We start from the raw sequence: 57671 nt of genomic DNA, 5'->3' as shown, positions 1-57671 counted from the left end.
CGCGCGTGACTTTGGCGATGATCGAGGCGGCACTGATCGCTTGCACCAGGCTATCGCCCTTCACCACCGCCTGCGAGGGCATCGGCAGCGCCGGGCAACGGTTACCATCGATCAGTACGAAGTCCGGTACAATGTGCAAACCCGCGACCGCGCGCTGCATCGCCAGCATGGTAGCGTGCAGAATATTGAGCTGATCGATCTCCTCTGGCTCGGCACGACCAAGGCTCCAGGCCAGCGCCTTCTCTGTGATCTCGTCATACAGCGCCAGACGACGCTTCTCGGAGAGCTTTTTCGAGTCGGCCAGTCCTGCTATCGGGTTGGCGGGATCGAGGATCACCGCCGCAGTGACCACGGCGCCAACCAGCGGGCCGCGCCCTACTTCATCAACGCCAGCAATCCGCTGCGCGTTGGGATAGATAAATTCAGCCATTGATAATCTCCAGTACCGCATCCGCCGCCTGCTCATCGGCATTCCAGCGAATCTGTTGATGCAGTTCGGTGAAGGTTTTCAGTAGCGCTTCGCGCTCCGGGCCCGCGTGCAGCAACGGCTCCAGCGCCGCAGCTAGCGCGTCGGGCTGGCATTCGTCCTGCAGCAACTCTGTCACCAGCTCGCGACCGGCCAGCAGATTTGGCAGGGAAACGTACGGCGTTTTTACCAGACGTTTTGCCAGCCAGAAGGTCGACGGCTTCATGCGATAACCAACCACCATCGGGCATTTCGCCAGCATGCACTCCAGCGCGGCGGTGCCAGACGCAAGAATAGCGGCATCGCTGGCCAGCATCGCCTGACGGCCTTTGCCATCCAGCAAATGCATCGGCAGTTCTGGCGCAACTTGCGCTTTGATCTGCTCAAACTGCTCGCGGCGTTTGGCGTTCACCAGCGGCACCACGATTTCCAGCGTGGGATAGCGCTGACGCAGCAGCTGCGCGGCGCGCAGGAAATCGGCGCTGAGCATTTCCACTTCGGCACCGCGACTGCCCGGCAACAAGCCAAGGCAAATCGCCTCGTCAGCAATGCCTAACTCGCGGCGCGCCGCCAGCTTATCGGGCTGCAGCGGCATCGCATCAGCCATGGTGTGACCGATAAAGCGGCACGGCACGTTAAAGCGATCGTAAAACGCTTTTTCAAACGGCAGGAATGCCAGCACCAGATTGGTGTTGCGGCCGATTTTGAAAACGCGCTTTTGACGCCATGCCCAAACCGAAGGGCTGACGTAATGAATGGTGCGAATGTCCGCGCGCTTGAGGCGACCTTCCAGCGTGATGTTGAAATCCGGCGCATCAATGCCCACGAACACATCCGGCTTGAGTTCGGTGAAGCGCTGCGTCAGGTCTCGACGAATTTTCAGCAGACGCCGCAGGCGTCCCAGCACTTCGACGATGCCCATCACCGCCAGCTCTTCCATCTCATACCAGGCTTCGCAGCCTTCGGCCTGCATCAGCGGACCGGCCACGCCAACAAAGCGCGCATCAGGATGGCGCGCTTTTAACGCACGGATGAGACCTGCACCAAGAATATCGCCGGAGGTTTCTCCGGCGACCAGGGCAATCGTTAGGGGACGCGCTGACATGGATTAACGAATCAATCCACGCGTTGAACGGGCAAAGAAGTCATAGAAAGGCTGCACTTCGCTGTGCTGTTTCGCCAGCTCTTCAATCTCTGGTTTCACTTCATCCAGCGTTTTGCCGCTGCGGTACAGCAGTTTGTACGCGTTGCGAATGGCATGCAGCGCTTCTTTGCTAAAGCCGCGACGCTTCAGACCTTCGATGTTGATACCGTATGGCGTTGCGTGGTTGCCCTGCGCAATGACATAAGGCGGCACATCCTGCGCGACGCCTGAACAACCGCCAACCATCACGTGAGCACCAATGGTGCACCACTGATGTACCGCCGTCATGCCGCCGATAATCGCAAAATCATCAACGGTGACGTGACCGCCCAGCGTGGCGTTGTTGGCAAAGATGCAGCGATTACCGATCACGCAGTCATGCGCGATGTGAGCATTAACCATCAGCAGATTATCGCTGCCGACCTTGGTCACATTGCCGCCCTGCGTAGTGCCACGATGAATGGTGACGCTCTCACGGATGCGGTTGCGATCGCCAATTTCAACGCGCGTCGGTTCGCCCGCATATTTCAGGTCCTGATTCACTTCACCGATGGAAGCGAACTGGTAGATCTGATTGTCTTTGCCTATACGCGTGTGGCCGTTCACCACCACGTGCGATTTGAGTACGGTCCCTTCACCAATTTCCACATTAGCGCCGATAAAGCAAAACGGGCCGATGTGAACATTGGCGCCGATGACGGCACCCTCTTCAATGACAGAACTGGGATGGATATTGGCGGTTGAATCAATCACTTATTATGCCTCCCGGCTACGGGCACACATCATGGTCGCTTCACAGACAATTTTGCCGTCCACGGTCGCCACGCCTTTAAAGCGCGTCAGACCACGACGGGTTTTCTCGAAGGTCACTTCCATGATCATCTGATCGCCCGGCACAACCGGACGTTTGAAACGGGCTTCATCGATACCAGCGAAGTAATAGAGTTCGCCTGGTTCCAGTTTCCCAACGCTTTTGAACGCCAGAATACCGGTCGCTTGCGCCATCGCTTCCAGGATCAGAACGCCTGGGAAAATCGGCTTACCAGGGAAATGTCCCTGGAAAAACGGTTCGTTAACAGAAACGTTCTTCACCGCGCGCAGATATTTATGCTCTTCAAAATCCAGCACGCGATCAACCAGCAAGAAAGGATAGCGGTGTGGCAGCAGTTCTAAAATCTCTTCAATTTTCAGAGTATGCGTTTCAGTAGTCAAAATACTCTTCCTGTCCTAAAAATCTGATGGCATCAATAACACGGCCTGCACCGATCAAAATGATCTTCCGCAGGCCGCAAATTAGTTCGGGGCGTTTCGCTTTCTTACGATACCTGCTGCCATTCTCGGGTTACCGAAGGTGGAAGAAAGTACACTTCTTGTTATGAAAGCAAGTAGCGTGGGATGCGTTTAGTCGTCTTTACCGACCTTACGTTCGATGGCTTTTAAGCGTTTGCTTATTTCATCGATGTTCATCACCAGCGCTGCTGTTTTACGCCAGGTTTTGTTGGGTTGCAGTGGAATACCCGACGAATATACGCCTGGCTCTGTGATCGGGCGCATTACCATGCCCATGCCCGTTACGGTCACTTTGTCACAGATTTCCATATGGCCGTTAATGACGCTGGCGCCGCCAATCATACAGTAACGTCCAATCTTCAGACTACCCGCCATGATCACACCACCCGCAACAGCGGTGTTATCACCAATCACGACGTTGTGCGCAATCTGACACTGGTTATCTATGATAACACCATTGCCGATCAGAGTGTTATCCAGCGCGCCGCGATCGATGGTAGTACAGGCACCAATTTCAACCCGATCACCAATCACGACGGTACCCAGCTGCGGGATTTTCACCCAATTGCCGCGATCGTTAGCATACCCGAAACCATCAGCACCAATGACGGTGCCGGACTGAATCAGACAATCCTGACCAATCTGAATTTCGTGATAAATCGTGACGTTAGCCCACAAACGTGAGCCGCGACCGATACGCGTCTGCTTACCAACAAAACATCCTGCGCCAATAACGACGTCGTCACCCAGCTCTACGCCAGACTCGATCACCGCATTTGCGCCTACCGAAACGTTGTTACCCAGCTTAGCCGTTGCAGCGATCACCGCGCTGGGCGCGATATTCTGCGCGGGCTGCGGCGTTGTGTCCAGCAGTTGTGCCATGCGGGCATAAGTCAGGTAAGGATTTTTCACCACCAGGGCGGCCGTTTTACACCACTCCAGATCCGCTTCCGTCAGCACCACGGCTGAAGCCTGGATAGTAGCGAGCTGCTCGCGGTAGCGGCTGTTTGCAAGAAAAGTGATTTGGCCAGTTGTGGCGGATTGCATAGAAGCAATGCCGGAGATGACGATATCGCCATCTCCGTGCAATTCTGCATCCAACTGCTGGGCTAAATCAGCCAGTCGAATTGATGACATCAATTATTTAACCTGTTTTACAACGTCAGCAGTGATGTCTTTAGCATCAGAAGAAGAGTACAGCACGGCCTGAGAGTCCAGAACCAGATCGTAACCTTCGCTTTTCGCTACAGACTGAACAGCGGTCTGGATTTTAGCCAGCAGCTTGTTACGCTCCTGCATCTGACGAGTTTGGTTGTCTTTGTCAAAAGCCTGTGCTTTTTGTTCAAAGGCAGCACGCTCAGAAGAAATTTGCTTCTCTTTCTTGGTGCGGTCGCTCGCTTTCATGGTCGATGCATTACGCTGCAGATCCTGAATTTCTTGCTGGATCTTCTGCTGCTGAGACTGGAGGTCAGAGGCGCGGCTCTGGAATTCACCTTCAAGCTGTTTAGCAACAGCGGCACGCTGCGGAGACTGCTGGAAAACCTGGCTCAGGTTAACGACGGCAACTTTATCAGCCGCTTGGGCACCCGCAGAAGCAGCTAATGCAACACCCAGAGCAGCAGCACAGAACAACTTTTTCACTATAAACTCCTTACCTCAACGTGTGTGTTTGCAGCGTGCCGCATTATCAGGCAGCACGCGTGCAAGACGGTATTTTCACTTCCCTGCTCAGAGCCTTACCAGGTTTTACCAATGTTAAACTGGAATTGCTCTGACTTGTCTCCCTCGACTTTCTTCATCGGCTGGGCGTATGAGAAGACCAGCGGCCCTAACGGTGACATCCACTGCAGTGCCACACCGGCAGAGACGCGAATGTTATTAGGATCGCTGTAATCTGGCACACCCGCCGCGCGTGTTTCCGCAGTGTTCTGCCATTTGGTATCCCAAACGGTACCGGCATCCATAAACACCGAGGTACGCACGGAATTCGCATACTTCTCGCTCAGGAACGGCGTTGGCGTAATCAGCTCCAGGCTGGCAATCGCCATGGCGTTACCACCGACCGCATCGTCCGACTTACAGACGCCGTTTGGATCAGAGATATTACAGTTTGACGAGCCATCGTTCAGGTACGCAGCTTTAGGACCAATGGTGTTGGACTGGAAGCCACGAACCGTGCTCGAACCACCGCCGTAGAAGTTCTCATAGAACGGCATCTCTTTTCCATTAAGTCCGTCACCATATCCTACACGGCCACGGCCTAACACCACCCACGTACCATCGCGGTTCAGCGGTACATATTGCTGGCTATCCAATGTCGCTTTATAGAACGCATTATCAGAGCCTGGAATCGTCACTTTACCGTTCAGGTTGGTACGGTTACCGCGCGTAGGGAAGAAGCCGCGGTCTAAAGTGTTATAGGTCCAACCGTAGTTGAAGGTGAAATCATCTGCAGAGAAATCACCGTCATCGTTCAAGCCCTGATGGCGACCGACCGAATCCAGATAACGCCACATCGCAACCTGAGGACGCATGTTGGACAGGTCGTTATGCACATAACCTAAACCAACACGCAGCGTGTTATTTTCATTGACCGGGAAGCCCAGCGTACCGTCGAGACCATAACTTTTGTTGGTATAGTCAGACAGATCCGCATTATCGGCTTTAAAGTCGTTGTAGAACAAACGACCGCCAAGGCTCACGCCGTCGACCGTGAAGTACGGATCGGTCAGTGAGAACTCAGCATAGGTCTGGTAATCGTTTTTGGTACCGCTGATGCCTACAGTGTTACCGGTGCCGAGCCAGTTTTCCTGGGTCACGCCCACCTGGAAGCTGACGCCACTTTCAGTACCGTAACCGACACCAAAGTTGAAAGTACCGGTGTTACGCTCTTTCACCTTGTAGACGACATCAACCTGATCCGGCGCACCCGGAACACGTTGCGTATCCACATCCACGGTTTCGAAGTAACCGGTACGATTCAGACGCTCTTTACCCTGATCGACGAGATCGCTGCCCAACCAGGCACCTTCCATCTGACGCATTTCACGGCGCAGTACGGAATCTTTTGAGGTGTCGTTACCTTCAAAGCGCACTTTACGCACGTAGTAACGGTTGCCCGCATCCACGTTGATATGCAGCTTGACGGTTTTATCAGCATCGTTGATTTCTGGCTGCGTCATTACGCGCGGATAGGCGTAACCGTAGCGACCCAGCAATTTCTTGATGTCATCTTCCATCTGGGTGACTTTAGTGCCGTTATACAACTCACCCGATGGAATCCTGGTCATCTTTTCGATTTCAGCAGAATGGCCCGCCATGCTGCCGTTCACGATCACGCCAGCAATCTTGTACTGATCGCCTTCGTTAATGTTCACGGTGATGTAGATGCCTTTCTTATCTGGCGTCAGGCTCACCTGCGTGGAATCGATGTTGAAACGCGCATAACCACGATCCAGATAGAAGCTGCGTAGGGTTTCGAGATCGCCCGCTAACTTCTGTTTCTGGTATTTACGATCGCCCACCACGTTCCACCATGGCACTTCGTCACGCAGTGAGAAGCGCGAGATCAGTTCGTCAGAGGTAAATGCTTTATTACCGACGATGTTGATCTGCTGGATCTGCGCTGAAACGCCTTCCTGGAAGACGAATTTCAGATCCACACGGTTGCGCGGCAGCGGCGTAGCAATCGCTTTGACGCTGGCGGTGTATTTACCGACGCTGTAGTAGAAGTCTTCCAGACCCTTCTCGATTGAAGAGAGCGTGGTGCGGTCCAGCGCTTCGCCAACGCGCACGCCAGAGGCTTCGAGGTTCTGTTTCAGCTGATCTTCTTTCACCGCTTTGTTGCCGGAGAAAGTGATGTTGGCAATGGTTGGACGCTCTTTCACCTGAACAATCAGGGTTGTACCGTCACGCAGAACCTGCACATCTTCAAAGTTACCGGTGGCGAACAGTGAGCGAATGGTGTTTCTGACATCATCGTCATTCACCGTATCACCGACACGTACCGGCATGCTGAGCAGAGCCGCGCCGACGGCGACTCGCTGGAGACCTTCGAAATGAATGTCCTTCACTACGAAATCGTCTGCACCGTAAACGGTGGCGCTGCTAAACAGCAGCGACGCTATGAGCAACTTTTTCATCGCCATCGTTGTTATGCGTTTTCCTAACACATCCCGCGCCTGTATGCGTTCCAGCTATTACAGACGTGAGAAATCATTGAAAAGTGCAAGCCCCATTAACAGCACTAGCAAGATTGAGCCAATGCGATAACTAAAGTCCTGAACTCGCTCGGACACCGGTCCACCTTTGATCTTTTCGATCGCCAGAAAGAGCAGGTGACCACCATCTAAAACCGGCAGAGGGAACAGGTTAATGATGCCCAGGTTGACGCTGATCAGCGCCAGGAACATCAGGTAATAAATCACCCCGTACTCTGCTGATAACCCGGCACCCTGCGCGATCGAAATCGGCCCGCTCAGGTTATTCAGCTTCACATCCCCGATTATCAACTTGCCCAGCATGGAGACTGTTAGCTTCATCAACTGCCAGGTTTTTACACTGGCTTCGCCGATCGCCGCAAAAGGTCCATACTGCCTTACCGTTTTGTACTCATCAGGCAGCGGAATCACACGCGGGATGACACCCGCGAAGCCTTCCGCTTCATTGCCCGGTTTCGCTTCCGGCGTTAACGTCAACGCCACAGGTTCGCCGTTGCGCTCGATATCTAGCGCCATGTTTTTACCCGGATTATCCCGCACCTGTGCCGCAAAAGCCTGCCACTGTGACAATGGCTGACCATCGACTTTAACGATCCTATCGCCCGCTTGCAAACCAGCATTGCTTGCCGGTGAGTTTGCCTGAACTTCGGCTAAGGTCGTTTCAATCTGCGGCCCACGTGGACGAATACCTAAAGCGACCACCGGATCCTGTTTATCAGGCTCAAATTGCCAATCGCGCAAATTTAATTGCTTTTGCTGCGTGGCTTCTTCGCCAAATTGCGAGACGGTAAGCGTGGCATCGCTGTCGCCGATTTTACCGATCAGCGCCATACGCACAGCATCCCAATCAGGCGTTTCGATACCATCTACCGCTTTAAGTTCCATGCCGGAGGTAATTTGCGCTTCGGCAGCGACGGAACCGTTCAGAATTTCACCAACCACAGGACGCACACCTGGCACGCCGTGAATAAACACGACCCAGTAAGCAAAGATGGCGAAGATGAAGTTGGCGATAGGACCGGCTGCGATAATCGAAGCACGCTGCAGCACGGTTTTGTTGTTGAAGGCTTGATGACGCAGCTCGGCGGGAACGCTTTCAACGCGTTCGTCGAGCATTTTGACGTAGCCGCCAAGAGGGATCAGCGCGATGACATATTCGGTGCCCTGACGATCGCTGCGACGCCATAGCGCTTTACCAAAGCCAATCGAGAAACGTTCAACTTTAACACCGCAGCGGCGCGCCACCCAGAAATGGCCAAACTCGTGCACGGTAATTAGCACGCCAAGCGCCACGATAAAGGCGGCAAAACTCCAGAGTATACTCAACATCGCCAGCTATCCTCAGAGGGTGCGAAACACCAACAGCAGCAGGCAGGCAAACACCGGCACCGCAGCAGTCAGGCTATCAATACGATCGAGAATACCACCGTGCCCCGGAATCAAGTTACCGCTGTCTTTAATGCCCGCTTCACGCTTGAACATACTTTCAGTCAGGTCGCCCAATACCGATGCCAGCGTCGCAATCACCGCACAGATAATTAGCGTGCCCGGCGCCACCGAAAGCGGTGCCAGCAGAGCAAACAGCCAGGCGATAATGGCAGATGACAATAGGCCGCCGAAGAAACCTTCCCAAGTTTTACCCGGAGAGACTTTCGGTGCCAGCTTGTGTTTGCCAAACAGGCGACCAAACATGTAAGCACCGGAATCTGCGCCCCAGACAAGGAACATCACGAACAGCAGCCACCATGCGCCGGCGAAATGGTCAGTATCGTAATGATACTGACGCAGCGCCATCATGCCCCAGAAGAACGGAATCAAGGTGAGCACGCCAAACAGCAGGCGCAGCGTACGTGAGTGACGCCACAACGCGGCAGAAGCGGGATAGAACAGTACTAAGATGAGCGCGACAATCCACCACAACAGCGATGCCCAGAGCGAGCCTTCCATCTGGAATTGGTGCAGATTGCGTTGATAGGGTTCAAGGGTAAAGAGCATCGCGGACAGCAACAGGCCGCAAAGCACGGCCAGCCAGATACGTTGCTGACGCGTTTTCATGCCGGCAAACTGCCCCCATTCCCAGGCGGCAAGCATGCAGATGATGATAGTGATAATCGCAAAACCGGACAGGGGTAACCAGAACAGTGCAGCGATCACCAGCGGAATCAAAATTAACGCGGTAATCAGACGAGACTTCAGCAAAGGTTACCCCCAAATTGCTTAGGCGCCGCCTGGTGCAGTACCGCCATAGCGTCGCTCCCGCGTAGAGAATGCATTCAGTGCACCTTCAAAAACGTTTTCATCAAAATCAGGCCAAAGAACATCGGTAAACCAAAACTCAGCATAGGCGATTTGCCACAGCAGGAAGTTGCTAATCCGATGCTCTCCCCCGGTCCTTATCACTAAATCCACTGGCGCCAGCTCCTGCATACACAAATACGGAGCCAGGCTTTCTTCGGTAATCTGGTCAGGACGCAGTAAACCTTCCTGAACCTGTTCGGCCAATTTTCTGGCACCCTGGATAATATCCCAACGGCCGCCATAGTTGGCAGCAATGTTTAGGGTCAGTCCATTATTTTGCTGAGTCAGTTCCTCGGCGCGGCGAATGCGTTCCTGAATTCGGTTATTGAAACGACTGATATCGCCAATAATGCGCAGACGCACATTGTGTTTGTGCAGGCTTTTGACTTCGCTGTCGAGCGCCCAGACAAACAACTCCATTAACGCTGTCACTTCCTGAATCGGACGGCTCCAGTTTTCACTGCTGAACGCATAAAGCGTGAGCGCTTCCAGTTTATGGCTAACCGCAAAGCTGACAGCCCGGCGTACTGATTTTACCCCGGCTTTGTGGCCTGAAATACGCAGTTTGCCCTGATTTTTTGCCCAGCGACCATTACCATCCATAATGATGGCCACGTGACGTGGCGTGCAGTACGACTCGTCATCGATTGTGTTGTGATTGTTGGACGACATAACGCGTAATAATTCCTTTCATCAGAAATGCTGTGGTTTCTGAATACATTGCGCCTGCAGCAAACTCCGGCAAACACGCCAGATGACATCGAAACAATGTCGGCTGTGAAACGCGAGCGAGCGACTATACCATTTTCACCCAGAGCGAACAAATAGCGGGAACTATCAACCTGCTAAACGAAAGCGCGGTAACAATTCATTGGCACGCACGCGCGCTAACCGATCAATCTCCATCACCTCGTCAATGCTGCCCGGCTCCAGACAACTCAGGGACGCCAGCACTTCGCTGTTGATGGCGGCAATATCGGTAAAGCGAATCTGGTGCTGCAGAAAAGCTGCCACCGCCACTTCATTCGCTGCATTCAGCGATGTCGTAGCGGCCTGACCTGTGGCACAGGCATCAATCGCAAGCTTCAGGCAGGGATAGCGCTCGTAGTCCGGCTCGGAAAACGTCAACGACTTCATGCGCGTGAAGTCGAGCGGCGTTACGCCCGCAGAAATACGTGCTGGCCATGCCATGCTGTGCGCAATAGGCGTCCGCATATCCGGAGAGCCCAGTTGCGCCAGCACGCTGCCGTCGCAATAACGCACCATCGAATGGATAACCGACTGCGGATGCAGGATCACCTCCATCTGCGCGTCAGTCGCATTAAACAGCCAGCGGGCTTCAATGTATTCAAGACCTTTATTCATCATGGTGGCCGAATCAACGGAGATTTTACGCCCCATTGACCAGTTCGGATGCGCACAAGCCTGATCCGGCGACATACCGGCTAAATCCGCTAATGGCGTGTCACGAAAAGGACCACCCGATCCCGTAAGGAGAATCGACTCGATGCCGTTTCCCCGCAGATCAGCGTACCCCAACTGATGCTGTATGGAAGCGGGTAAACTCTGAAAAATGGCGTTGTGCTCGCTATCGACCGGCAGCAATTGCACCTGATGTTGGCGTACCGCCTCCATAAACAGACGGCCGCATGTGACAAGCGACTCTTTGTTGGCCAGCAGCACGGTTTTACCGGCGCGAATTGCCGCCATGGTGGGCTGTAAACCTGAGGCGCCAACAATCGCCGCCATCACCTGATCCACGTCATCCAGCGCGGCCAATTCGCAGGCTGCCTGAACGCCGGAGAGCACTTCGGTATTAACGTTGAGTGCTTTCAGTCGCTCACGCAGCGCTTGTGCGGAAGTCTCATCGGACATCGCGGCATAGCGCGGTTGGAATTGCAGGCATTGTTCAGCCATCAACGCCACATTCTGGCCAGCCACCAGCGCGGTCACCTGATAAAGTTCAGGATTTGCGGCAATCACCGCCAGCGTGCTGGTACCAATGGAGCCGGTCGATCCCAGCAGAGTTAATCGCTTCATCATGCTATCCCTGTGAAGTCGTGGAGAGTGTCCGCAACAGCGCCAGACACAATGTAAAACGCCGCCAGAGTCGAACACGTCTCGTCTCTGAACGGCGTTTTGAAAAGCAGTTGATGGAATTAGAAATCCATCAGTTCCTTTTCTTTATCGGCCAATGCGGCATCAACACTCTTGATGTGCGCATCGGTCATTTTCTGGATCTCGTCCTGCGTACGACGTTCGTCGTCTTCGCTGATCTCTTTGTCTTTCAGCAGCGCTTTGATCTTATCGTTGGCGTCACGGCGGACGTTACGCACGGAAACACGGCCCTGCTCTGCTTCGCCACGTACGATCTTGATCAGGTCTTTACGACGCTCTTCGGTCAGCGCTGGCAGCGGCACACGAATATCGCTACCGGCTGAGCTTGGGTTCAGACCCAAATCAGACGTCATAATCGCTTTCTCAACCGCAGTGCTCAGCGAGCGATCAAATACGTTGATTTTCAACGTACGTGAATCCTCAACCGTCACGCTAGCCAGCTGGCGCAGCGGCGTTGGTGTACCGTAATAAGGAACCACAATGCCGTCGAGCAGTGAAGGCGAAGCACGACCGGTGCGGATTTTGCTGATGTTGTTTTTAAATGCATCCACACATTTTTCCATGCGCGTGTCTGCATCTTTTTTAATGTCGTTAATCACGTTGAAACCCTTGAATTCGGTTGACCTGGCCATTTCCGGGCTAACCGGAAGCGGTATCGATAAACATCGATCATCCTAATTGCTGCGCGATGTCAGAGCATCGCGGCAAAAGAATATACCTTATTTTAACGCGCGTCGGGTATTAATGCGTAATCAGGGTGCCTTCTTTTTCACCCATCACGACGCGACGCAATGCGCCAGGCTTGTTCATGTTGAAGACGCGGATAGGCAGCTTGTGGTCACGCGCCAGCGTAAAGGCGGCGAGATCCATTACTTTAAGCTCTTTATCCAACACTTCTGCATAGCTCAGTTGGTCATACAGCGTGGCATCCGGGTTTTTCACCGGATCTTCAGAGTAGACGCCGTCTACTTTGGTGGCTTTCAGTACCACGTCGGCTTCGATTTCGATGCCGCGCAGGCAGGCTGCAGAGTCAGTGGTAAAGAACGGGTTGCCGGTACCGGCCGCGAAGATCACGACGCGGTTATTACGCAGCAGGCTGATCGCTTCTGCCCAGCTGTAGTTATCACACACGCCGTTCAGCGGAATCGCTGACATCAAGCGCGCATTGACATACGCACGGTGCAGCGCGTCACGCATTGCCAGGCCATTCATCACTGTTGCCAGCATGCCCATATGGTCGCCGACCACACGGTTCATGCCCGCCTGGGCCAGACCTGCGCCGCGGAACAGGTTACCGCCACCAATAACCACACCCACCTGAATGCCCAGCTCAACCAGCTCTTTCACCTCTTGCGCCATGCGGTCAAGCACGCTCGCGTCGATGCCAAAACCTTCGGCACCTTGCAGTGCTTCGCCACTCAGTTTTAGCAGGATACGTTGATATACAGGTTTTGCGTTGGTCGCCATGGTCAGTTCTTCCTGGAAGATATGATGAAAAGGAGAAGTAAAATCTGGTCGATCATCCGCAAAGCCCGCGAGAAAAGCTATTGGGATGAGACTGAAAGTGCTGCACTAAATCGCAGACAAAAAAGAACCGCCTTGTGGCGGTTCTTTCGGACCATTAAGACTGTTTGGACATTGCAGCAACTTCTGCTGCGAAGTCAGCTTCAACTTTCTCAATGCCTTCGCCCACTTCGAAGCGGATGAAGTTGATGACGTCAGCGTTTTTCTCTTTCAACGCCTGGCCAACGGTTTTGCTTGGGTCGATAACGAAAGCCTGACCGGTCAGAGAAACTTCGCCGGTGAATTTCTTCATGCGGCCTTCAACCATTTTCTCTGCGATTTCTTTTGGCTTGCCAGACTGCATGGCGATATCCAGCTGAACCTGGTACTCTTTCTCAACCACGTCTGCAGACACGTCTTCTGGCTTAACGAATTCTGGCTTGCTCGCAGCGATGTGCATAGCAACTTGCTTGCTCAGTTCTTCGTCAGCACCGGTGGTAGAAACAACCACACCGATACGTGCGCCATGCTGATAGCTGTTCAGCTCAGCGCCTTCCAGGATAGCAATACGACGGATGTTGATGTTCTCACCGATTTTCGTAACCAGCGCTACGCGTTCTTCTTCGAACTGCGCTTTCAGAACTTCCACATCGGTAACTTTGCCAGCGACAGCTGCATCCAGAACCTTGTCAGCAAACGCCTGGAAACCGCCATCTTTTGCAACGAAGTCGGTCTGGCAGTTTACTTCCAGGATCGCCGCGAAGCCGTCAGCGATTTTGGTTTTGATCACGCCATCAGCAGCAACGTTGCCTGCTTTCTTAGCAGCTTTGATTGCGCCAGATTTGCGCATGTTCTCAATCGCCAGCTCGATGTCGCCGTTCGCTTCGGTCAGCGCTTTTTTGCAGTCCATCATGCCTGCGCCAGTACGCTCACGCAGTTCTTTTACCAATGCAGCGGTAATATCAGCCATTCCAGAATCCTCGATTCGTCTCTGTGTGCTCACACACTGTCAGAAACTTGTTGCGGAAAATTTACTCTGCCCCGCTCGCTCTGTAGTGAGCGTGACAGACTTAGATAAAATAAAGGGGCCTGAACGGCCCCCTTAACAGATAACATCTGATGTCTAAGGGCTCTTAGAAAGAGCGAACCTTATTAAGCTTCAGCAGCTTCTTCAGCCTGCTCAGCCAGATCCTGTGAACGGCCTTCGCGCACGGTAGTGGCAACGGCAGTCAGGTACAGGCTTACAGCACGGATCGCATCGTCGTTACCTGGGATAACGAAGTCAACGCCGTCTGGATCAGAGTTGGTATCAACGATAGCAAAAACTGGGATACCCAGGTTGTTTGCTTCTTTGATAGCGATGTGCTCGTGATCAGCGTCAACAACGAACAGTGCATCCGGCAGACCGCCCATATCTTTGATACCGCCCAGGCTGTTTTCCAGCTTGGCCAGTTCGCGAGTGCGCATCAGCGCTTCTTTCTTGGTCAGTTTGTCGAAAGTACCGTCCTGAGACTGAGACTCAAGATCTTTCAGGCGTTTGATTGACTGACGAACGGTTTTCCAGTTAGTCAGCATGCCACCCAACCAGCGGTGGTTTACGAAGAACTGGTCGCAGCTCAGAGCTGACTCTTTTACCGCTTCGGCAGCAGCGCGCTTAGTACCAACGATCAGGATCTTACCTTTACGGGAAGAGATCTTTTTCAACTCAGCCAGAGCGTCGTTGAACATTGGCACAGTCTGCTCGAGGTTGATGATGTGAACCTTGTTACGTGCGCCGAAGATGAATGGCTTCATTTTCGGGTTCCAGTAACGGGTCTGGTGACCAAAGTGAACACCAGCCTTGAGCATGTCGCGCATTGAAACAGTTGCCATGATTACCTCTAAAGTTTGATTTGGGGTTGGGCCTCCATGTATCCCATACGACCGACCTCTTTCAAGGCACCCCGGCGTATGTGTCGATACATGTGTGTTTTAGTACACATAATGAGTTTTATGCGTTTCCTGCCAGCCAAACGTCGGTGACAGAGAATCGTCGGCGCGCTTTATACCACAATGCGCAGGAATACGCCAATAGTAGTTGAGCGCCGCAGGCGCAGACAATCGCCATTTGGCAGCCCTTTTGCTGGCTGCTAACATGACTGCCACAGAACTCATTATTGTCGAAAAATTCGACGATTGCGGATTAATTTAATGGCTATTTCAATTAAAACCCCTGAAGAAATCGAAAAAATGCGCGTGGCGGGCCGCCTTGCCGCTGAAGTGCTGGAGATGATTGCCCCGCACGTGGTGCCTGGCGTCACCACCGGTGAACTGGATCGTCTCTGCCACGAACACATCACGCAGAAGCAGCAGGCGATTTCCGCCTGCCTCGGCTATCACGGCTTCCCGAAATCGGTGTGTATTTCGGTGAATGAAGTGGTATGTCACGGTATTCCGAGCGACGATCGCGTGCTGAAGGATGGCGACGTGGTTAACGTCGATGTCACGGTGATCAAAGATGAGTATCACGGCGATACCTCAAAAATGTTCATCGTCGGTAAAGCCACCATTCAGGGCGAGCGCCTGTGTCGCGTTACTCAGGAAAGTCTCTATATCGCGCTGCGTCTGGTGAAACCGGGTATTCGTCTGCGTGAACTGGGCCGCGCGATTCAGCAGTATGTCGAAGCACAGGATTTTTCGGTGGTGCGCGAGTATTGCGGTCACGGCATCGGCAAAGGCTTCCACGAAGAGCCGCAGGTACTGCATTACGACGCGGATGATAGCGGCGTGGTGTTGCAAGCAGGCATGACCTTCACCATCGAACCGATGGTCAATGCCGGTGATTACCGCATCCGCACCATGAAGGATGGCTGGACCGTGAAAACCAAAGATCGCAGCTTGTCCGCGCAGTATGAGCATACTATTGTGGTGACAGAAAACGGCTGTGAGATTCTGACGCTGCGTGAAGACGACACCCTTCCAGCGGTGCTTGAAAACGTCGCGTAATCATCTCGCTAACAGTACCAGGCCGGCTTATCGCTGGCCTTTTTTATGTGCGTAATGAAGAGGCATGTTGATGAGTGGTAGCGTGACCGAAGCAGTACACAAAGGCCTGACCGATTCCCCCGCCAGCTGGCCCGATGACGCCCTGACGCGCGACAAGCTCAAACACTATCTTGAGCAATTCCAGCAGCACCTGGGCATTGCATTTGATGCGGGCACCGATATTGAATCTCTGATTGATGCCCGCACGCTGTTTATCGACCGCTTATTGCGTCGTCTGTGGCGCTTCTTTGGTTTCGACCAGATGAAGGAGATCGCACTGGTTGCCGTTGGCGGTTATGGTCGCGGCGAACTGCATCCGCTCTCCGATATTGATGTGCTGATCCTCAGCCGCCAGCCGCTGGACGACACAGCCGCGCAGCGCACCAGCGAGCTGCTAACGCTGATGTGGGATTTGAAGCTGGAAGTCGGGCACAGCGTACGTACGCTGGAAGAGTGCCTGCTGGAAGGCTTATCCGATCTTACGGTCGCCACCAACCTGATCGAATCGCGCATGCTCACTGGCGATGTGGCGCTGTTTCTCGAACTGCAAAAGAACATCTTCAGCGATGGTTTCTGGCCGTCGTCGCGCTTCTTCGCCGCCAAAATTGAAGAGCAACAGGAGCGCCACCAGCGCTATCACGGCACCAGCTACAACCTTGAACCGGATATCAAAAGCAGCCCCGGCGGCCTGCGCGACATACACACGCTGCAATGGGTGGCGCGTCGTCACTTTGGCGCCACCACCATGGATGAGATGGTTGGTTTCGGCTTTATCACCGAAGCGGAACGCAATGAAATCAACGAGTGTCAGGAATTTTTGTGGCGCATTCGCTTTGCGCTGCACTTAACGCTGCCACGCTATGACAATCGTCTGCTGTTTGATCGACAACTCACCGTCGCTCAACGCCTCAACTATCTAGGCGAAGTCAATGAGCCGGTTGAGCGCATGATGAAGGACTTCTACCGCGTCACGCGCCGTATCGGCGAACTCAATCAGATGCTGCTGCAGCTGTTCGATGAAGCGATTCTGGCGCTGTCGACCACTGAAAAACCGCGCAACATTGATGACGATTTCCAGATTCGCGGTGACCTCATCGACCTGCGCGATCTCACGCTGTTTGAGCGTGAGCCGCAAGCCATCCTGCGTATGTTCTACGTGATGGTGCGTAACGAAAACATCAAAGGTATTTACTCCACCACGCTGCGGCAGCTGCGCTATGCGCGCCGCCATTTGAAGCAGCCGCTGTGTCAGATTCCTGAAGCGCGTGAAACCTTTATGGCGATTCTGCGTCATCCTGGCGCGGTTAAGCGCGCGCTGGTGCCGATGCATCGTCACAGCGTGTTATGGGCCTATACGCCGCTGTGGGGCAACATCGTTGGCCAGATGCAGTTCGATCTGTTCCACGCTTACACGGTGGATGAGCACACCATCCGCGTGCTGCAGAAGCTGGAGAGTTTTGCCGACGAAGCCACGCGCCCGATGCATCCGCTGTGCGTTGAACTCTGGCCGCGCCTGCCACAGCCGGAACTGTTGCTGATGGCTGCGCTGCTGCACGATATCGCCAAAGGCCGCAACGGCGATCACTCCATTCTCGGCGCGCAGGATGCGCTCGACTTTGCCGAACTACACGGACTGAACTCCCGCGAAACGCAGCTGGTTGCCTGGCTGGTACGTCATCATTTATTGATGTCAGTCACCGCGCAGCGCCGCGATATTCAGGATCCCACCGTGATTCAGCAATTCGCCGAAGTGATGCAGAACGAAAATCGCTTACGCTATCTGGCGTGCCTGACGGTTTCCGATATCTGCGCCACCAATGAAAGCTTGTGGAACAGTTGGAAGCAGAGCCTGTTGCGCGAGCTGTTCTTCGCGACCGAAAAACAGCTGCGCCGCGGCATGGAAAACAGCCCGGATCTGCGCGAGCGCGTGCGCCATCATCGTCTGCAAGCGCTGGCGCTGCTGCGGATGGAAAACCTCGATGAAGAGCGTTTGCACCATATCTGGAGCCGCTGCCGCGCCGACTATTTCCTGCGCCACACACCGAATCAGCTCGCCTGGCATGCGCGTCATTTAATTCATCACGATCTCAACAAACCGCTGGTGCTGGTCAGCCCGCAGGCCACGCGCGGCGGTACCGAGATCTTTATCTGGAGCCCGGATCGTCCGCACCTGTTTGCGGCGGTGGCCGGCGAGTTGGATCGCCGCAATCTCAGCGTGCATGATGCGCAGATCTTTACCAGTCGCGATGGCATGGCGATGGACACTTTTATTGTGCTGGAGCCGGATGGCAGCCCGCTGGCCGCCGATCGCCATCCGCTGATCATTCAGGCGCTGGAACAAGCCATCACGCAAAACGAATGGGTTCCGCCGCGTACGCGTCGCCAGTCTGCGCGCCTCAAGCATTTCAGTGTCGATACCGAAGTCAATTTCCTGCCGACGCACACCGACCGCCGCAGTTATCTGGAATTGGTCGCGCTCGATCAGCCCGGCTTGCTGGCGCGCGTGGGTGAAGTGTTCGCCGATTTGGGCGTGTCGCTGCACGGCGCACGCATCAGTACGATTGGTGAACGGGTTGAGGATCTTTTCATCCTCGCCGATAGTGAGCGACGTGCGCTTGGGGTGGAAATGCGCAATGTGTTGCAACAGAGGTTGACAGAGGCCCTTAATCCAAACGATAAAGTGTGACCGCAATCGATTAATCAAATTTATTTACCGTGCCAGTGCGATGCTGGCACCCGTATTACAGACTTAGGAAATCATTATGCAACAGTTACAGAGCGTTATCGAATCTGCCTTTGAGCGCCGCGCCGACATCACGCCATCTAGCGTAGACAGCGCGACCCGCGATGCTATCACCCAGGTTATTGGCCTGCTGGATAGCGGTGAACTGCGCGTGTCTGAAAAGATCAACGGTGAGTGGGTAACGCATCAGTGGCTGAAGAAAGCAGTGCTGTTGTCGTTCCGCATCAACGACAATCAGGTCATGGAAGGTTCTGAAACCCGCTTCTACGACAAAGTGCCAATGAAGTTTGCTGGCTGGGATGAAGCGCGTTTTAAAAACGCCGGTTTCCGCGTTGTACCACCTGCTGCCGTGCGTCAGGGCGCATTCATCGCACGTAATACCGTGCTGATGCCTTCCTACGTCAACATCGGCGCTTACGTTGATGAAGGCACCATGGTTGATACCTGGGCGACTGTGGGTTCTTGCGCGCAGATCGGTAAAAACGTCCACCTGTCAGGCGGCGTGGGCATCGGTGGCGTGCTGGAGCCGCTGCAGGCTAACCCAACCATCATCGAAGATAACTGCTTCATTGGCGCACGTTCAGAAATCGTTGAAGGCGTGATCGTCGAAGAAGGTTCCGTGATCTCCATGGGCGTTTACATCGGCCAGAGCACCAAAATCTTTGACCGCGAAACCGGCGAAGTGCATTACGGCCGCGTACCTGCGGGTTCCGTGGTGGTTTCCGGTAATCTGCCGTCTAAAGATGGTAGCTACAGCCTGTACTGCGCGGTAATCGTGAAGAAAGTTGACGCTAAAACGCTCAGCAAAACAGGCATTAACGAACTGCTGCGCAGCATCGACTGAGCTTCTCCTGCCTGAAGATCTTCCCGACGGGCCTGCCTACAGGCCCGTAATTATTTGTTTACACTCCCGCCAGAATTACCTGTTTCGCGCCGCGAATTAACACGTGCGTTTATTTTTCAAACAGTTCATAATCCGCGCCAAGTTAACTCCGGTCGCGCACTGTTCATCCCGGTTTTTGTGTCTACAGTTGATTGAGTATGCCGTAAGCGTTCCGGTTGCCGCGTTTCTGCTGCATCCCGAATGATGATGATAGTCCTGCGCGCTCACCCACTCTTAGATGGAATATAAACGCTATGTACGACAACCTGAAAAGCTTAGGTATCAGCAACCCTGACGACATCGACCGTTACAGCCTGCGTCAGGAAGCTAACAACGACATTCTTAAAATCTACTTCCGCAAAGACAAAGGTGAATTCTTTGCTAAAAGCGTGAAATTCAAATATCCACGTCAGCGCAAAACCGTTGTCGCCGATCACACCAGCCAGGGTTACAAAGAAGTGCAGGAAATCAGCCCGAACCTGCGTTATGTGATCGATGAGCTGGACCAGATTTGCCAGCGCGACCAGGTTGAAGTGGATCTGAAGCGCAAAATTCTGGCGGATCTGCGCCATCTGGAAAGCGTGGTTTCGAACAAGATCGCTGAAATCGAATCAGACCTTGATCAGCTGACCCGCAACAACCGTTAATTTCGCGCTTTAAATAACAGGCCAGCCGATGCTGGCCTTTTTTTATGGCTGCTGATAAGGCAGCGAAAGCAGCCAGGTATCACGCTGTGCCTGCCTCACCGCCCCACTCTTTTGATCTTTCCATTGCGTCTGCATGATCCACTGTTGATAACGCGGCTGCTGCAGGCTGTTATCGGCCATTGAAAGCAGCGGAATGATGCGCTGGCTCACGCGATCGCGGTTTTTCCACGGCCAGAGTTTAGTGGCATCGCTGTACGGCGCCATCATGTCGAGCGCTGCCAGTAACGATCCGCCTGGCTGCTGGCTATGCCATAAATCGCCTAACCCTGCTTTACCGGCTAGCTGCGCCAATGCGCTAAGCGCCTGCAGATTGAAGTAGCTGTAATGGAAGGATCGCGTGCGCGCTAACTCTGCGGGCTGGCTGCCATCGGCACGAATTTGCAGCGCAATTTTATTGCGCGCCAACTCTACCATCGCTGTGACTGTCTCGCGATCGCCCAGATACCACGCGATTCCCGCCACCTGCGTGCAATACCAACTGCCATGATTATTCACCGCCGCCGCTTCTTGCAGTGCTAGCGGATTGTGCCGCAGCCAGTGCAGATACTCGCTAAACCACTGCTGCATCGCTTGCTGATCGGCAGGCTGCCAACCGGGCGCATTGCGTAGCAAAGTCAGCGCATCCACCACGCGCGTGGCAAAGTAGCGCCCATCGAGCACGCCATCATGGCGGCCCGCGGATCGGCCCGGAATGCCTTGAGCAAAGTTAAGATTAGGGTGCATACGGCTGGTGGGATTGATAAACCAGTGACGCATCATCGCCAGCGCTTTGTCGGCATAACGTTGATTGCCAGATAAATACCAGGCCAGCGTCAGTGCCTGAAAATCGGCGGTAAAGCGCGCCAGCCGCACGCCATCACTTTGATCATTCTTACTGGCAGGATTCACTTCGCCATCACGACGCTGCCACGGCAGGCCGTCGGCGCTGCTGGCGTCCGGCCACCAATAGGCGCTCAGGCTTAAATAATCCTGCTTCGAGCCGCTCGGCGGCATCATACCTTTATCGGTGACGCTGGGATTGGGGTGTTGTAGCGCGTTATCCGCTTGCTGTTTAAGCTGATGCCAGGCGTCGAGCGTTGGCGGCGCGGCCTGATGATGTGCCAGCTGCTGCTTAACTTTCTGCAGATCGTTTAACGAGAGAAAGGCCGGATCGTTAGCCACACTTAGCGCGCTATACAGCCACAGCAGCGCAATCCACAGGTTTCTCATTAACTTTGCTCATCCAGTTGAAGCGCCACGTACAGCAGTAAGCGATCGTCAAAATTGCCCAGATCGAGCCCGGTGAGCTCGGAAATACGGTTGAGGCGATACTCCAGCGTGTTGCGATGAATGAACAGCGCGCGTGCCGTAGCGCTGGGTTGCACGTTGTGGCTGAACCACGCCACCAGCGTGCGTCGCAACAAGCCATTGTTATCCATGCTTTTCAGCTTTGCCAGCGGGCGTGCCAGTTCGTTGGCCTGCCAGCCGCCGCGTAAACTGTCGAGCAGCACCGGCAGCACCAGATCCTGATAAAAATAGCTGCGCTGTTCCGGCATGCGCTGTTTGCCCACCATCATTGTGGTTCGCGCGGTGCGGTACGAACGTGCGATGCTGCCGGGACCGGTAAAGTAGTTGCCGAGCGCGATGCGCATTCGCACCTGGCCGCTCTCCTTCATGCGTTGCAGCAGTTGATCCACGCGACGACGATGATCGTCCTGATCGTAGCGGCCATGCGCATTCAGTGCCGGTTTCAGCACCACCATTTCGGTGAGTGAAACAATCGCAATCAGGTTGTCGCGTTCCGGCGTGGTCAGCAGCGTTTGCAGCTGTTGCAGCTCGGACATGGCGCTATCAACGCCGAGCTGGCCGCTGTCCACTTCCACCACCGCCACCACGCGCGGTTGATTGAGATCGATGCCGAGCCGCTGCGCCCATTCGCTGAGCGCTGGCGATAAGGTTTCGCTGCGCACCAGATTCAGCACCAGCTCTTCTCGCAAGCGGCTATCTTGCGCCAGCATGTGTAGCAAACGCGCCTGTTCCAGCATCATTTCGGCGGTCATACACACCAATTCGCCGTAGTGACGCAGCGTTGCCGGTTGGCCGGTCAAACCGATCACGCCGACGATATCGCCATCAATACGCAGCGGCAAATTGATGCCAGGACGCACGCCGTGCAGATGTTTTGCCACCGCTTCGTCGATGTCTACCACGCGCCCTTGTGACAGCACCAAAAGCGCGCCTTCGTGCAATTCGCCAATGCGCTCACGATCGCCACTGCCGATGATGCGACCACGCGCATCCATCACGTTGACATTGCTGTCAATAATTTGCATGGTGCGGGCAACAATATCCTGAGCCAGTCGCGCATCGAGATGATAGGTGGCCATCAAACACTCCGGAGATAAGGACGAACAGACAGAATACGCATCCGTTACGGCGCTGACATTGTGCAACTGCACATAGCCAGCGGGATTATGCGGGATTTGCGGTAAGCGTCACATTCAGTACCGGACATTTGCACAGACACAAAAAAGGCGAGCCAAAGCTCGCCTGTTATCAACAACCTGAAACTTACTGCATCAGCAGATACAGGCTGCTGTCACCGCGCTGTACGTTCAGTGCCAGCACCGAAGGTTTGGTGTCGAGCACTTTACGCAGCTCGCCAAGATTAGCCACGGCTTGCTGGTTGACACCCAGAATCACGTCACCTTTCTTCAAGCCAATACGCGCCGCTGCGCTGCCAGGCTTGACGCTATCGACGCGCACGCCTTTCTGGCCGTTGGTATCAATATTGCTGAGATCGGCACCTTCAATACCGGTGTAAATGGTGGCGGACTGCACTTTATCCTGCGAGCTCTGCTGCAGTTCAACGGTAACATTCACCGGTTTGCCTTCGCGCAGCAGACCCAGCTGCAGCTTGCTACCGACCGGCAGCGAGCCGACTTCGGCACGCAGCGCTGCAAAGCTGGTCAGCGCTTTACCGTTCATCGACACCACCACGTCACCCGCTTTCACGCCGGCTTTCGCCGCAGCAGAGTTCGGCAATACCTGGCTAACAAAAGCGCCGCGCTGCGCATCGACTTTCATCGCTTTCGCCAGCTCTGAGTTCAGCTCGGTGCCCATAATGCCCAGCTCGCCGCGTTTCACCTGACCGTACTCCACCATCTGCGCGGTAAGGTTTTTCACCATTGAGCTAGGGATCGCAAAGCCGATACCGATGTTGCCGCCGTCCGGCGCCAGAATCGCGGTGTTAATCCCGATCAGCTCGCCGTTAAGGTTTACCAATGCGCCACCGGAGTTACCACGGTTAATCGCCGCATCGGTCTGAATGAAGTTTTCGTAATTTTCAACGTTCAGGCCGCTGCGGCCCAGCGCCGAAACAATCCCCGAAGTCACCGTTTCGCCAAGGCCGTACGGGTTACCAATCGCCACGGTGTAATCACCGACGCGCAGGTTGTCGGAGTCGGCAATCTTAATTGCGGTGAGGTTTTTCGCATCCTGCAGCTGAATCAGCGCGATATCTGATTGTGGATCTTTACCGATCACTTTGGCGTCGTAACGACGTCCATCGCTGAGCTGCACCTGGATTTTGGTCGCGTTATCCACCACGTGGTTGTTGGTCACCACATAGCCTTTATCCGCGTTAATTACCACGCCGGAACCCAGCGCACGGAACTGCTGTTTCTGCGCGTTAGCACCGCCATCCGCGCCGCCGTCACCAACGCCGTTTTGACACATGGGTGAGCTTTGGAACGGTGAACCGTCCTGGCAGAACGGAGAATTATCACCAAAGAATTGCTGGAACTGCTGCGGCATACGCGGCGTTTTAACCGTCGTCGAGCCTTCCACACTGATACTCACCACGGAAGGCATGACTTTTTCCAGCATGGGTGCCAGGCTTGGCAACTGCTGGCTGGAAGAAGAAGCGGTCTCTGCGGCAAATACACTCACAGGGCTCAACGTCGCCGCGCCGAAACTCAGCGCCAACGCCAGCATAATTGTGTTTTTTTTCATTTATCTGTGTCTCTCTAAGAATTACGGCCAGACCATTGCTGTGGTCGTGAAGGTGAGATTAAGTTTTTAGCGCGAAGTTCCTAATAAAGTTTTAGGTAAAGGTAAAAAATTGTTCTTCATCTTTACAATTGTGCGCTTATTCAACCGCCATTAAACGACGATATTCGTCCCAGGCATAATTGTCCGTCATCCCACTAATGTAGTCCTGAATCAGGCGCGCACGATAATAACGTTCCCATAACAAGCGCTGATATTTATGCTCAACAATTAATGAGCGCATGTGTTGTTGATAGGCCTTTCGATGTTTGCCGGAAAGCTTGTGAAACAAGCGGGTTTCAATCGGATGCTTTGCCAGAAAGTCTTCGTTCATCAAGGTGGTAAATTGCTCGTAGTCCAGCAACAGCAGTGACTGATATATTTCGAGCAAACCTTTAATTACCCGATAACCCTGCAATTCCAGTTGTTCAACTTCCGGATGATTAAACACCTGCTGACGCGCAACCGTTTTAAATAGTTTTAGCAAGCGACCTTCTTCACCATCATCTTCCAGTAAAGCGTGATTAAAATCGCCTTCGAAAATAGCCGGTAAGTTGTCGATGAAACGCTTAACCGCATGGCTAACCAGCACGTTTTGCACGTTAACCCGCAATGACATAAAGAATTGATCGCTGATACTGCGGCGTTTTTTCTGATTAGCCTCTTTCCAGGCATCACCGATAGTACGGCTGAAAACATCGCCGTTTTTTACCGCGCCCCAGGCATCCAATAAATGCTTATACAACGTTTCAACATGGAAGATGTCTTTTTCTACGGCGTCATCCAAATCGGCAATGCAATAAGAGATATCGTCGGCGGCTTCCATTATCCAGGTAAGCGGGAAACGATGGTGCTGTTTAATATTGGTCGCTTCACGCAACTCAGCCACATATTCTCGCTCAGATAAATAGAAGCCCGGCTTTTTCATTAATACGCTAAATTCAGCCGGTTTATCGCCTTGCCACCATGCGGGCGCGGTATATTTCAAAATACAGGCGACTTGCGCATAGCTGAGATTGAGTTGCAGCAGCGTATGCACCAGGCGAATCGCCTGCGCGTTACCCTCGAAATGGCATAAATCTTGACGAATCATTGCATTCAACTGGTCAAAAGCGGCGCGCTCAGCCTCATCGGCAACGCCCGCCACCAGCGGATCGACCAGCTCGGCAGGCAGATTTTCGTCGAACCAGTCATTGATCGCCGCCTCGCCAAAATGACCAAACGGCGGATTGCCGACATCGTGCAGTAAACAGGCCATCTCAATCAGGCTTTCGAAGGCACCTTCAAACTCATCCAGCCCATAATTCGCCAGCCCGCCGCCCTGGGTTTTCAGCGCTTGCAGAATCTCTTTGGTGATATATCGCCCGGTTTGCTGCACTTCCAGCGAGTGCGTCAGACGCGATCGCACCGCCGCATTGCGCTCCAGCGGGAATACCTGAGTTTTCTGTTGCAGACGACGAATCGCGGCGGAGTTAATAATACGTCCGCGATCGCTTTCAAAGTGGCGGGTAATAAAGTATTCCCCTTCGGGATCTTTGCGGCTGGTATAAGGGCGGGTGAAACTGATCTTCTTCCTGAAATTGATCGTCGCCATAATTACCCCTTATTTTTTCGTGAATTCTTCCTCAATCAGCCATGTTAGACTATGCCTCACTTTTGCGGGTTACATCCATTAAATTAGCGAGATTCTTATGAAAGTAGGCATTATTGGCGCGATGGAGCAGGAAGTTACACTGCTGCGTGACAAAATCGAAAACCGTCAGACACTGACGCTGGCCGGCTGCGAAATTTACACCGGCACGCTGAATAGTGTTGAGGTGGCGCTGCTGAAATCAGGCATCGGCAAAGTGGCTGCCGCGCTCGGCACCACCTTGCTGCTTCAGCTGTGCAAGCCGGATGTGGTAATCAACACCGGTTCTGCCGGCGGATTGGCGCCAACGCTGAAAGTGGGCGATATCGTGGTGTCGGATGAAGTGCGCTATCACGATGCCGACGTCACCGCCTTCGGTTACGAGCCAGGCCAGATGGCCAGCTGCCCCGCCGCTTTCGTGGCGGATGACAAACTGATTGCCGCCGCCGAAATGGTTATCAAGCAGCTCGACCTCAACGCGGTACGCGGTTTGGTAGTGAGCGGCGATGCGTTTATCAACGGCGCTGCACCGCTGGAACGCATCCGCACCACCTTCCCGCAGGCGATTGCGGTGGAGATGGAAGCGACCGCAATTGGTCACGTTTGCCATCAGTTCAAGGTGCCATTTGTGGTGGTGCGCGCCATTTCTGACGTCGCCGATCAGGAATCACACCTCAGCTTCGATGAGTTCCTCAGTGTTGCGGCAAAACAATCTTCTTTGATGGTAGAAAACCTGCTGGTTCAGCTGGCGCGTGGCTAAAAACCTGCTGCTTGGGCTGTTGCTGCTGTGCAACAGCCTGTTCGCCGCCGCGCCGCGCGTCATCACCCTTTCGCCGCATCTGACGGAACTGGCCTTCGCCGCAGGCATTACGCCGCTCGCCGTCAGCGCCTTCTCCGATTATCCCGCGCAGGCCAACGCGCTGGAACAGGTGGCGAACTGGCAAGGCATTAAAGTGGAACGCATTCTGCAACTGAAGCCGGATGTGGTGCTGGCGTGGCGCGGCGGTAATCCACAGCGGCAAATTGAACAGCTGCAGCGTTTCGGGGTCAAGGTTGAGTGGATCGATCCGCAAACCATTGACCAAATGATCGATGCGCTGGCGGCGTTACAGCGCTGGAGTCCGCAGCCGCAGCAAGCCATCGATGCGGCGCAGGCATTACGCGCGCAGGAAGCGGCGCTGCGCAAGCAGTATCAGCAAAGTACGCCGCTGCCGCTGTTTTTGCAGTTTGGTCAGCAGCCGCTGTTTACGGCTTCGCGTAACACCATGCAAAACCAGGTCATTGAGCTGTGCGGCGGCAGGAATATTTTTGCCGATAGCAGCGTTAGCTGGCCGCAGGTGAGCCGCGAACAGGTGCTGATGCGCCATCCGCAGGCGATTGTGATCGGGGGTGATGCCGCTCGGGCCGCCAGCATCGCGCAATATTGGCAGCCGCAATTGGATGTGCCGGTGATCGCCATCAATGACGACTGGCTGAGCCGTCCTGGGCCTCGCATGCTGCTGGCAGCGAAACAGCTGTGTGCAGATTTACATCCGACGAAAAAAAGCACTAATTAAGATTAAAGATTCGGCATAAATTGTCGTAAATCATAATACAAGGCGCAGCGGCCACGTATGCTCTGTGCCCTTTTTTAGCGCTTAGCGCAATTTTGTCTTCACCAGGAACTATTCATGACCAGAGCACTGCTGCTGGCCATAGGGCTCGTGATCGCTGCACCTCTGAGTGCGGCCACGTCGACCGGCTCTATTGCCGCTACCTTAACATTATTCTCGCGTTGCGATATCTCACGCCAGAGTGAACACTCTCTGCCCAAAGTGGATTGTGGACGTCACTTCAGCGCGCAGCCGCGCATTACTGAACGAGTATTAAAACGCGATGCTAAACGCCGCGAATCTGCGCGTTTAGTGACTATTGAATGGTAGGAATCTGGCTACCAGAACGGCAGCCAGAAGCAGCATTAGATGCTGAAGGAAGAACCACAACCGCAGGTGGTTTTGGCATTCGGGTTGGTCACGATAAAACGTGAACCTTCCAGGCCTTCGGTGTAATCCACGGAACCGCCCACCAGATATTGCAGGCTCATCGGATCCACCACCAGCGCCACGCCTTGTTTCTCGATGGTCATGTCACCGTCATTCATTTGATCGTCAAACGTGAAGCCGTACTGGAAACCGCTGCAACCGCCGCCGGTAATATAAACGCGCAATTTCAGCTCGGGATTCTCTTCATCAGAAATCAGGTTTTTTACTTTTTTTGCTGCTGCATCAGTGAATTGCAAAGGCAGCGCTGCTAAGTCGTCACTCATCTTTTACTCCGGGTAAACGTCGAGGTCAGAAAACGACCTTAATCTCGCTATTATCTGCCAGCCGTCCAGTGCAATCAAGTCTCACGCTTGACACTGCGTGCCGCCGCATGCGCAGGAAAGTATATACCCTAAACTTTAGCGCAAGCCGTTATTCCCGTAGAATGGCGCCAGATTTTTTACCGAACAGCAGGAGCAGAACAATGAGTAAGTCAGAAAACCTGTATGCCGCAGCGCAACGCCTGATCCCCGGCGGTGTGAACTCCCCGGTACGTGCATTTACCGGTGTGGGCGGTGTGCCGCTGTTCATCGAACGCGCTGACGGTGCGTATCTGTATGACGCCGACGGCAAAGGCTATATCGATTATGTCGGTTCGTGGGGCCCGATGGTGCTGGGTCATAACAACGCCAACATTCGTAACGCAGTGATTGAAGCGGCTGCGCGCGGTCTGAGCTTCGGCGCGCCAACCGAGATGGAAGTGAAAATGGCCGAGCTGGTGTGCGAGCTGGTGCCAAGCATGGACATGGTGCGCATGGTTAACTCCGGCACCGAAGCCACCATGAGCGCCATTCGCCTGGCGCGCGGCTTCACCCATCGCGATAAAATCATCAAGTTCGAAGGCTGCTATCACGGCCACGCCGACTGCCTGCTGGTGAAAGCCGGCTCCGGCGCGCTGACGCTCGGCCAGCCAAACTCGCCGGGCGTACCGGCCGATTTCGCTAAGCACACGCTGACCTGCACCTATAACGATCTCAGCACCGTGCGTGCGGCTTTCGAACAGTATCCTGAGGATATTGCCTGCATCATCGTTGAGCCGGTAGCGGGCAACATGAACTGCATTCCACCGCAGCCAGACTTCCTGCCAGGCCTGCGTACGCTGTGTGACGAATTCGGTGCGCTGCTGATTATCGACGAAGTGATGACCGGCTTCCGTGTTGCATTAGGCGGTGCTCAGGCCTATTACGACGTGACGCCAGACCTGACCTGTCTCGGCAAAATCATCGGCGGCGGCATGCCGGTCGGTGCCTTTGGTGGTCGTCGTGATGTTATGGATGCGCTGGCACCAACCGGTCCGGTTTATCAGGCCGGTACCTTGTCCGGTAACCCGATTGCCATGGCGGCGGGCTTCGCGTGTCTGTCGCAAATTGCGCAGCCTGGCACCCACAGCACGTTGACCGATCTGACCACGCAGTTAGCACAAGGCCTGCTGGCTGCAGCGAAAGCCGAAAATATTCCGCTGGTGATCAACCACGTTGGCGGTATGTTCGGGATTTTCTTCACTGATGCCGATGAAGTGACCTGCTATCAGGACGTCACTCAGTGTGATGTTGAACGCTTTAAGCGTTTCTTCCACCTGATGCTGGAAGAAGGCGTTTACCTTGCGCCATCTGCTTTTGAAGCGGGCTTTATGTCGCTGGCGCACAGTAAAGAAGATATCCAACGCACCATCGATGCGGCACGCCGCAGCTTCGCGAAACTTTAAAACCGCCTGAATGGCGCACTCTGCCGTCGTTGTGGAGTCGCCATTCAGGGTTACCCTGATTACGCCCGCCGCAACAGCCAGATAAAATACGGCGCACCAAAGAAGGTCGCCATCAACCCGGCTGGAATTTGATCCGGAAACGCCAGCATCCTGCCGCACCAGTCGGCGAAAATCATCAAGCCGCCGCCCAACAAACCGGCCATCAACACCTGTGGTAACGCACGGCGGAACCCGAGCATGCGCACAATATGCGGCGCCATCAGCCCGATAAAGCTCAGCGGCCCGATAGTTAACGTGGCCGTGGCGGTTAATGCCGCCGCCAGCAGCAGCAGGCTGAGGCGCGAGGTAGTGAGCGCCATGCCCGCTGAACGCGCGGTGGTGCTGCCGAGTGGTAACAACGTTAACCAGCGACTTGCCAGCGGCGCCAGCGCCATCAGCACCACACCCACCACCGCGCTTTGCACGGCCTGCTGCATATTGATGTTGTAGGTTGAACCGGAAATCCAGCTCAGCAAGCCCGCCATGCGCGGATCGCCGCTGGCCAGCAGCACCATCAAAAGCGTGACAAACGCGCTGTTAAGCGCCATGCCCGCCAGCAACATGCGTTCTGGCGAAAAGCCGCCGCGACTCGCCACCAGCATAATAATCATCAGCGTCAACGCCGCACCCAGCGCACCGGCAGGCAACAGCCACGCCACCGCATCGCCCGGCACGAAGAACATCATCACCACCACGCCGCACGCCGCACCCGAGCTAATGCCCAACACTTCCGGGCTCGCCATCGGATTGCCGGTGAGCCGCTGAATCAGCGCACCCGCCACGCCGAGCATCATGCCCACAATCAGCGCGGCCAATACGCGCGGTGCGCGCCACGGCAGCAGCTGCTGCAGCATATCGCCGCCCACCCACGCAAAGCCGTGCGCATCGCGGCCAAAGGTGATGCCAACCCAGCTAAACGCGGCCAGAATCAGCAAACCGATTAGACACCAGCGCAAGACGTTCTGCCGCTCAGCCGGCACGCTATCGCCCTGATTAAGCGCTGGCGGTACCGATCCAGTACGCAGGCGCGGTAGCAACCAAAGCAGAATCGGCACGCCGATCAGCGCGGTCGCCGTGCCGGTAGACACTTCACGCCAGTGGCTGGTCAGCCATAGCACGCACTGATCGGCCAACCACAGCAGCAGCGCACCGATCAGCGGCGCCAACATCATGCGGCTCATCAGGCGACGCCCGCCGAGCATCTTCGCCAGCAGCGGCGCGAACAGGCCAATAAAGCCGATGATGCCTGCAACATTGACCAGTTGCGCGCTAAGTAAAATCGCCAGCGCCAGCGCAGCAATACGTGCTGCCGACAGCGCCAGACCGAGGTTTTTTGCTACACCATCGTCGAGCCCCATCAGCGTCAGCGGACGCAGCAGCGCCAGCGCCACCACAAACGCCAGCAGCAGACGCGGCCACAGCTGCGCCACATTGTGTCCATCCAGCTGGTTGAGCGCGCCGGTGCTCCACAGAAACATGTTCTGCAACTGATCGTGATTGAAGATCGCGAAGATTTGATTCACCGAACCGGCGTACAAACTCAGCACCAGCCCAGCCAGAATCAGTGTCACCGGCGACAGACGTTTGCCCCAGGCCACGCCGAATACCAGAATACCGACAATTACCGCGCCGCCCATCGCCGCAAACTGCTGCGTGAACTCGCCGCCCGGCAAATGCCATAACGTCGCGACGGTAATCCCCAGTTGAGCGCCCGACGACACGCCAAGCGTGGTGGGTTCCGCCAGCGGATTGCGCAGCACCTGCTGAAACAGCAAACCGGCGAGACCAAGGCCCGCGCCAACCAGCAGCGACAGCGCCAGTCGCGACAGCAAACTGTGATGAAACACCACTTGCTGGATGTTGTTAATGTCAGGCGCAAAAAACGCCTGCGACCATTGATCGATCGGCAGCGCCTGGCGCAGATTGATCACGGTTAAGGCCAGCGCCAGCAGAAACGCCGTACTCAATAGCGCGACGGGAAAAAGACGATTGCGCATCAGTGCGACTCCAGCGCGTGTTCCAGCACGCGGACAAATTTCAGCGCCGAAGAGGTCGCGCCGTAATACCATACCGCCGGCACGCGCTGGAAACGCTGCGCGCGCACAAACGGCAGCGCCTGCCACAGCGCGGTGGCCATCACCTGCTGCATATCGCGATCGTTATCGTGATCGAAGCAGATCACCTGCACATCACCCACTTCCGCCAGCCGCTCCAGCCCAACGACTGCACTGCCCCAGAAGTTGGTTTCGCCCTGCCAGGCATTGCTCAAGCCAAGGATCTCCATCACCTCAAGGAACAAACTGTTTTTACCGAAGGTAATCGCGTGGCGGCTGTCCATCAGCGACATCAGCAGCACCGGACGATCGGCCCACGGCCTGAGGCGTTCACGCGCCGCCGCCAGCTGTTCATCCACATACTGCAGATGCTGCACGGCCTGCGCTTCACGGCCAAGACGTGCGCCGAGCGCCTGCAATGAGTGACGCGCGGTGCTGAGCGGTTTGCCGTCGCCGCTGTTGAGGTCAAAACCCATGGTTGGCGCGATGCGCCGCAGCTTATCCAGCGCCGGACCATAACCATTGGAGTGCAGGATGAGTGAAGGTTCGAGCTGCGTCATCAGCTCCAGATTGGGCTCGGTGCGTAAGCCAAGATCGATAACGCTGGACGGCAGCTGCGGATCGCCAACCCAAATGTTGTAGTTGTGCATGTCGGCCACCCCGAGTGGCGTCACGCCGAGCGCCATCAGCAGCTCCACCGGCAGCCACTCCAGCGCCAGAATGCGCTGCGCATCCGGCACGGCGGCACGCAGCGGCAACGCGGACATCAACGGGGAAAGTGCCAGCGCCATCAGCAGGCGGCGGCGAGAAATGTCGAACATGGCGAGGCCTTAATAAACGAAACTGACGGGCGCGCCGCCAAGCGGATGCGGCAAAATGCCCATCGGAATACCGTAAATGTTGCCCAGCACATCGGCCTGCATGATCACCTCGGGGCCTCCTTCGGCAATCACTTCGCCACCGCGCAATGCCACCAGACGATCGCAATAGCGCGCCGCCATGTTGAGATCGTGCAGCACCGCAATCACCGTTAGCCCACGTTCGCGGCTGAGACGCTGAATCAGCGCCAGCACATCAACCTGATGGGCGATATCCAGCGCCGAGGTCGGTTCATCCAGCAACAGGCAGCGACTGTTCTGCGCCACCAGCATCGCCAGCCAGGCACGCTGGCGCTCGCCGCCAGAAAGGCTATCCACCAGACGCCCGGCAAAAGGCTTTAATCCCACTAGCGTAATCGCCTCTTCCACCCGATCGCGATCTTCCTGACCATAGCGGCCCAGCGCGCCGTGCCACGGATAGCGGCCAATCGCCACCAGCTCGCGCACCGTCATGCCTTCCGCCGCGGGCAGTTGCTGCGGCAGATACGCCACCTGACGCGCAAAATCTTTGCTGCCCCAGTTATATACCGCGTCCTCATTCAGTAACACGCGCCCTTCACTCGCCGCATGGTGACGACCGAGCATTTTCAGCAGCGTGGATTTGCCAGAACCATTGTGACCAATCAGCGCGGTGACTTTGCCCGGTGCAAAGGTAAGAGACAGCGGATGCAGCAGCGTGCGGCCTGGCACACGAAAACTGACGTTATCCAGCCTGAAGGTGGTTTCTGCGTGGTGCGGATGCTGCATGATAATCCCTGGTTAATCTGTAGGTCGCCATTGATGGCGACCTACGTAACACGATTAGAAACGGAAAGTCGCAGTACCGACAATCTGACGCTCAGCGCCCCAGTAGCAGGCGTAGTCGCGGTAGCAGCTGGCGACGTATTCACGATCAAAGAGGTTATTGACGTTAACGCCGATGGTGGAGCCCGGCATGCCAAAGCGTGCGAGATCGTATTTCAGCGCGGCATCAACGGTGGTGTAACCGGCTACGTCGAAGTTTTGGTTCATATCGTCGCCGCTGGCGTACAACCCTTTGCTCTCGCCCACATAACGCACACCCGCACCCACCGTCACGCCCGACAGCGCCGTTTCATGGAAGGTGTAATCACTCCACAGCGATGCCATATGCTTCGGCACCTGCACCGGCGTTTTGCCTTTCAGGTTAGTGTCTTCGGTGTATTCCGCATCAGTGTAGGTATAAGACGCGGTCATATTGATGTTGGCATTCATCGCGGCTTTGGCTTCCAGCTCCACGCCACGCGAGCGGATTTCACCACTCTGAATGCTGGCATTTGGGTGGTTAAGGGTATCCGGATCGGCCGTCAGGTTTTTGGTTTTGGTCAGCTGATACACCGCCGCCGTCAACACCACCGGACGATCTTTAGGAACGTATTTCACACCGGCTTCATACTGCTTCGCGCGGGAAGGATCAAAGGCTTGACCATCATAAGTTGAACCTGAGTTCGGAATGAAGGCTTCGCTGTAGCTGAAGTAAGGTGCGATACCGTTATCAAACACATAGTTCAGCCCGCCACGCCAGGTGAAAGCCTGATCGTTCTGGCGATCAACGCTATTGGCTACGCGATCATAGACCGAGTTCATCGCGTAATCATAACGACCGCCGAGGGTTAACACCCAGCGGTTCCACTCCATCTGATCCTGCGCGTATAAACCGGTTTGGCGCTGCTTATTGAGGTGCTGATAAGGATTAGGGAACGGCGTCACGCTGTCGTCGCCATATTGTGGATTAACGGCATTCAGCGGTGATGCGGTACCAAATTGCGCATCAATATCGTTACGCGTGCGCTGGAAATCGACACCCAGCAACAGTGTGTGATCAATTTGACTGGTGGTGAATTTGGCCTGCGCCTGGTTGTCGACTGCAAACTGGTTGAGCTTTTCATCAGAAACCGCTGAACCGCGGGTGATTTGCTGTGTTGCGGCATTAAAACCATTGCCATAAATGCTGCGATAATCCGTTCTCAGATCCGCATAGCGCAAATTCTGCCGCACCGTCCAGGTGTCGTTGAAACTGTGCTCGAAGTTGTAGCCCACCATCCTGGTGTTGCGCGAAATCTTGTTACTGTCTTCGCCTTCATCAAAGTTAGTTGGCAGCTTGTAACTGCTGCCATCAGGACGCGTGATGCCCACCACGGTGCCCTGACGCGGCAACCAGCCGTAATAGCCGGTTTCCGGTTCGTTCTGGAAGTAGGTCAGCAAATCGAAACGCGTATTCTCATCCGGACGCCAGCTGAATGATGGCGCAATGGTGTAGCGCTTCTCTTTGTTCATATCCTGCTGCGCATCGGCGCTACGCGCGAGACCAGTCAGGCGATAGCTGTAAACGCCGTCATCATCCAGCGAGCCGCCGAAATCGAAACCCGTGGAGAACTGATTGTTTGTGCCCATCTGGAACTGCACTTCACGCAGCGTCTCCTGCGTCGGACGCTTACTCACCAGCGACACCACGCCGCCCGGATTGCTCTTGCCGTACAGCACCGAAACCGGACCGCGCAACAGTTCGGCGCGTTCAAGGAAATAGGGATCGATAGCAAACTCAGAGTAGTTATCACCCTGCAGTTTCAGGCCATCAAGATATTGGTTGGTGTTGGTTTCGCTGAAGCCGCGAATAGAGAGCGCATCGATAACATTGGAGCTACCGCGGTTACCGGTCAACACGCCTGGCGTGTAGTTGAAAGCCCCTTTCACGCTGGTGACGTTTTTCATCGCCATCTCTTCCTGCGTGACTACCGAGATTGACTGCGGGTTCTTCTCGATCGGCGTATCGGTTTTGGTGCCGGTGGCGCTGCGTTTGGCCGCAATGGTTGGCGACGGGCCCCACGCTTTCTCTTGCTCGACTCCGCTGCCGCCATCAGCGCTAACCACCACGGTATCTTCTGCCAACGCCTGCACGCTGAACGTACCCATAGTCAGTGAAATAAACCAAGCCAGCGAACGCGGGCGTAAGAAACAAGGATTAGTGTTTCGCGTATTCATAAGTGAGGTCTCTCGAAAAAAGTCGATGCAGGCGAATACAAACGAGAATGATTATTATGACGCACGGATTTTAGGCGAAATAGCGTCATATTCGCAACGATTAATGCCTGTAAGCGCGGCGTTTACAGCCAGATCGCGCATATTCATGATCGCAAATAATAAATCAGCAATAAAAGGAGCGGAGGCCGGCAATCGGGAAATTGCATTGCCGCACAGAGGAAGTTTATTTCATCCCGACGGAGCGCCAAACCAACGATAACAAGTAAAATCATAAACTTAAAAAAATGGCCCGCTAATTGCTTATGTCCTGCATTCTCCTTCCTGCAGACACAGTCATGACCGCTATAAACTGGAACATTGTTGATCGCGTTGTCTTCATCAATTTGAAGAAACGCAAAGACCGATTAACCCGCATCACTAAACAACTTAAAAAGCTGGGTTTAACCGCTGAAAAAATCGTTCGCCTGGAGGCGATCAAGCATGAAAAGGGCTACATCGGCTGCACGCAATCGCATATCGCCGCGCTGGAGATGGCACGCGATAACGGCTGGGAGCGCGTGCTGATTCTGGAGGATGATTTTAGCTTCAATGAAAGCCAGAAGAACTACGACAATCTCAACCGCTACTTTGCCGCCCTGCCGCAAATCAACTGGCAAGTGGCTTTTCTGGCGGCCAATTATCGCCGAGTCACGCCGTTAAAGAGCGTGGACTATATCGTGCGCGCTAACTTCGCGTGGTGCGCATGCGCCTATATCGTAAATCACCGCTATTACACCACGCTGATTGAAAACTATCACGAGGCGCTGCAGGCGCAATTGCAAGGTGGTGCGCAGGCACAATATGCCCTTGATGTGCACTGGAATAGCCTGATGCAGCAGGATCTTTGGCTGGGCGTATTCCCCAACGCCGGTGTACAACGGCTCGATAAAAGCGATATCGAAAATAGAACGGAAGATTACCGCGCACTCTTCAGAAAACCGTTGAGTCAAATCGTTGCGCCCGCCAAATTCAAACCCTCCACTTCAGGCCCAATTAAAGTCGACTTTTACTTCCAGTGGCCACCGGGTTGGACGAACTTTGAATCGGTGATTGAGGCGATGCAGGCCAATCCCGCGTTCGATTGCCGCATCGTGGTGGTGCCTTACCTGAACTGGAAGGCGAGCGATGTTAACGGCGATATTCAGCGTGAGATTCTGCGTGAAAGAGGGCTGGATTACACAGGATTTGAAGACTATCAGTTGGAGCAGCGTCAGCCCGATGTGGTGTTCTTGCAAAACCCTTACGACGAAGCACGCCCCGAAGCCTTTCGCAGCGACTACCTGCATGAGCGCGGCGTGAAAATCGCTTACATCCCTTATGCGCTCGATACCGGAATTGGCGCAGAGAGCATGGTGTATCAATATAATTTGCTTTGTCAAAATCTGGCGACGTGGATATTTGCCCGCTCGGAAAAACATAAAACTGAGTTTGCGCTGCAGTGTCAGGCAGGAAATCGCCATGTGCACGTTACCGGCCATCCTAAATTTGACCACTATCAGCGTCGTTTCCATCTCACGGATAACCTGCCGGCTCAAACGGTAACCACCTTCCTGTGGACGCCGCATTTCGTACTGCCTGGCGACCAGAAGATGTACACCACCTTCAGCCTTTACTGCTCGGCGTTCTTAAAACTGATTGAGCGTCAGGACATTCATCTGATCATTCGCCCCCATCCGCTGCTGAGCCAATGGATAGGTGAAGCCAACCCAACGGCACAAAGTCTTTATCAGCAGTTACAGCGCGCGTCGCAGCAACACACCAATCTGGAGTGGGATCTGGGGCATGATTACACGCTGACTTTTGCGCGTTCCGATGCACTCATTGCGGACGCCGGTTCCTTCCTGCTGGAATATCTGCCGTCGAAAAAACCCATCCTCTACCTCACTCACGAAACCTGTCACGGTTTGAACCGCACTGCAGAATTCATTTATGACGCCTACGACGTTGCCTGGTGTGAAAAGGATATTTTCACCTTTGTAGACAACATTGTCGCGGGTCACGATGCAATGAAAGTGCGCCGGGAACAAGCCCTGCGTGAGGAACTGCAGATAGAAGAGAGAACAGCGGGCGAGAAAATCGCTGAAATTATTTGTTCATCACTCAGACCGCAAGCGGCGGAATAAAAAATGAAAAATGTAGCCATAATACTTTCTGGCGGTACAGGCACCCGCTTTGGCAGCGACAAGCCAAAACAATTCGCCAAGTTAGCGGGACGTGCCGTGATTGAATACACCATCGAACGTTTTGAAAAATCGGCCGACATTGATGAAATTATTATCGTCTCACAAAATGAGTACATCGATTACATGTGGGAGTTGGTGGCAAAAAATCAGTGGCACAAAGTGAGTAAAGTGGTGAACGGCGGTAAGGAACGTTTTGACTCAACATATTCCGCGCTGAAAACCCTTATCAACTATGACGGTCATTGTAAAATCTTACTGCATGATGCCGTGCGTCCATTAATTAGCGACACTATTATTCGCAAATGCGTAGATGCACTTGAATCCTTTGACGCCGTAGATGTGGTGATCCCCTCAGCAGATACTTTAGTAGAAGTTCACGATGATGGCTGCATTGCCAATATTCCTCATCGTGCCAGCATGCGCCGAGGCCAGACCCCTCAGGCATTTCGTCTGGAAAAAATTCGCCAGGCTTATGAGAAAGCAGCGGCCATGGGTAAGTTTACGTTTACCTGCGACTGCGGAGTATTGCGTAATATGCTGCCTGAAACGCGTGTTATTACCGTAGAGGGCGATGAGAACAATATTAAAATCACCCATCCACTTGATCTCTTTATCGCAGAAAAATTGCTGCAGGAGAAAAGCTCACACGCATTGAATTCTGCAAATCTCGATTTCCTGCGCGATAAGCATATGGTTATTTTTGGTGGAGGTAGCGGAATTGGTCTGGAGATGATGAAAGTTGCCACGCTGTGTGGGGCCAAAGTACATATTGCCAGTCGTTCACATAATGATATCGACATTACTCATCTCGACAGCGTAAAAAACTATTTAACTAACATTGTTGCCGAGCATGGCAATATTGATTTTATCGTCAACACTGCGGGTGTCTTGATTAAGAAACCGCTCTCCACGCTTACTCAGCAGGAAGTGATGGCGCTGATTAACATTAATTATCTGGGAGCCGTAAACGTGGCAATTGCGGCAAAAGAGCGGTTAATCTGCAACTCCGGCATGTTATTGAATTTCACATCCAGTTCTTACACTCGTGGACGGGCTTTTTACGCCCTTTACTCATCGGCAAAAGCTGCGGTAGTCAATCTGACTCAGGCGCTGGCGGAAGAGTGGATTGAGGATAAAGTCAAAGTGAACTGCATCAATCCTGAGCGTACCGCCACACCGATGAGAACCGTTAATTTTGGCGAGGAACCTGCAGATTCACTGCTACATGCACGAGACGTTGCAGTAAAAAGCCTGGAAGTTCTCGTGACGCAAAGTACTGGTATGGTTATTGATATTCGCAAAAGTAACTGTAAGAATCAGCCCAGCTAACCACCTATCCCAATAAGAAAGGGCGCCGCAGCGCCCTGTGTTTTCTCAGCAACTTATTTGCTGCCGAACATATCTTTAATCCAACCCGCCACGCCGTCAGAATCTTTCTGCTCATTCTGTGGCTGCTGCTGCTGTTGTTGCTGCTGTTGCTGCTCTTGTTGCTGCTGCAACTGCTGCTGTTGTTGCTGAACCTGCTCTTGCTGCTGCTGACACAGCGCGTTCGGATCCAGCGACCACACCGGCAGCGAACGCCATGTGCTGCTGCCCGTACCGCAGATAAAGTTACCGGCAGAATCGATATTCATCTGCGTGATATCTTCCGGCGGCGTCAGCACCAGCGGCATTGGCGCCTGGTTGTCGAGATAGCGGCGATAAAGCTGCATTGCACCGCTGGCACCGTACAGCTTCGAGGTTTGGTTGTTATCGCGGCCAACCCAGGTAATCGCCACTTCTTTGCCATCAATACCGGCGAACCAGCTATCGATCAGGTCATTGGTGGTACCGGTTTTGCCAGCCAGATGCGCTTTAGGATAACGCGCACCCAGCGCACGCGCGGTACCGTGATCGGCGACCTGCTGCATGGTGTAGAGCGTCAGATACGCCGCCTGCGCCGGTTCAACACGCTGCGCCTGCGGATAGCTCTGATACAGCACCGTGCCATCTTCCGCAATCACCGAACGTACCGCCGACAGCTCAGCGCGGTTACCGCCGCTGGCGATCGACTGGAACGCCTGCGCCACTTCAATCGGCGTCAGGTTCAGCGCACCGAGAAGCATTGACGGCACCGGATGCAGCTGATCTTTCGGCACGCCGAGCTTGTTCCAGGTATCGACCACCGCATCCAGTCCCAGCGTCATACCGAGGTTGACGGTTGGCACGTTCATCGAGTTGGTCAGCGCATCCACCAGCATCACTTTGCCGCTGAAACGACGATCGTCATTCATCGGTTTCCAGATGCTGCCGTTCGGCTGTTTCAGCGCAATCGGTTCATCGGCGATCCAGCTGTTGAGGCGATAGCTGTTCGGCTGGCTCAGCGCGGTGAGATAGGTGGCCGGTTTTGCCAGCGAGCCAATCGAACGACGTGCCTGCAGCGCGCGGTTGTAACCGGCGAACTGCGGATCGGCACCGCCGACCATGGCGCGCACTTCACCGCTGAAGCGATCCACCACCACCATCGCGGTTTCCAGATCTTTCAGGCCACGCTGTTTTTTCAGCGTTGGAATACCTTCAATCACCGCTTTCTCTGCGGCATCCTGCGAAATCGCATCCAGCGTGGTGAAAATCTTCACGCCGGAGAGATCTTTCATTTTGTCGCCGAGCTTAGCCTGCAGCTCGTTACGCACCATCTGCATAAATGCCGGCTGAGGCGTGATCACGCCGCCTTTTGGCTGCACGCCAAGCGGACGCGCCGACAGCATGTCATACAGTTCCTGATCGATGACGTTCTGCTGCTGCAACAAACGCAGCACCAGATTACGTCGCTCCAGCGCAAGTTTCGGGTTACGCCATGGATTGTACAGCGATGCGCCTTTCACCATGCCGACCAGCATCGCCTGCTGATCGAGGCTCAGCTCATCCACCGGACGACCGAAGTAGTAAAGGCTCGCCAGCGGGAAACCGCGGATCTGGTCATTACCGGTCTGGCCGAGATACACCTCGTTGAGATACAGCTCGAGGATGCGATCTTTGCTGTAGCGCGCATCCATGATCACCGCCATATAGGCTTCACGCGCTTTACGCCACAGCGAACGCTCGTTGGTGAGGAACAGGTTTTTCACCAGCTGCTGCGTCAGCGTACTACCGCCCTGCACCGCTTTACCGGCGGTGATGTTGGCGAGGAACGCACGACCAATCGAATACGGGCTAATGCCGTCGTGCTCGTAGAAGTGGCGGTCTTCAGTGGCGATCAAGGTGCTCACCAGCAGATCCGGGAAACCGGCGCGCGGCACGAACAGACGCTGTTCACCGTTCGGCGACTGCAACATGGTGATCAGGCGCGGATCGAGGCGGAAGAAGCCAAAATCGCGGCCGGTATCGAGATTTTTAATCTCGCTCAGCTCATTGTTGCTAAAGGTCAGGCGCGCGTTGATCTGCCCCTCTTTGCTGTCCGGGAAATCAAACGGACGGCGCAGCAGATCAATGGTGTTGCCTTTGACGCTAAACTCGCCCGGACGGGTAATGCGTGACACTTCGCGATACTGCGTGCCTTCCAGCAGCGCAATCATCTCTTTTTTGTCGTACGACATGCCCGGTTCAAGGCTGACCATGCGCCCATAAACGGCGGCCGGCAGTTGCCACACTTTACCGTCGATGCGGCTGCGGATTTCCGAGTCGAGATAGACGCCCCAGGCGGCCATCACCACCACAAAGACCAGGAAGAGTTTAATCAACCAGCCTAACCAGCGACGTTTACCGCGTGGCGGACGTTTTTTACTTTTTGGTGGCACCGGTCCACTCTCCTCATCTTCTTCGTCAAAATCGTCCTGATCGATATCATCATCAAGTTCCCTGCGGCGACCCCGCCGCGCACTGCTGCGCGGCGGCTTTGGCGCTTTTCCTTTGCGCCCGATAGGTTCGCGATCGTTCCCAGACATGCTTTTATTCTCCAGGTATTGCTACGGCGGCGGCCGTTACTCTAACTGCTTTCTCATGCGACGCATGGCAGAACCCTCTGAATTCGATCCACAGCGTTTCACGATGAAAATTTCTTGGTCCGCCTTGTGGGTAAGGCGTTGGCCGGATCGTCCGGCCACGGATGCTTTGGATAGCGCCCTTTCATCTCTTTCTGCACTTCGGGATACGCACCACGCCAGAACGCCGCGAGGTCACGGGTGATCTGCAGCGGACGATGCGCGGGCGAGAGCAGCTCTAACACCAGCGGTACGCGGCCATCGGCCACCGCCGGATTCTGTGCTTCGCCAAACATCTCCTGAATCCGCACCGCCAGCGCGGGTGGCTTCTCTGCATCGTAGCGGATCGGCAGGCGGCTTCCGGTCGGCACAGTGTAATGAGTTGGCAGCACAGTATCCAGCCGCTGACGTTGTGACCATGTCAGCAAATGTAATAATGCGCTGACAAGGTTGATGCTCTGCAATCCTTTCAGATCGCGTACCGCGCTCATCTCCGGCAGCAGCCAGCTTTCAAGCGTATCGAGCAGGCTTTCATCGTCCAGCGCCGGCCACGCCTCTTCCGGCAGCCACTGCGCGGCACAGTGCACCCGCAAGCGTAGCTGTTCGGCGTCTTCTTTCCAGCCCAGCACCGACAATCCTTTTTCGCGGATCCAGCGCAGCATCGCCGGATGCAATATTTCCGCCTCCGGGCGCGCCTGCGGCTGCGCTTTTAGGACCAGCGCGCCGATCAGTTCGCGTTTCCAGGCACGTAAAGTGCCTTTCTCTTCGTCCCACTCCACGTCGGTACGCTGCTCAATTAAGGTGGGGCATTCGCGGCGCAGCGCGTCGATATCCACCGGCAGCGCCAGTAACATGCGCGCCTCGGCGGCGCTGGCGCCCTGCAGCAGTGTCGGTGCAATCAGCCACTCATAGCGGCTCAAACCATCCTGCTCGTTAAGCATCGCGCCAATGCCGTTCGCCAGCTGATAGCGCGCGCTGTCGCCACGACGCTGCGCCAGACGATCGGCAAAACCGGCGGCCAGCAGCTGCGGGAACAGGTCGGGATTAATGGTGCCGCCGCTGGCGTTGAGGCGCTTCTGCCACTGACGCGCGCGGCGCTGCCAGTGCGACTGCGGATGGTTAAGCGCATCACGCAGATCTGCGCTGCCGCTGCGTGGCGGATCTTCCAGAATCGCCACCAGCAGCGCGGCGCTGGCGATGGCATCGTTGTTTTGCCCGGCAGCCACCAGAATCGCGCTCAGGCGCGGATCGCTGCCCAACGCGGCCATTTTTCGACCGCGCGCGTTGAGCTGGTGATTCTCCAGCGCGCCTAGCTGGGTTAACCGCTCGCACGCCGCACGCAAGTTGCGCGGCGGCGGCGCGTCAAGCCACATAAGCTGCGACGCATTCTGACATCCCCATTGCAGCAGATCGATCTGCAGCGAGGTCAAATCGCTATTGAGAATTTCCGGTTCACTCTGCGCCGCCGCACGCAGCGCCTGCTCTTGTGGCAGTAAGTGCAGGCAGATGCCAGGTTCCAGACGACCAGCACGACCGGCGCGCTGCGTCATCGACGCCTGGCTGATACGCTGCGTTTGCAGCCGCGTCACGCCGCTGCGCACGTCAAACTGCGCCGAGCGCTCCAGCGCGCTATCGACCACTAAGCGGATACCTTCGATGGTCAAGCTGGTTTCGGCGATGTTGGTCGCCAGCACCACTTTTCGGCGGTCCGCCGGAGACGGCAGGATGGCGCGGCGTTGCGCCTCCAGCGACAGCGCGCCATATAAAGGAGAAAGATCCACCTCGTCACTGACCCGCGCTTCCAGCTCGCGCTTAACCCGTTCGATCTCCGCCACGCCGGGCAGGAACAGCAGCAGCGATCCTGACTCTTCGCGCAGCAGTTGCGCCACCTCGCGCGCTACCGCTTCTTCAAAACGTTGCTGGCTGTTGAGCGAAGCATAGCGGCGCGTGACCGGGAAACTGCGGCCCTCAGAGACCACAAAGGGCGCATCCGGCAGCAGCTGACGCAAACGCTGATTATCGAGCGTGGCCGACATCAGCAGAATTTTCAGATCGTCGCGCAATCCTTGCTGCACATCGAGCAGCAGCGCCAGCGCGAGATCGGCCTGCAGGCTGCGTTCATGGAATTCATCGAGGATCACCAGCGAGACGCCTTCCAGCATCGGATCGCGCTGCAACATGCGCGTCAAAATGCCTTCGGTGACCACTTCGAGGCGCGTGTTGGCACCGCAGCAGTTTTCACCGCGCATGCGATAGCCAACGATGCCGCCCGGCTGCTCGCCAAGCTGTTCTGCCAGACGCTGCGCCACGTTGCGTGCCGCCAGTCGGCGCGGCTCCAGCATGATGATGCGGCCGGGCAATGGGGTGTGTTGCAGCAGTTGTAATGGCAGCCAGGTTGATTTACCTGCGCCGGTCGGCGCCGCCAGCAACACCTGCGGCGACTGCGCCAGCGCGTCCAGCAACGCAGGCAGCACCTCGCTTACCGGTAACTCACTCAAACTCAACTCCCAAAATGCCTGTGCTAAGATGGCGCGCATTGTAGCACTCTGAGGCGCGGATTACCGGAGGCCAACCTGGCAACGCAACGTCTGTTTTTTGCTCTTGAACTGCCCGCTCCGCTCCAGCAACAGTTGGTGCAGTGGCGTGCGGATAATTTTGCTGCCGAAGCCGGGAAACCGGTGGCGGCGGCCAACCTGCACCTGACGCTGGCGTTTCTCGGCGAAGTCAGCGATGAGACGTCACGCAAGCTGCAGCGGCTGGCCTCACGCATCGAACAGCCCGGTTTTGCCCTCGATTTGGATGACGCCGGTCACTGGCCGCGTCCCGGCGTGGTGTGGCTCGGTTGTCAGCGGGCGCCGCGCGGATTACTGCAGCTCGCCAGCCTGCTGCGCGCGCAAGCGGCACGTCATGGCTGCGCACAGAGCCCGCAGCCGTTTCATCCGCATGTCACGCTGTTGCGCCACGCAGCGTCACAGATCGCGCTGCCGCCGCGCGGTTTTCACTGGCGCGCCGATATCCGCCATTTTGCGCTGTTCGCTTCGAACGTGACGCGCGGCCGCACACGTTATCAGGCGCTGACCCGCTGGCCGCTACTATCATCCACAGGAGAGTAAATGGAGTTCGACCCACCGCTCAAACCCGCCCGCTTGATTGCCCGTTACAAACGCTTTTTAGCCGATGTAGTTACGCCAGAAGGTGAAACGCTGACCATTCACTGCGCCAATACCGGCGCGATGACCGGCTGCGCCACGCCGGGCGATACCGTGTGGTATTCGACGTCCAGCAGTGCCACGCGGAAATATCCGCACAGTTGGGAACTCACCGAGACCCAACAAGGCCACTGGATCTGCGTGAATACGCTGCGCGCCAATCAGCTGGTGCGCGAGGCGCTGACGCTCGACACGATTCCGGAATTATCCGCTTACAGCCGCTGCCAGCCTGAAGTGAAATACGGCACGGAAAAAAGCCGAATTGACTTCCTGCTGCAAGCGGATGGCCGATCCAACTGCTATATTGAAGTCAAGTCCGTCACCCTTTTACAAGCAGGTAAAGGCTATTTTCCGGATGCGGTGACGGCTCGTGGACAGAAACATCTGCGCGAATTGAGCACCATCGTGGCAGAAGGTCATCGAGCCGTTTTGTTGTTCGCAGTTCTGCATACGGGGATTGAGGACGTTTCCCCGGCACGCCATATCGACGTGCACTACGCAGAACTACTGGAACAGGCGCAGCGTGGTGGTGTAGAAGTTTTGGCGTATCAAGCTCAAATTTCACCGTTAAAGATATTACTTACGCAACCGATTAACGTAGCGTTGTAATATTTAAGGCAATTTGGTGTGATAGGAATGTTCTGGGCGAGGCGCTGAATACGCGATTGTTCAGAGGCTTGTCAAGTAGTGGTCAGGAATAATTGCCAACCTTGATTGCTTCTGCTATTTATAGCGGCCTGTTTTTTTCCCTTTATGGGAATCGATAAGCCCTAAATCGTTTAGGTTGCAGGCACACAGTCAACACATGCAACTTGACGTATCTAGGGAAGTGCGTGTTATCCAGGAGAAACAACATGCAAGAAGGGCAAAACCGTAAAACATCGTCCCTGAGTATCCTCGCCATCGCTGGAGTGGAGCCGTATCAGGTGAAACCGGGCGAAGAGTATATGAACGACGCCCAGCTAGGCCATTTCCGTAAGATTCTGGAAGCCTGGCGCAACCAACTTCGGGATGAAGTAGATCGCACTGTGTCACATATGCAGGACGAAGCTGCCAACTTCCCGGATCCGGTCGACCGTGCTGCGCAGGAAGAAGAGTTCAGCCTGGAATTGCGTAACCGCGATCGTGAGCGCAAACTCATTAAAAAGATTGAGAAAACGCTCAAGAAAGTGGATGACGACGATTTCGGTTACTGCGACTCCTGCGGTGTAGAAATTGGTATTCGCCGCCTTGAAGCGCGTCCGACTGCCGATCTCTGCATTGACTGCAAAACGCTGGCAGAAATCCGCGAGAAGCAGATGGCTGGCTAATGGCCGTAAGCAAATTGCTACCGCACAGCCGGGAAAATCCCTGTTTTCCCGACGTGCGGTACACTTCGTTATGAATCCTTCAAACTGCATTGGGCGTTTCGCTCCCTCCCCTTCTGGTGACCTCCATTTTGGTTCGCTGATTGCTGCGTTAGGCAGTTACCTGAGTGCGCGCGCGCAACAGGGACGCTGGCTGGTGCGCATCGAAGATATCGATCCCCCGCGTGAAGTTCCCGGTGCCGCAACGCGTATTTTGCAGCAGCTGGAACATTATGGTCTTTACTGGGATGGCGACGTTTTATGGCAGTCACAGCGCCACGATGCCTATCGCGCCGCGCTAAGCTGGCTGCAAACGCATCGACAAAGTTACTTCTGCACCTGCACGCGTAGCCGCATCCAGCAGCTGGGCGGTTTTTACGATGGTCACTGCCGCGATTTGCAGCTGCCGCCGGACAACGCCGCGCTGCGCCTGCGTCAGCATGCGCCGGTTAGCGGCTTTGACGATCGCCTGCGTGGCCATTTACAGGCTGAAGCGCAGCTGGCGCAGGAAGATTTTATTATCCATCGCCGTGATGGGCTGTTTGCCTACAATCTCGCGGTGGTGGTTGATGACCATTTTCAGGGCGTAACGGAAATCGTGCGCGGCGCGGATTTGATTGAGCCCACGGTGCGCCAGATTGCGCTGTATCAGCAGTTTGCCTGGCCAGTGCCGGATTATCTGCATTTGCCGCTGGCGGTCAATCGCGATGGCAACAAGCTTTCCAAGCAGAATCATGCGCCCGCGCTGCCCGCTGGCGATGCGCGGCCGCTGCTGGTGCAGGCTTTACGCTTTCTTGGTCAGCCGGTTTCGGCTGGCTGGCAGGATGAATCGCTGGAAAGCCTGTTGAAACAGGCCGTCGCGCAGTGGAATATCCGCCTGATTCCGTTGCAGAACGGTCTTAAAGAGGATGAAACGACATCACCATTCCTAAATGGTTCTCAACAGGCTATGATTAGCCGCTGATTTTATTAACACCCTTTTTCTCACTGTCGAGGTGTCCCATTTTTACCCGAGTCGCTAATTTTTGCCGGAGAGTCCTCAAGCGTGATGAGGAGGCGCCTGAAGAGGTGGAAGCTGAAAGTCCTGGTCAGATGACTGTCATTCCACGAGAAAGCCACAACATCTCACGCAAAGATATCAGCGAAAACGCCCTCAAAGTGCTCTATCGTCTGAACAAAGCCGGATTCGAAGCCTACCTGGTTGGCGGCGGCGTGCGCGATTTGCTGCTCGGCAGCAAGCCGAAAGACTTTGATATCACCACCAACGCCACGCCTGAACAGATGCGCAAGCTGTTCCGCAACTGCCGTTTGGTCGGTCGTCGTTTTCGTCTGGCACATGTGATGTTCGGTCCGGAAGTGATCGAAGTCGCCACCTTCCGTGGTCATCATCATGAAGAGAGCGAAGAAGATCGCAACAGCTCGCAGCGCGGCCAGAACGGCATGCTGCTGCGCGACAACATTTTCGGCAGCATTGAAGACGATGCCCAACGCCGCGATCTCACCATCAACAGCCTCTATTACAGCGTGGCCGATTTCACCGTACGTGATTACGTCGGTGGCTTGCACGATCTGCACGAAGGCATCATTCGCATGATTGGCGATCCGGAAACGCGCTACCGCGAAGATCCGGTGCGCATGCTGCGTGTGGTGCGCTTCGCCGCCAAGCTGCAGATGCGTATCGCGGCAGAAACGGCCGAGCCGATCCCGCGTCTGGCGACGCTGCTGAATGACATTCCGCCGGCGCGCATGTTTGAAGAGTCGCTCAAGCTGCTGCAGGCCGGTTACGGCTACCGCACCTATCAGATGATGCGTGAATATCAGCTGTTCCAGCCGCTGTTCCCGATGCTGACGCGCGGTTTCACCGCCGAAAGCGACAGCCTGATGGAGCGTATGCTGGCGCAGGTTCTGAAAAATACGGATACCCGCTTGCAAAATGATATGCGCGTCAATCCGGCCTTCCTGTTTGCCGCAATGTTCTGGTATCCGCAGCTGGAATCCGCCGAACGCATTGCGCAGGAAAGCGGCCTGACTTATTACGATGCTTTCGCCTTGTCGATGAACGAAACGCTGGATGAAGCCTGCCGCGCGCTGGCGATTCCCAAGCGTATCACCACGCTGATTCGTGATATCTGGCAGCTGCAGCTGCGCATGTCGCGTCGTCACGGCAAACGTGCGTGGAAGCTGATGGAGCATCCTAAGTTCCGTGCCGCTTACGATTTGATGGCGCTGCGTGCCGACGTGGAAAACAATCCTGAGCTGCAAAAGCTGACGCATTGGTGGGGCGAGTTCCAGGCGGCGGCACCGGTGCAGCAGAAAACCATGATGACCACGCTGGGCGACGATCCGGCCCCGCGCCGTAAACCGCGCCGTCCGCGTCGCCGTCCAACCGGGCCTCGCACAAACAGTCCGCAATGACCCGCGTTTACCTCGCTTTAGGCAGTAATCTGGCCGATCCGCTGCATCAGGTTGATGCAGCGTTGGCCGCGCTCGATGCCATTCCGCATACCTCGCGCATCGCCACATCTTCCCTGTATCGCACGCCGCCGTACGGCCCGCCGGATCAGCCTGATTACCTTAATGCGGTAGTGGCGCTGGAAACCGCGCTGGACGCTGAGGCGCTGCTCGATCATTCCCAGCGCATTGAGCTGCAACACGGTCGTGTGCGCAAAGCTGAACGCTGGGGACCGCGCACGCTGGATCTCGATATCATGCTGTTTGGCAACCAGACCATTAACACGCCGCGCCTGACCGTGCCGCACTACGACATGCACAATCGCGCTTTTATGCTGGTGCCGCTGCTGGAAATTGCCCCGCAATTGTCGCTGCCGAATGGACAAGCCTTATCTGTGATTCTTGCCACCCTGGATCGCAGCGCTATCCGTTTGTGGTCTGAGTAAGCCGTAGTACACTGCGCGCATCAGAAAACTCTGGAGCGTGTGATGAAACCAACAACCCTCTCCCATTTACGCCAACTCAAAACCAGCGGGCGCAAATTTGCCACGCTGACGGCGTACGACTTCAGTTTTGCCCGCCTGTTTGCCGATGAAGGCATTCAGGTAATGCTGATTGGCGATTCGCTCGGCATGACCGTGCAGGGCCATGAATCGACCTTGCCGGTCACCGTGGACGATATCGCCTATCACACCGCCGCCGTGCGCCGTGGCGCGCCGCTGGCGCTGCTGATGGCCGATCTGCCGTTTATGAGTTACGCCACGCCAGAACAGACGTTTACTAACGCCGCACAGCTGATGCGCGCGGGCGCCAATATGGTGAAGCTGGAAGGCGGCGAGTGGCTGGCGGAAACCGTGCGTATGCTAACCGAGCGCGCCGTCCCGGTGTGCGGCCATTTGGGCCTGACGCCGCAGTCGGTGAACATCTTCGGTGGCTACAAAGTACAGGGCCGCGATGAAGCCGCCGCTGAACGTCTGCTGGCCGATGCGCTGGCGCTGGAAGCCGCCGGTATGCAGCTGCTGGTGCTGGAGTGCGTGCCGGTGGCGCTGGCGGAACGCGTTACGAAAGCGCTGTCGGTGCCGGTGATCGGCATCGGCGCGGGCAACGTCACTGACGGTCAGATTCTGGTGATGCACGACGCCTTTGGCATTACCGGCGGTCACATTCCCAAATTTGCCAAAAATTTCCTCGCAGAAACCGGCGACATTCGTGCAGCGATTCGCCACTATATCGCCGACGTTGAAGCGGGCCTCTATCCAGCCGCTGAACACAGTTTTCAGTAAATCAGGAGATTTGCAGTGCTGATCATTGAAACACTGCCGATGCTGCGTCGTGAGATTCGTCGCTGGCGTCAGGCAGGTAAACGTATTGCGCTGGTGCCCACCATGGGCAACCTGCACGACGGTCATCTGACGTTGGTCGATGAAGCGCGCGAGCGCGCTGACGTTGTAGTGGTCTCGATTTTCGTCAATCCGATGCAGTTTAATCGTCCCGACGATTTAGCGCGCTATCCGCGCACGCTGCAGGACGACTGCGAGAAGCTGAATCGTCATAGCGTGGATCTGGTGTTTGCGCCCGCGCCCGCCGATGTCTATCCCAAAGGCCTGGATAGCCAAACCTTTGTGGAAGTGCCGGGTTTATCATCGCTGCTGGAAGGCGCCAGCCGTCCGGGACACTTCCGCGGCGTCTCCACCATCGTCAGCAAACTGTTTAATCTGGTGCAGCCAGACATCGCCTGCTTCGGCGAGAAGGATTTCCAGCAGCTGGCGATTATCCGCAAGATGGTGGCGGATATGGGCTTCGATATCGAGATTGTGGGCGTGCCAACGGTACGCGCAAAAGATGGCCTGGCGTTGAGTTCGCGCAATGGCTATCTCACCGCCGACGAGCGTAATATTGCAGCCGGTCTTAGCCAGGTGATGAACAGCATGGCCGAACGTCTGAGCAACGGCGAGCGCCATGTTGAAGAGATTATCGAGCAAGCGGAAGTGGCGTTGCGTGAGAAGGGTTTCCGTCCGGATGGACTGGCGATTTGCGATGCCGAAACCTTACAAGCGCTGAACGTGGACAGCCAGCGCGCGGTGATTTTGATGGCCGCATGGCTCGGCAATGCGCGTCTGATTGATAATCAGCAAGTGGATCTGACGGAGTAGTTTTCCGTTGTTTATTGGCAGCTTAACAAGGTTAGACAGTTATGATTCGCACCGTACTTCAAGGCAAACTGCATCGCGTTAAAGTCACTCAGGCAGATTTGCATTACGAAGGTTCCTGCGCCATTGACCAGGATTTCCTCGACGCCTCCGGCATTCTGCAATACGAAGCCATCGACATTTACAACGTCACCAACGGCCAGCGTTTTTCCACCTACGCGATTGCCGCTGAACGTGGCTCGAAGATCATCTCAGTCAACGGTGCCGCCGCACGCTGCGCCTGCGCTGGTGACATCATGATCATCTGCTCTTACGTGCAGGTCGAAGATGAAGTCGCACGCAGCTGGCAGCCGAAAGTTGCCTACTTCGAAGGCGATAACGAAATGAAGCGCCTCGCTAAGGCGTTACCAGTTCAGGTGGCTTGATATAACAAGGGCGCGGTTTTCACACCACGCCCTTTTCTTTGGTTGCCATGAATGGCGATCTTTTTGAAGATCACTCCCAAATCTACGTACGTAACCCGCGCCCACGCTGAATCAGCGAATACACCAGCACATAAAACACCACGATAAAGGCGATCAGCACCGATAGCGTGAACACCAGCGGCACATCGTTGATGCCGAGAAAACCGTAACGGAAGCCGCTGATCATATACACCACCGGATTCAGCTTCGACACCGCTTGCCAGAACGGCGGCAGCAGCGTCAGCGAGTAGAATACGCCGCCGAGATAGGTTAACGGCGTCAGCACGAAGGTGGGAATCAGGCTGATATCGTCAAAAGTGCGCGCGAATACCGCATTCAGCAGGCCCGCCAGTGAGAACAGAATCGCCGTCAGCAACAGCGTCAGCGCCACCATCGACCACGAATGCACGTGGAACGGCACGAAGAACAACGAAATCGCGGTAACCAAAATCCCCACGCACACGCCGCGCGCCACGCCGCCGCCGACATAACCGGCAATAATGATGTGCGTTGGCACCGGTGCCACCAGCAGCTCTTCAATGTTGCGCTGAAATTTGGCGCTAAAGAACGACGATGCCACGTTGGCATAAGCGTTAGTGATCACCGCCATCATGATCAGGCCCGGCACGATAAACTGCATGTAGCTGAAACCGTGCATATCGCCGATGCGTGAACCGATCAGATTGCCGAAGATGATGAAGTAGAGCGTCATGGTGATCACCGGCGGCACCAGCGTCTGAATCCAGATGCGGGCGAAGCGGTTGATCTCTTTGCTCCAGATGCTCTTGAGCGCCACCCAATACAAGTGCGTCATGCTTTCACTCCTGTTTTTCCCTGTGTCAGGCTGACGAACAGCTCCTCAAGGCGGTTAGCTTTGTTACGCATACTCAGCACCTGCACGCCCTGCGTGCTCAGCTGGCTGAACACGCTGTTCAGACCTTGCTCACGCATCACTTCCACTTCCAGCGTCGAGGTATCGACCAGTCGATACTGGAAGCCCTCCAGCTGCGGCAGCGGGCTACGCGGCGCCAGATCGAGGATAAAGGTTTCGGATTGCAGCTTGGAGAGCAACCCTTTCATCGAGGTGTTCTCAACCAGCTCGCCGCTCTGAATAATACCGATATTGCGGCACAGCATTTCCGCCTCTTCCAAATAGTGCGTGGTGAGGATGATGGTGGTGCCTTTAATGTTCAGCTCTTTCAGGAAACTCCACATCGAACGGCGCAGTTCGATATCTACGCCGGCGGTCGGTTCATCGAGGATCAGCAGCTTCGGCTCATGCATCAGCGCACGCGCGATCATCAGGCGGCGCTTCATACCGCCCGAAAGCATGCGCGCACGTTCGTTGCGTTTGCCCCACAGATCGAGCTGATTGAGGTATTTTTCCGCGCGTTTATTAGCTTCAGCGCGTTCAACACCGTAATAACCAGCCTGATTGACCACAATCTGCATTACGGTTTCAAACGGGTTGAAGTTGAACTCCTGCGGCACCAGCCCAAGCTGGCGCTTGGCGTTGACCACATCTTTTTGCAGGTCATAGCCAAACACGCGCACGCTGCCGCCGGTTTTATTCACTAACGAGCTGATAATACCGATGGTGGTGGATTTACCGGCGCCGTTTGGCCCCAGCAGGGCGTAAAAGTCGCCCGCTTCCACGTTGAGATCGAGTCCTTTCAGCGCCTGTACGCCGCCGGGATAGGTTTTGGTCAGCCCGGAAATTTCCAGTGCATATGTCATTGCGAATCCATACCTTGTTGTAGAGACATCAAAGGCCTATGAAAATGGTAATGCGCACGAGCGATGTCGCGGTCATTAACATTAAGAAATCAATGGAGTTTAGCAGAGAGTCGAGCCAGCCCATAAACCGTTGGCTTACGGGCTGCGCAGTGTATCGCAGGCGGGGAAGTTTAGCCTTGGACGATTGTGCGGTTATTCACCGGTCGGGATAACTTTGCCGATATACGGCAGATGTCGATAGCGCTGGGCGTAATCGATACCAAAGCCGACCACGAACTCATCGGGAATGGTAAAGCCAACATATTCAACCGTGACGTCCACTTCACGACGCTCTGGCTTATCCAGCAAGGTACAAATCGCCAGTGACTTTGGCTCGCGCAGGCGCAGGATTTCACGCACTTTGCTCAGCGTATTGCCGGAATCGATGATGTCTTCCACGATCAGCACATCCTTGCCGCGAATATCTTCATCGAGATCTTTGAGGATTTTCACATCGCGGCTGCTCGACATGCCGCTGCCGTAGCTTGACGCCGTCATAAAGTCGACTTCATGCGGCACGTCGATGGCGCGGCACAGATCGGCCATAAACATAAAGGAGCCGCGCAGCAAACCCACCAGCACCATTTCGCTGCCGCTGTTGCGGTAGTGCTCGTTGATCTGCTTGCCCAGTTCGGCAATTCGGGTTGCGATCTCTTGCTCGGAGATCATCACGTCGACGGTATGTTTCATTGCATGCGTCCAGTTACGGTTTTTGGAAAGCCACGAAGTCTATCATAGACGAGCCAGCGTCTAACGCCGCGCACAGAACGCAAACGATTCCGTGGCGGAATTTATCGCGCTGGCGTTAACTGTAGGAACACGTCCGCCCCTTTACCGCCGAGTTCTGGAGTTCCTATGACCGCTTCATCCAGTAAAAAAACCAAAATTGGTACGCGCGATCTGCACCCGGAAACGCAGATGCTGAATTACGGTTACGATCCGCAGTTATCGGAAGGCGCGGTGAAACCGCCGGTGTTTCTCACCTCCACCTTCGTGTTTAACAGTGCCGAAGAGGGGCAGGATTTTTTCGATTTCGTCGCCGGGCGCAAGCAGCCGCCGGAAGGCAAAACTGGTGGGCTGGTCTATTCACGCTTCAACCATCCCAACAGCGAAATCGTAGAAGATCGGCTGGCGGTGTATGAAGGCGCGGAAAGCGCGGCGCTGTTCTCTTCCGGCATGTCGGCGATTGCCACCACGCTGCTGACGTTTGCGCGTCCGGGTGAAGTGATTCTGCATTCCCAGCCGCTGTACGGCGGCACCGAAACGCTGCTGAGCAAAACGCTGCACGATTTGGAGATCAAAGCGGTGGGTTTCAGCGATGGCACCGATGAAGATAAGGTGCATGAAGCGGCGAAGCTGGCGTGGCAGCGCGGACGCGTGGCGCTGATTCTGATTGAGACGCCCGCCAATCCCACCAACAGCCTGGTAGACATTCAGTTGATGCAGCAGGTGGCAGATGTGATTGCGCAGCAGCAAGGTTCGCGGCCGATTCTCGCCTGCGATAACACGCTGCTTGGGCCGGTGTTCCAACAGCCGTTGCAGCATGGCGCAGATTTGTCGCTCTATTCACTGACCAAATATGTCGGCGGCCACTCGGACCTGATTGCCGGTGCGGTGCTGGGTAGCAAAGCGTTGATCGGCAAGGTACGTTCGCTGCGCAGCGCCATCGGCACGCAGCTGGATCCGCACTCCAGCTGGATGATTGGCCGCTCGCTGGAAACGCTGTCGCTGCGTATGGAGAAAGCCACCAGCAATGCCGAAAACGTGGCGGCGTTTTTACGCGATCATCCGCAGGTGGAAAAACTGCATTGGCTGCCGTATCTGGCGGCAGAAAGTCCGGCGGGCAAAACGTATCAGCGCCAGTGCAGCGGCGCGGGTTCAACCTTCTCGTTTGATATTCGTGGCGGGCAAGCGGCGGCGTTCCGTTTCCTTAATACGCTGGAACTGTTCAAGCTGGCGGTGAGCCTCGGCGGCACCGAATCGCTTGCCAGCCATCCTGCCAGCACCACCCATTCGGGCGTGCCGCAGGATGTGCGACAGCGTATTGGCATCACCGATTCGACCGTGCGCTTGTCGATTGGTATCGAACATCCTGACGACCTGATCGAGGATATTCGCCTGGCACTGGAGTCGTCGGTTAACTGACGCTAAAACCGAGCATCATGCCGGTATCTTCATGCTCCAGCAGATGGCAATGCGCCATGTACGCATTGTCGGCGTTAGCGACATAGTTGAAGCGCACCAGCACTTCGCTGCGCCAGCCGTTAACGTTGACGATGTCCTTCCAGCCTGCGCGATGCGCCGCAGGCGGCTTGCCGTTTTCTGACAGGATGCGGAACTGCGTGCCGTGAATGTGGAACGGATGCAGCATGTGATCACCTTCACCGGAAATCGTCCACTTCTCCACTTTGCCCAATTCCACGTTGAACATCGGCTTGGTCATATTAAATGCCTGACCATTGATCTTGTTGCCATTATGGAAATCATAGGCGGCAGTTTTGCCGTGGCTGCCGTGATCCATCGCCATATCGCCATGATCCATCGGCTTCGCGCTATCACTCATCGCCATGTTGCCATGATCCATTTTCATGCCGCCCATGGCTTTATCGCCGTAACGATCCATCAGCGCCTGCATACCTTGCTGATCAAGCTGCGGATCCATCATCAGCTGCAGCCAGCGGCTTTGCAGGCCTTCGGTGGCGGGAATGGGCGGCAGATCCACCAGCTTGTCCGGCAGCGTACCGCTGGCCATCACGCGCAGCGGCAGAATGTTGACCAGCGGCAGCGGTTGGTCAAACGGCGCCAGCGTCATGCCCATCTGCGTCACCGGCAGCGTCACTACGTCGAAGGCTTTGCCATCTGACGTATCCACCAGCACTTCAAAACGCTCGCCCGGCAGCAGCGGCAAGCTATCGACTTTCACCGGCTCGGCCAGCAGCCCACCGTCGCTGCCAATTACGTACAGCGGACGTTGGTCGCTGGTGGCGATATGCAGCGAACGCGCGTTACAGCCGTTAAGCAAACGCAGACGCAGCCAGCCGCGTGGCACCGCATGCTGCGGATATTGCACGCCGTTGGTGAGCATCATTTCGCCAAACCAGCCGACGGCGGCGCGCATGATATCGAGCTGATAATCGATTTGCGTTCCCGCTTTATTTAGCTGCTTATCCTGGAAAATCAGCGGCACATCGTCTTCGCCCCACTGCATCGGCAGACGCAACTTGCCGGACGCTTCATCTTCCAGCAGCACCAAACCCGCCAGACCTTGCGCCACCTGATAACCGGTTTTGCCGTGGTGATGCGGATGGAACCAGCAGGTCGCGGCGGGTTGATCAGGGGTGAAACTGACCTGACGCGTCGCGCCGGGCGCAATAATCCCTTGCGGGCCGCCATCAACATCGCCGGGGATCTCCAGCCCGTGCCAGTGCAAGGTGGTGGCTTCCGGCAGTTGATTATGGATATTCACCGTGACGGCTTTTTCGCGTTGCAGACGCAGCGCGGGTCCGAGCAATCCACCGTTGTATCCCCAGGTAGGCACCGCTTTGCCATTCCATTGGCTGCTACCGGTCATGGCGGTCAAGGTGTATTGCCCGCGGGCATCAGGCTGCAAAATGGAGGGAATCGGTAATAATGGGCGCGTGGCGGCCATTAGTGAGCGGCTCCACAGCGGCAGCGCACCGGCGGCGCTGAGTGCGGCAGTCAACTTTAGAAAATGACGACGTTGCATATTCTTATCCTTGTCGTGAATAAGGGCACAGCGTAAACCTTTACCCTGCGGGAGGGTCAAGCCCTGAAACAGATTGCACTGATAAAAAGGGTGGGAATGGCCCGAAAGGGCAAATTTAGCGGAATAGCGGCAATAACTGTGCTAACGTCAATAAATTGTCCCTTGTTGAGAATGATTATGACGAAAAGCATCAAGATCCTGCTGCTGGCGGGACTCCTTGGCTTCTCCTCCACCAGTTTTGCCCTGAGCGAATCCGAAGCAGAAGATCTGGCCGACCTCACCGCCGTGTTCGTTTATCTCAAGAACGATTGTGGCTATCAGGATTTGCCAGACGCGCAGATTCGTAAAGCACTGGTGTTTTTCGCCCAACAGAACCGTTGGGATTTAAGCAACTACAGCAATTACAACATGAAGTCGCTGGGCGAAGAGAGCTACAAGGATTTGAGCGGTATCGCCATTACCAACGACAAGAAGTGTAAGTCGCTGGCGCGCGATTCGTTGAGTTTGCTGGCTTACGTTAAGTAATCATTGCCCGCTGGTTGGTGCTTGCTGTCC

At 55.3% G+C, this 57671-nt stretch carries 51 protein-coding genes (1 of these 51 running past the window's edge); 21 read left to right on the top strand and 30 right to left on the bottom strand.

All coding sequences use genetic code 11. From position 1 onward, the window contains the following. From rnhB to rpsB, 15 genes are all read right to left on the bottom strand, one after another. Positions 1–430, bottom strand: partial view of a ribonuclease HII gene (gene rnhB / locus MWH02_RS12685; RefSeq protein WP_271460758.1) — the 5' portion only. It extends 197 nt beyond the left edge of the window; 430 of the gene's 627 nt are visible here — the first part of the coding sequence; the start codon lies at positions 428–430; its stop codon lies off the left edge, out of view. Then, on the bottom strand, positions 423–1571 hold the full coding sequence (gene lpxB / locus MWH02_RS12680; protein ID WP_271460757.1) for a lipid-A-disaccharide synthase: 1149 nt from the start codon (positions 1569–1571) through the stop codon (positions 423–425). Before lpxB ends, rnhB begins: the two co-directional genes overlap by 8 nt. Before the next feature lie 3 nt (positions 1572–1574). After that, positions 1575–2363: an acyl-ACP--UDP-N-acetylglucosamine O-acyltransferase gene (gene lpxA / locus MWH02_RS12675; protein WP_101762042.1), complete on the bottom strand. Its 789-nt coding sequence runs from the start codon at positions 2361–2363 to the stop codon at positions 1575–1577. Positions 2364–2366: 3 nt separating this feature from the next. Then, positions 2367–2822: a 3-hydroxyacyl-ACP dehydratase FabZ gene (fabZ, locus tag MWH02_RS12670; protein ID WP_007893924.1), complete on the bottom strand. Its 456-nt coding sequence runs from the start codon at positions 2820–2822 to the stop codon at positions 2367–2369. Positions 2823–3011: 189 nt separating this feature from the next. Next, a complete protein-coding gene (gene lpxD / locus MWH02_RS12665) occupies positions 3012–4037 on the bottom strand; it encodes a UDP-3-O-(3-hydroxymyristoyl)glucosamine N-acyltransferase (RefSeq protein WP_101762043.1) in 1026 nt (341 codons plus the stop codon). A gap of 3 nt (positions 4038–4040) precedes the next feature. Then, on the bottom strand, positions 4041–4541 hold the full coding sequence (locus MWH02_RS12660) for an OmpH family outer membrane protein (RefSeq protein ID WP_007893920.1): 501 nt from the start codon (positions 4539–4541) through the stop codon (positions 4041–4043). A gap of 95 nt (positions 4542–4636) precedes the next feature. Continuing rightward, on the bottom strand, positions 4637–7048 hold the full coding sequence (gene bamA, locus MWH02_RS12655) for an outer membrane protein assembly factor BamA (RefSeq protein WP_101762044.1): 2412 nt from the start codon (positions 7046–7048) through the stop codon (positions 4637–4639). Positions 7049–7099: 51 nt separating this feature from the next. Then, positions 7100–8449, bottom strand: coding sequence for a sigma E protease regulator RseP (gene rseP, locus MWH02_RS12650; RefSeq protein WP_101762045.1), 1350 nt, complete (start codon positions 8447–8449; stop codon positions 7100–7102). Between the two features lie 12 nt (positions 8450–8461). Beyond that, positions 8462–9319, bottom strand: coding sequence for a phosphatidate cytidylyltransferase (gene cdsA, locus MWH02_RS12645; RefSeq protein WP_101762046.1), 858 nt, complete (start codon positions 9317–9319; stop codon positions 8462–8464). A gap of 18 nt (positions 9320–9337) precedes the next feature. Beyond that, the gene (gene ispU / locus MWH02_RS12640) at positions 9338–10090 is read right to left on the bottom strand and encodes a (2E,6E)-farnesyl-diphosphate-specific ditrans,polycis-undecaprenyl-diphosphate synthase (RefSeq protein ID WP_007893909.1); all 753 of its coding nucleotides are present in this window, start codon (positions 10088–10090) and stop codon (positions 9338–9340) included. Between the two features lie 165 nt (positions 10091–10255). Then, positions 10256–11458: a 1-deoxy-D-xylulose-5-phosphate reductoisomerase gene (gene ispC, locus MWH02_RS12635; protein ID WP_217549333.1), complete on the bottom strand. Its 1203-nt coding sequence runs from the start codon at positions 11456–11458 to the stop codon at positions 10256–10258. A 119-nt stretch (positions 11459–11577) separates the two neighbouring features. After that, on the bottom strand, positions 11578–12135 hold the full coding sequence (frr, locus tag MWH02_RS12630) for a ribosome recycling factor (protein WP_271460756.1): 558 nt from the start codon (positions 12133–12135) through the stop codon (positions 11578–11580). Positions 12136–12277: 142 nt separating this feature from the next. Continuing rightward, the gene (gene pyrH, locus MWH02_RS12625; protein WP_007893903.1) at positions 12278–13003 is read right to left on the bottom strand and encodes a UMP kinase; all 726 of its coding nucleotides are present in this window, start codon (positions 13001–13003) and stop codon (positions 12278–12280) included. Between the two features lie 154 nt (positions 13004–13157). After that, a complete protein-coding gene (tsf, locus tag MWH02_RS12620; protein WP_101762048.1) occupies positions 13158–14009 on the bottom strand; it encodes a translation elongation factor Ts in 852 nt (283 codons plus the stop codon). Between the two features lie 182 nt (positions 14010–14191). Beyond that, on the bottom strand, positions 14192–14911 hold the full coding sequence (rpsB, locus tag MWH02_RS12615) for a 30S ribosomal protein S2 (RefSeq protein WP_007893898.1): 720 nt from the start codon (positions 14909–14911) through the stop codon (positions 14192–14194). A 318-nt stretch (positions 14912–15229) separates the two neighbouring features. Between rpsB and map the strand changes: the two genes are divergently transcribed. The 4 genes from map (at position 15230) to MWH02_RS12595 (ending at position 20336) form a co-directional block, all read left to right on the top strand. Then, positions 15230–16024: a type I methionyl aminopeptidase gene (gene map / locus MWH02_RS12610; protein ID WP_101762049.1), complete on the top strand. Its 795-nt coding sequence runs from the start codon at positions 15230–15232 to the stop codon at positions 16022–16024. A 70-nt stretch (positions 16025–16094) separates the two neighbouring features. After that, entirely contained in the window at positions 16095–18749 is a 2655-nt protein-coding gene (gene glnD / locus MWH02_RS12605; protein WP_101762367.1) for a bifunctional uridylyltransferase/uridylyl-removing protein GlnD, read from the top strand. A gap of 76 nt (positions 18750–18825) precedes the next feature. After that, a complete protein-coding gene (gene dapD / locus MWH02_RS12600) occupies positions 18826–19650 on the top strand; it encodes a 2,3,4,5-tetrahydropyridine-2,6-dicarboxylate N-succinyltransferase (RefSeq protein WP_008108489.1) in 825 nt (274 codons plus the stop codon). A 293-nt stretch (positions 19651–19943) separates the two neighbouring features. Continuing rightward, a complete protein-coding gene (locus MWH02_RS12595; protein ID WP_007893894.1) occupies positions 19944–20336 on the top strand; it encodes a DUF3461 family protein in 393 nt (130 codons plus the stop codon). 42 nt (positions 20337–20378) lie between these two features. Here the strand turns inward: MWH02_RS12595 and MWH02_RS12590 are convergent, their stop codons facing one another. The 4 genes from MWH02_RS12590 to dgt all read right to left on the bottom strand — a co-directional run bounded on the left by MWH02_RS12590 (position 20379) and on the right by dgt (position 26019). Next, positions 20379–21605 (bottom strand): alginate lyase family protein, encoded by a 1227-nt coding sequence (locus tag MWH02_RS12590; RefSeq protein ID WP_271460755.1) that lies wholly within the window; start codon positions 21603–21605, stop codon positions 20379–20381. Then, positions 21605–22762 (bottom strand): CdaR family transcriptional regulator, encoded by a 1158-nt coding sequence (locus MWH02_RS12585; protein ID WP_061718082.1) that lies wholly within the window; start codon positions 22760–22762, stop codon positions 21605–21607. Before MWH02_RS12585 ends, MWH02_RS12590 begins: the two co-directional genes overlap by 1 nt. Before the next feature lie 184 nt (positions 22763–22946). Further along, on the bottom strand, positions 22947–24389 hold the full coding sequence (gene degP, locus MWH02_RS12580; protein ID WP_271460754.1) for a serine endoprotease DegP: 1443 nt from the start codon (positions 24387–24389) through the stop codon (positions 22947–22949). 136 nt (positions 24390–24525) lie between these two features. Then, positions 24526–26019 (bottom strand): dGTPase, encoded by a 1494-nt coding sequence (gene dgt, locus MWH02_RS12575; protein WP_101762053.1) that lies wholly within the window; start codon positions 26017–26019, stop codon positions 24526–24528. Positions 26020–26116: 97 nt separating this feature from the next. Between dgt and mtnN the strand changes: the two genes are divergently transcribed. From mtnN to MWH02_RS12560, 3 genes are all read left to right on the top strand, one after another. After that, positions 26117–26815 carry a 5'-methylthioadenosine/S-adenosylhomocysteine nucleosidase gene (gene mtnN / locus MWH02_RS12570; protein WP_271460753.1) on the top strand — a complete coding sequence of 233 codons (699 nt, stop codon included), beginning with the start codon at positions 26117–26119 and terminating at the stop codon, positions 26813–26815. Further along, entirely contained in the window at positions 26808–27611 is an 804-nt protein-coding gene (gene btuF / locus MWH02_RS12565; protein ID WP_110867564.1) for a vitamin B12 ABC transporter substrate-binding protein BtuF, read from the top strand. The genes mtnN and btuF overlap by 8 nt, the downstream gene beginning before the upstream one ends. Positions 27612–27725: 114 nt before the next feature. Further along, entirely contained in the window at positions 27726–27977 is a 252-nt protein-coding gene (locus tag MWH02_RS12560) for a hypothetical protein (RefSeq protein ID WP_101762055.1), read from the top strand. A 35-nt stretch (positions 27978–28012) separates the two neighbouring features. Here the strand turns inward: MWH02_RS12560 and erpA are convergent, their stop codons facing one another. Beyond that, on the bottom strand, positions 28013–28360 hold the full coding sequence (gene erpA, locus MWH02_RS12555) for an iron-sulfur cluster insertion protein ErpA (protein WP_007893884.1): 348 nt from the start codon (positions 28358–28360) through the stop codon (positions 28013–28015). A gap of 200 nt (positions 28361–28560) precedes the next feature. Between erpA and hemL the strand changes: the two genes are divergently transcribed. Beyond that, the gene (gene hemL, locus MWH02_RS12550; protein ID WP_101762056.1) at positions 28561–29841 is read left to right on the top strand and encodes a glutamate-1-semialdehyde 2,1-aminomutase; all 1281 of its coding nucleotides are present in this window, start codon (positions 28561–28563) and stop codon (positions 29839–29841) included. 59 nt (positions 29842–29900) lie between these two features. Here the strand turns inward: hemL and fhuB are convergent, their stop codons facing one another. Genes fhuB through fhuA form a run of 4 tightly spaced genes read right to left on the bottom strand, consistent with a single transcriptional unit; the run spans position 29901 to position 35812 of the window. Beyond that, entirely contained in the window at positions 29901–31877 is a 1977-nt protein-coding gene (gene fhuB, locus MWH02_RS12545; RefSeq protein WP_271460752.1) for a Fe(3+)-hydroxamate ABC transporter permease FhuB, read from the bottom strand. Further along, entirely contained in the window at positions 31877–32755 is an 879-nt protein-coding gene (fhuD, locus tag MWH02_RS12540; protein ID WP_271460751.1) for a Fe(3+)-hydroxamate ABC transporter substrate-binding protein FhuD, read from the bottom strand. The genes fhuB and fhuD overlap by 1 nt, the downstream gene beginning before the upstream one ends. A 9-nt stretch (positions 32756–32764) precedes the next feature. Continuing rightward, the gene (gene fhuC / locus MWH02_RS12535) at positions 32765–33559 is read right to left on the bottom strand and encodes a Fe3+-hydroxamate ABC transporter ATP-binding protein FhuC (protein ID WP_271460750.1); all 795 of its coding nucleotides are present in this window, start codon (positions 33557–33559) and stop codon (positions 32765–32767) included. 54 nt (positions 33560–33613) lie between these two features. Further along, positions 33614–35812 (bottom strand): ferrichrome porin FhuA, encoded by a 2199-nt coding sequence (gene fhuA, locus MWH02_RS12530; protein WP_271460749.1) that lies wholly within the window; start codon positions 35810–35812, stop codon positions 33614–33616. A gap of 335 nt (positions 35813–36147) precedes the next feature. Between fhuA and MWH02_RS12525 the strand changes: the two genes are divergently transcribed. Further along, on the top strand, positions 36148–37974 hold the full coding sequence (locus tag MWH02_RS12525; RefSeq protein ID WP_271460748.1) for a glycosyltransferase family 25 protein: 1827 nt from the start codon (positions 36148–36150) through the stop codon (positions 37972–37974). Positions 37975–37977: 3 nt separating this feature from the next. Then, complete coding sequence (locus tag MWH02_RS12520; RefSeq protein WP_110867558.1) at positions 37978–39363, top strand: bifunctional cytidylyltransferase/SDR family oxidoreductase; 1386 nt, start codon at positions 37978–37980, stop codon at positions 39361–39363. A gap of 53 nt (positions 39364–39416) precedes the next feature. Here MWH02_RS12520 and mrcB read toward each other — a convergent pair whose 3' ends face one another. Together mrcB and hrpB are read right to left on the bottom strand one after the other, a co-directional pair. Then, a complete protein-coding gene (gene mrcB / locus MWH02_RS12515; RefSeq protein ID WP_271460747.1) occupies positions 39417–41957 on the bottom strand; it encodes a bifunctional glycosyl transferase/transpeptidase in 2541 nt (846 codons plus the stop codon). Positions 41958–42055: 98 nt separating this feature from the next. Then, complete coding sequence (gene hrpB / locus MWH02_RS12510; RefSeq protein ID WP_271460746.1) at positions 42056–44530, bottom strand: ATP-dependent helicase HrpB; 2475 nt, start codon at positions 44528–44530, stop codon at positions 42056–42058. 36 nt (positions 44531–44566) lie between these two features. Between hrpB and thpR the strand changes: the two genes are divergently transcribed. From thpR to panD, 9 genes are all read left to right on the top strand, one after another. Next, entirely contained in the window at positions 44567–45106 is a 540-nt protein-coding gene (thpR, locus tag MWH02_RS12505; RefSeq protein ID WP_222234614.1) for an RNA 2',3'-cyclic phosphodiesterase, read from the top strand. After that, positions 45107–45811 (top strand): DNA/RNA nuclease SfsA, encoded by a 705-nt coding sequence (gene sfsA / locus MWH02_RS12500; RefSeq protein ID WP_101762065.1) that lies wholly within the window; start codon positions 45107–45109, stop codon positions 45809–45811. 245 nt (positions 45812–46056) lie between these two features. After that, on the top strand, positions 46057–46512 hold the full coding sequence (gene dksA / locus MWH02_RS12495; protein WP_007888770.1) for an RNA polymerase-binding protein DksA: 456 nt from the start codon (positions 46057–46059) through the stop codon (positions 46510–46512). Between the two features lie 70 nt (positions 46513–46582). Continuing rightward, entirely contained in the window at positions 46583–47512 is a 930-nt protein-coding gene (gene gluQRS, locus MWH02_RS12490; RefSeq protein ID WP_101762066.1) for a tRNA glutamyl-Q(34) synthetase GluQRS, read from the top strand. 38 nt (positions 47513–47550) lie between these two features. After that, a complete protein-coding gene (pcnB, locus tag MWH02_RS12485; protein ID WP_206098210.1) occupies positions 47551–48963 on the top strand; it encodes a polynucleotide adenylyltransferase PcnB in 1413 nt (470 codons plus the stop codon). After that, the gene (folK, locus tag MWH02_RS12480) at positions 48960–49445 is read left to right on the top strand and encodes a 2-amino-4-hydroxy-6-hydroxymethyldihydropteridine diphosphokinase (protein WP_271460745.1); all 486 of its coding nucleotides are present in this window, start codon (positions 48960–48962) and stop codon (positions 49443–49445) included. The genes pcnB and folK overlap by 4 nt, the downstream gene beginning before the upstream one ends. A 42-nt stretch (positions 49446–49487) precedes the next feature. Then, positions 49488–50282 carry a 3-methyl-2-oxobutanoate hydroxymethyltransferase gene (gene panB, locus MWH02_RS12475; protein ID WP_101762069.1) on the top strand — a complete coding sequence of 265 codons (795 nt, stop codon included), beginning with the start codon at positions 49488–49490 and terminating at the stop codon, positions 50280–50282. A gap of 15 nt (positions 50283–50297) precedes the next feature. Further along, on the top strand, positions 50298–51152 hold the full coding sequence (gene panC / locus MWH02_RS12470; RefSeq protein WP_271460744.1) for a pantoate--beta-alanine ligase: 855 nt from the start codon (positions 50298–50300) through the stop codon (positions 51150–51152). Positions 51153–51193: 41 nt separating this feature from the next. Next, entirely contained in the window at positions 51194–51574 is a 381-nt protein-coding gene (panD, locus tag MWH02_RS12465) for an aspartate 1-decarboxylase (RefSeq protein WP_007888760.1), read from the top strand. An 82-nt stretch (positions 51575–51656) separates the two neighbouring features. On the opposite strand, the gene MWH02_RS12460 is transcribed toward panD, so the two are convergent. The 3 genes from MWH02_RS12460 to hpt all read right to left on the bottom strand — a co-directional run bounded on the left by MWH02_RS12460 (position 51657) and on the right by hpt (position 54079). Beyond that, positions 51657–52427, bottom strand: a complete 771-nt coding sequence (locus MWH02_RS12460) for an ABC transporter permease (protein WP_101762076.1) — start codon at positions 52425–52427, stop codon at positions 51657–51659. After that, complete coding sequence (locus tag MWH02_RS12455; protein WP_101762077.1) at positions 52424–53350, bottom strand: ABC transporter ATP-binding protein; 927 nt, start codon at positions 53348–53350, stop codon at positions 52424–52426. The genes MWH02_RS12460 and MWH02_RS12455 overlap by 4 nt, the downstream gene beginning before the upstream one ends. Before the next feature lie 192 nt (positions 53351–53542). Then, the gene (gene hpt, locus MWH02_RS12450) at positions 53543–54079 is read right to left on the bottom strand and encodes a hypoxanthine phosphoribosyltransferase (RefSeq protein ID WP_110867551.1); all 537 of its coding nucleotides are present in this window, start codon (positions 54077–54079) and stop codon (positions 53543–53545) included. Between the two features lie 165 nt (positions 54080–54244). On the opposite strand from hpt, the gene MWH02_RS12445 reads away from it, so the two are divergent. Continuing rightward, positions 54245–55534 (top strand): cystathionine gamma-synthase family protein, encoded by a 1290-nt coding sequence (locus MWH02_RS12445; RefSeq protein WP_271460743.1) that lies wholly within the window; start codon positions 54245–54247, stop codon positions 55532–55534. Here MWH02_RS12445 and cueO read toward each other — a convergent pair. Then, entirely contained in the window at positions 55527–57116 is a 1590-nt protein-coding gene (cueO, locus tag MWH02_RS12440) for a multicopper oxidase CueO (protein ID WP_271460742.1), read from the bottom strand. The genes MWH02_RS12445 and cueO overlap by 8 nt on opposite strands. A 177-nt stretch (positions 57117–57293) precedes the next feature. On the opposite strand from cueO, the gene MWH02_RS12435 reads away from it, so the two are divergent. Next, positions 57294–57641 (top strand): YacC family pilotin-like protein, encoded by a 348-nt coding sequence (locus tag MWH02_RS12435; RefSeq protein WP_007888732.1) that lies wholly within the window; start codon positions 57294–57296, stop codon positions 57639–57641. The last annotated feature ends 30 nt before the right edge of the window (positions 57642–57671 follow it).

This window comes from Pantoea leporis (genome assembly GCF_028048155.1).
Lineage (GTDB): Bacteria > Pseudomonadota > Gammaproteobacteria > Enterobacterales > Enterobacteriaceae > Pantoea > Pantoea leporis.
This window is presented reverse-complemented; position numbering and strand designations above follow the sequence as displayed.

Coding starts and splice junctions, on each gene's coding strand:
- dgt (WP_101762053.1), bottom strand. CDS start 26,019: ATGGCGACGATCAATTTCAGGAAGAAGATCAGTTTCACCCGCCCTTAT.
- mrcB (WP_271460747.1), bottom strand. CDS start 41,957: ATGTCTGGGAACGATCGCGAACCTATCGGGCGCAAAGGAAAAGCGCCA.
- pyrH (WP_007893903.1), bottom strand. CDS start 13,003: ATGGCGACCAACGCAAAACCTGTATATCAACGTATCCTGCTAAAACTG.
- cueO (WP_271460742.1), bottom strand. CDS start 57,116: ATGCAACGTCGTCATTTTCTAAAGTTGACTGCCGCACTCAGCGCCGCC.
- dksA (WP_007888770.1), top strand. CDS start 46,057: ATGCAAGAAGGGCAAAACCGTAAAACATCGTCCCTGAGTATCCTCGCC.
- gluQRS (WP_101762066.1), top strand. CDS start 46,583: ATGAATCCTTCAAACTGCATTGGGCGTTTCGCTCCCTCCCCTTCTGGT.
- sfsA (WP_101762065.1), top strand. CDS start 45,107: ATGGAGTTCGACCCACCGCTCAAACCCGCCCGCTTGATTGCCCGTTAC.
- MWH02_RS12455 (WP_101762077.1), bottom strand. CDS start 53,350: ATGACATATGCACTGGAAATTTCCGGGCTGACCAAAACCTATCCCGGC.
- ispC (WP_217549333.1), bottom strand. CDS start 11,458: ATGAAGCGATTAACTCTGCTGGGATCGACCGGCTCCATTGGTACCAGC.
- MWH02_RS12560 (WP_101762055.1), top strand. CDS start 27,726: ATGACCAGAGCACTGCTGCTGGCCATAGGGCTCGTGATCGCTGCACCT.
- glnD (WP_101762367.1), top strand. CDS start 16,095: ATGAGTGGTAGCGTGACCGAAGCAGTACACAAAGGCCTGACCGATTCC.
- MWH02_RS12590 (WP_271460755.1), bottom strand. CDS start 21,605: ATGAGAAACCTGTGGATTGCGCTGCTGTGGCTGTATAGCGCGCTAAGT.
- map (WP_101762049.1), top strand. CDS start 15,230: ATGGCTATTTCAATTAAAACCCCTGAAGAAATCGAAAAAATGCGCGTG.
- fhuD (WP_271460751.1), bottom strand. CDS start 32,755: ATGTTCGACATTTCTCGCCGCCGCCTGCTGATGGCGCTGGCACTTTCC.
- ispU (WP_007893909.1), bottom strand. CDS start 10,090: ATGTCGTCCAACAATCACAACACAATCGATGACGAGTCGTACTGCACG.
- MWH02_RS12435 (WP_007888732.1), top strand. CDS start 57,294: ATGACGAAAAGCATCAAGATCCTGCTGCTGGCGGGACTCCTTGGCTTC.
- MWH02_RS12460 (WP_101762076.1), bottom strand. CDS start 52,427: ATGACGCACTTGTATTGGGTGGCGCTCAAGAGCATCTGGAGCAAAGAG.
- rpsB (WP_007893898.1), bottom strand. CDS start 14,911: ATGGCAACTGTTTCAATGCGCGACATGCTCAAGGCTGGTGTTCACTTT.
- MWH02_RS12525 (WP_271460748.1), top strand. CDS start 36,148: ATGACCGCTATAAACTGGAACATTGTTGATCGCGTTGTCTTCATCAAT.
- fhuC (WP_271460750.1), bottom strand. CDS start 33,559: ATGCAGCATCCGCACCACGCAGAAACCACCTTCAGGCTGGATAACGTC.
- degP (WP_271460754.1), bottom strand. CDS start 24,389: ATGAAAAAAAACACAATTATGCTGGCGTTGGCGCTGAGTTTCGGCGCG.
- MWH02_RS12595 (WP_007893894.1), top strand. CDS start 19,944: ATGTACGACAACCTGAAAAGCTTAGGTATCAGCAACCCTGACGACATC.
- tsf (WP_101762048.1), bottom strand. CDS start 14,009: ATGGCTGATATTACCGCTGCATTGGTAAAAGAACTGCGTGAGCGTACT.
- lpxB (WP_271460757.1), bottom strand. CDS start 1,571: ATGTCAGCGCGTCCCCTAACGATTGCCCTGGTCGCCGGAGAAACCTCC.
- MWH02_RS12445 (WP_271460743.1), top strand. CDS start 54,245: ATGACCGCTTCATCCAGTAAAAAAACCAAAATTGGTACGCGCGATCTG.
- hemL (WP_101762056.1), top strand. CDS start 28,561: ATGAGTAAGTCAGAAAACCTGTATGCCGCAGCGCAACGCCTGATCCCC.
- panB (WP_101762069.1), top strand. CDS start 49,488: ATGAAACCAACAACCCTCTCCCATTTACGCCAACTCAAAACCAGCGGG.
- fhuB (WP_271460752.1), bottom strand. CDS start 31,877: ATGCGCAATCGTCTTTTTCCCGTCGCGCTATTGAGTACGGCGTTTCTG.
- lpxD (WP_101762043.1), bottom strand. CDS start 4,037: ATGTCATCAATTCGACTGGCTGATTTAGCCCAGCAGTTGGATGCAGAA.
- fhuA (WP_271460749.1), bottom strand. CDS start 35,812: ATGAATACGCGAAACACTAATCCTTGTTTCTTACGCCCGCGTTCGCTG.
- bamA (WP_101762044.1), bottom strand. CDS start 7,048: ATGGCGATGAAAAAGTTGCTCATAGCGTCGCTGCTGTTTAGCAGCGCC.
- folK (WP_271460745.1), top strand. CDS start 48,960: ATGACCCGCGTTTACCTCGCTTTAGGCAGTAATCTGGCCGATCCGCTG.
- panD (WP_007888760.1), top strand. CDS start 51,194: ATGATTCGCACCGTACTTCAAGGCAAACTGCATCGCGTTAAAGTCACT.
- hrpB (WP_271460746.1), bottom strand. CDS start 44,530: ATGCGCGCCATCTTAGCACAGGCATTTTGGGAGTTGAGTTTGAGTGAG.
- erpA (WP_007893884.1), bottom strand. CDS start 28,360: ATGAGTGACGACTTAGCAGCGCTGCCTTTGCAATTCACTGATGCAGCA.
- dapD (WP_008108489.1), top strand. CDS start 18,826: ATGCAACAGTTACAGAGCGTTATCGAATCTGCCTTTGAGCGCCGCGCC.
- mtnN (WP_271460753.1), top strand. CDS start 26,117: ATGAAAGTAGGCATTATTGGCGCGATGGAGCAGGAAGTTACACTGCTG.
- MWH02_RS12520 (WP_110867558.1), top strand. CDS start 37,978: ATGAAAAATGTAGCCATAATACTTTCTGGCGGTACAGGCACCCGCTTT.
- rseP (WP_101762045.1), bottom strand. CDS start 8,449: ATGTTGAGTATACTCTGGAGTTTTGCCGCCTTTATCGTGGCGCTTGGC.
- MWH02_RS12585 (WP_061718082.1), bottom strand. CDS start 22,762: ATGGCCACCTATCATCTCGATGCGCGACTGGCTCAGGATATTGTTGCC.
- hpt (WP_110867551.1), bottom strand. CDS start 54,079: ATGAAACATACCGTCGACGTGATGATCTCCGAGCAAGAGATCGCAACC.